Origin of the sequence: Roseivirga sp. (assembly GCF_049099775.1) — a bacterium.
In the GTDB taxonomy this organism is placed as follows: Bacteria; Bacteroidota; Bacteroidia; order Cytophagales; family Cyclobacteriaceae; genus Roseivirga.
Window position 1 is genome coordinate 1,095,756 of the sequence record NZ_JAGDZM010000004.1, and the last position, 57,671, is coordinate 1,153,426.

Below are 57,671 nucleotides of genomic sequence, written 5' to 3' on the forward strand. Positions count from 1 at the left end.
CAAGACATCATCCGTTGTTAGCTCAGGGGAATCATTACCTATAACAATTACCCGCTTATAGCCTTGTTCGGAAACTTGCTTTAAGGCATGAATTAGTCTTTCATTAAATGAATTACCTTTTTGCTGATCTGAATAGCTCTCTATAACATTTAAGCCTGTAGCATATGCCGTGCTTAATGCTTTATTCACCACGAATTTATAGAGATTGGCAAAATGCGAATCAGATAAGCCAAAGGTTTTAGCCTTATGCTCATCTTGTTGTGTTCTTGAAAAGAAAAGAATTGCTGTTTTACCAATTGCCATCTAATGGGAATTTAGAAGCTTAACCGGTCATTCTCAAAAATAATTTCCTTTATATCAGTTCAAGGACCAGAAATGTCACCTACACAACATAATTGAGCATGGAGTGGCTAAACAGCAAAAAATTGACCACTCACTTTCTTACGAAAGGCTGAAGGTGTTGTACCTGTTCTACTTGTAAAAAGTCGGGTAAAAGAGCTGACATCTCGAAACCCTACAGCTTGACATACCGACTGTACAGAGGTTTTCTGATTAATTAAGAGCCATTTAGCGTATTCGATTCTTAAATAGGTTACAAACTGTTTTGGAGTGATTTTAAAAGTCTGCTTAAAAGCCCGATGAAAATGAAAAGGCGATAGGCATGCCACTCGCGATAGTTCATTCAAGTTTATATTCTCTGTAAAGTGTGCTTGAATATAGTCTCTGGCAATTGACAGCCTTTTGTATAGTTCTACTTTAGTGGATTTCTTCACTATCTCTTGGTTGTCAAAAGACTTAAAAACATCATTAAACTGGCAAAATATCATAGACAGCACTTCATTAAAAATACTGTAGTCATCTACAATGTCACTCGAAAAATTCTGCTTAACGTTTATGATGGATTGAATTTGAGAAGACAGTTTTTCACTGACGCCTAAGGTATGTAATGGAAACTCTGGCGTATGGCCATTCAAATTATACAAGCCATTTTCGTCGAGTAACTTATCGGTTGTGTTTTGCTGAAAATTGACATAATCGGAAACAAAGTTTTCGTTAAAACAGAAGGCCAACATGGTCGTTTCTTCATTGTTCTGGGAGACGACATCATATTCAGTGCCTTCATTCATTACTAAAAACTGATTGCGATTGACGTTCAATTGAGCATCTTCAATATGATACTGCTGTGTCCCTTTTAGTCCAAAACGAAGCGATAACCTTGTTTTCTGATGCTCTCCCAACAAATTCTTAGAAGAGAATAAGGCAAAACCGTTGTTTATACCTTGCATCTCGCCATGCTCTGCACGCCAATAAATCTGTCCACCTTTAAGATGAACAGTATGCTGTCCTTGATAACCTATCATATGATTGACCTTTAAATGAAGCTAACGAGAAGAATTCAAGATCAATTTAAATTTTATGTAAGTGGTTACGCTTATTGTTATAATCGCTAAAAGAATGAACAAGAAATAAGGAAATCTTGAAGCAAGCTCTGATAGGATTGCTAAAGCCATCCTTACTTGTCTCTCCTGAAAATAAGTAAGCCCATGCTGCGCATTGTGCTTTTTTCATGCACCAAATCTTGAAGCAAGCTTCGATTTTGTGCATGAAAAAAGCCCATCGTTACACGATGGGCTTTGCTTGCTTTAAGTGACCTCGACAGGATTCAAACCTGTAACCTCTTGAGCCGTAATCAAGTGCACTATTCAGTTATGCTACGAGGCCAAAATAAACGGAAGTTAAAGTCCGTTAAAATGGTCTGCAAAGGTAATTAATTCTTTTTCTTTGCAAAAGTCGGTTCGATATACTTTTGAAAATACTATCTTTGCCACCGCTTAAATTCAGCATACATGAAGAAGTTCTTAATTGCGTTTACTGGTTTATTTTTAATGACTCTGTCTGTAAAAGCGCAAAGGCCTGATTTACCAGGTGCTTTGATCGTTGATATTGGCATTAATAACTGGGGCAATGCGCCTGATAATGTTAATCTGAATAGCATTCAATCTAAGACTGTTGGGATTACTTATTTCTACGATATCCCCCTAGGCAACAGAGGCTTTACTTTTACGCCTGGAATTGGACTAGGACTTGAAAAGTATTCATTGGAAGATAACTTCACTTTAACCTCTTCTATTAGTAACTCTGGTGTTAAATCAATCAGTACTGCTGCTATAAACAATGTGGTGGATGATGGCTTCAGTTTCGGAAAATCGAAAGTAGCCATGAATTATGTAGATGTACCTCTTGAATTGCGTTGGTATGCTAGCGGAAACCGTTACAACACAGGTTTTAGAGCAGCTATAGGTGCAAAAGTTGGTGTTCTTTACTCTTCTTTCACTAAAATTAGATTTGAAGATACGGCAGGTGATGAAAATCTTATCAAAAACAGACAAGATCTAGGCTTGAACAGATTCCGCTATGGAATCCAAGGCCGAATAGGTTTTGGTGGATTTAGTCTTTTTGGTTTCTATGAGTTATCCGATAAATGGGATACTGCGCCTGCAGGTGGGACCACCACTCAGACACTAACCTTCGGCATTTCTTTAACAGGCTTCTAAATAAAGCCTTATTTAGTTTCCTTTAAATTCTGGCAAACGCTTCTCCAAGAATGCTGTTACACCCTCTTTATGGTCGTGTGTAGCGCCAGCGATATCTTGATTATATGCTTCGTACTCGAGCATTTCATCCAGCGATGCATTTTGAGACTTGTTAAGCATTTTCTTCATTAGACCAATTGCTTTGGTTGGTGCTTTTGCATAATAATCTGTATAATGCTTAACAGCGGTATCAAGCTGATCATCCGCAACACATTTATTAATAAGCCCCATTTCTTCTGCCTGCTTCCCAGAGACTCTGGTACCCATTGTAGATAATTCAAATGCTTTAGCAGAACCAACCAAACGTGGTAGGAAATAAGATGAGCCTGAATCCAGCACCAAACCTATGTTAACGAATACCTCTATTAACTTGGCGCTTTCAGAGGCTACAACAATATCACAGGCCAAGGCGAAAGAACAACCTGCACCGGCGGCAACACCATTCAACCTACAAATCACAGGTTTTGGTAGTTTTCGAATGGCTTTGATGATCGGATTGTAACGTTTATGTATTGAATCAGAAAACGATCGATTTGGTTCTTTAGATGAAGCTTTTAAGTCTTGCCCTGAGCAAAAAGCCTTCCCCTCTCCTGTAAGTACCACAACACGAACTTCTGGATTCTTCTTTGCTTCCTTAAATGCCTTCTGAAGCTCAAATGTAATTTCATTATTGAGGGCATTATAGACCTCTGGTCTGTTTAAAGTAATTGTGGCAATGCCATCTACTAAATCATATTTAATATACTCGAACATAGGCTAAAGGAATAAAATGATAGATCCGTAACTAATAATAAAACCAAGTAAACACCCACCCACTATTTCGGCTGGTTTGTGGGCGTGAAGATAAAGTCTTGCCCAAGCAACCAAGCCAGTAAGGGCTACTGCCGCAATTAAAGGCCAAAATAAAGTGTTTGTTGCTTGAAAAGTGGATTTAAACGCAATGACAAACCCTAACCAACCTGCCACTCCTGCTGCATGAGCACTTATTTTCCACTTAAAGGTAATGCCATTGGTAATGACTACGACTGAGGTAATGGCAATAAATGCAATATTCATCGCGGGCGTCATCCATTCTTGGCCACGAATCATAAATGAAACTACAATATAGAATAATGAGATAAAGACAAACGGCAGATAACGATCTTTCCTATTTGTCATGTGTAAATCTTTAATCACTTTAGTTAAGCGAAACATGATTACAGTAAGCACTGGAACTAAACAGGTTGTAACAAAAATCAAGGATACGACTGTCCATCTACCTTTATCAGATAAGTTCGAACTATTACCCAGATGAAATAATATAGTATAGAAAACCAGCGAGGGCATTAAAAGCGGCTGGAACAAATAGGTAATGAATTTGGCTAAAAAACTCAAATCACAATTCTTTTCTCAACCTCGCCACAGGAATATTTAGTTGCTCTCGATATTTGGCAACGGTTCTTCTGGCAATATTATAGCCTCTCGCTTTGAGGGACTTTTCTAATTTATCATCAGAAAGTGGTTTCTTCTTGTCTTCCTTACTGATCATTTCAGCAAGAACATTTTTGACTTCACGGCTACTCACATCTTCACCACTTACAGTAGATATACCTTCGCTGAAAAAGTATTTTAATGGAAAAATACCGAAATCGGTTTGAATGGATTTTGAATTTGCCACCCTCGATACTGTGGAAATATCCATCTGAATCTCATTCGCAATGTCCTTCAAAATCATTGGCCGGAGCTTGGTTTCGTCTCCTTCTAAAAAGAACTCATATTGAAACTTCAAGATCGACTCCATTGTGCGGAGTAAAGTGTTTTGGCGCTGTTTAATGGCATCTATAAACCATTTTGCCGCATCCAGTTTCTGCTTTACAAATGAAACAGTCTCCTTTAGCTTTTTATCTTTCTTATCACTCTTATCGTATGCTGAGAACATTTCTGAATAGGATTGACTTACTCTCAATTCGGGAGCATTTCTACTATTCAAGGTTAAATCAAATTCCCCATCATTATTTGTCATTAAAAAGTCGGGAATCAAATATTGAGTTTTCACTAAGCCACCAGAAATAGAGCCAGGCTTAGGATTAAGTTTAGTAATCGCATTAACTGCCTCTTTTAAGAGGTCATCATTCTCAATATTGAGTTTCTTAATGATTTTATCGTAATGTTTCTTTGTAAACTCGTCGAAGCAGAATGAAAGTATTTTGATTGCCGTGGTGATGCTTGGATCATCTTCGATATCGTCAGCTTTCCTTTCCAACTGAATGAGTAGACATTCTTGTAAACTTCTAGCGGCAATACCCGGAGGATCAAACCTTTGAATCTGACTTAAGAGTTCTTCAAGCTCTTCAATATCTGACTCTATATTTTGGGCAAAGGCCAAATCATTGACAATAGAATCAAGTTCTCGCCTGATATAACCATCCGTCTCAATACTTCCTATTAACTGTTTAGCAATTGTCTCTTGGCGTTCATCAAGGCCTATAAAGCCAAGCTGTGCTTCAAGTTGATCATTTAGCGAAGCCTGCATAGCAACTGGCATTTCACGATCTTCCTCATCGCTATAATTGCCATCACCTTGCATTTTATATCCTGAGTAATCATCATCACCCAAATAATCTTCAACATTCAAATCTTCTGTTGAGCTTACTTCGGCGTCATCAAACTCTTCTTTTTCTTGAACTGGCTCTTCTTCCCTACCTTCTTCAAGTGCAGGGTTAATCTCTAACTCTTCCTCTACACGAGTATCGAGTTCAGCGGTCGGCACCTGCAACAGCTTAATAAACTGTATCTGCTGAGGTGACAGCTTTTGACTTAAAGATTGATTAAGACTGAGTTTTTGCATCTTTTAAAATGAGATACTTTGTTGCTTCTTTCTCAAATTTAAAGGAAAGAACGAAGAAGCGCTCAATTGATGACAATTTTTAACAAAAATCGTGCAAAAAAATTCAAAAGTGGTACTCAAGACAACAAAGGCATATTTACGACCCTCTTCAGCCAAACACTATATGCTGACAAAGCCTATCAAATGATTATCAATTAGTTGTGATTGAGATTAAAAAATGATTGTTTTGCGTTCCTTTAGAATCTATCAGGAATGGCATTATGAAAACGCAAAGAACAAAAATCGCTTCACTACTTAAGGCTACGGCACTTGATGTAGATATCCTTGCTAAGGGCTGGGTAAGAACTAAAAGAGGAAACAAACATGTATCCTTTATTGCTTTGAATGATGGTTCTTCAATTCATAGTATCCAAGTGGTTGCAGATCCTAGCGTTATCAGCGAAGATGTTTTAAAAGGCATCACTACTGGGGCAAGTATTTCGGTAGAAGGTAAGTTAGTTGCTTCACAAGGTGCTGGACAAAACGTTGAAATTACGGCTACAGCTATTGAAATTATTGGTAGTGCAGATCCCGAAAAATACCCACTTCAACCAAAGAAGCACTCTTTAGAGTTTTTGAGAGAAATAGCACATTTACGCCCTAGAACTAACACTTTTGGCGCCATATTTAGAATGAGACATGCTATGTCTTATGCTGTACATAAATTCTTTAACGATAAGGGATTTTATTATTGGCACACACCATTTGTAACGGGATCGGACGCAGAAGGAGCTGGAGAAATGTTTAGGGTTTCAACTTTAGATCCAATTAACCCTCCGCTAACTGAAGATGGTAAAGTTGACTATAGCCAAGACTTTTTTGGCAAAGAAACTAACCTTACGGTGTCAGGACAACTCGAAGGTGAACTTGGCGCATTAGCACTTGGTGAAATTTACACATTTGGACCAACTTTTCGTGCTGAGAATTCTAACACAACAAGGCATTTATCTGAATTTTGGATGATAGAACCAGAAATGGCATTCTATGATTTAAAGGACAATATGGACTTGGCTGAAGAGTTTCTGCAATTCTTATGTCAATATGCGCTTGACAATTGCGCTGATGATTTGGCCTTTTTAGAACAGAGATTGCTCGATGAGGAAAAGAACAAACCTCAGGTAGAACGTAGTCCAATGACGCTCACTGAAAAACTTCAGTTCATTATCGACAACCCATTTGAAAGACTCACCTACACTGAAGCGATTCAAATTTTAAAGAATTCTAAGCCTAACAAAAAAGGGAAATTTCAATTTCCAGTTGAAGGCTGGGGCACTGATTTACAATCGGAGCACGAACGTTTCTTAGTTGAAAAGCACTTTAAGAAGCCAGTGATCTTAACGGACTATCCTAAAGACATTAAGGCTTTCTACATGCGCATGAATGAAGACGGCAACACTGTTGGTGCCATGGACATTTTATTCCCTGGTATCGGAGAAATTGTTGGAGGTTCTCAGCGAGAGGAAAGGTTGGAGGTATTGACAAGCCGAATGGCCGAAATGGGTATCCCAGAAGAAGAAATGGATTGGTACCTCGATACGCGAAGGTTTGGAACAGCGCCTCATAGTGGCTTTGGTTTAGGCTTTGAACGTTTAATGATCTTTGTGACAGGGCTCTCAAACATAAGAGATGTCATACCTTTCCCAAGAACTCCGGGAAGCGCAGCATTCTAAAACAATAAAGGCCGAAAATTTCGGCCTTTTTATTTTTTACTAAATCTAACTGTTTGTTGAAACTTGGTCCGGTCATCCATGACTAGAACGAGATAGTACCCTCTTGGAAAGGACTCTACATCTATCTTGTATTTCTTGGTGCCGTTCTTTTCTAAGTTGACCTTAATTTTCTTACCAATTATACTTCTTATCTCAATCTTAGGTTTTACCAGCTCTAGATCGGACAGATCTATATTAAGAAAATCAGATGTTGGGTTAGGGAATACTTCAACCTTAACTTTTTCGTTGGTTCTATTGGATTGAGCCGAAACGCTAAACGCCATAACCATAAGAGATAGTCCAAAGACTATGCGCAACGGTGAAATATGGCGATTGAAGATTCTCATTATATAGTTAGACCCCTATTCTTGTGATAAGGTTTAGTTAAAGTTATAGTTTTTTCAAATAAAAGGCACTTATCAAACGTTAATAATTCCTTTCTCTGCAATTAGAGCAAATCTAATGCCACTAATTAGCTTGAATAATCCCTTGCATTTAAAACCTTAGGCTAAGCAAAAGGAACAGCTTCCATCATAAAATTCCCTTAAGGAAAGTTATTCTGAATATCATAAACCGTACTGCATCAGAGTGCAATTGGCTGCGATTGTGTCCGTCATTTTCTAAAATATTAGATAAGGCGCTAACTTTTTTACACCTGCAGAATCAATTAAAGTCAGTAGATATAAATCTTCGAGATTGGAAAACTTGCCTCGACTGCTTTTCATGTTAAGAATCTCCTTTGTAAGCTCATAATCAATATAAGGGTGCGCCAACAACTCTTTAAAAGTGGCAATGTTAATCTGTAATTTCTTTAAACCCGGCTGATCTTGAACCTTAAACTGACCAACAATGGATTGATATAGTTCTTCTGACATTCCATAGATTTCTTTCAATTGATCTACGGTGTGATAACCTCCTAACAAATTACGATACCCAACTATCCGCTTGGCATAGCTAGAACCAATACCTTTGATCATTTTCAATTGTGTAGTATCTGCTTCATTCAAATCAAATATTCTTAATGATCTTTTTGACACAATGCTCGGGGACGATTTCACTGGATCAGCATTTCTTGGCAAAAGAGGTTTCGAGCTGGACTTCGTAGCTTTTTCAGTTCTGTGATTTTGACTAGTAATTGGTAAATCGATATAACCTTTTAATCTATCGTATAGTGAATCTGGAAAATCATAAATCTTCAATAAATCTGATTTTACTCTGAAGCTACCTCCTTTGCTTCTAAAGTTTTCAATTCGTTTAGACAGGAAGGTTGGGACACCAATGGCTATAAGATCGGCTACGGGATAGGTATTCGGATTAAACAGTTCTAGCGGTTTCTGAACTGGCTCAACTTCTTTTTTAAACCCTGCTTGAATTTCTAACAGTAAAGAGTCAAGCAGCCTTTTGTCAGACTCACCCGTATTGTAGTCGATACCAAAAAACTGACGATAGAGTGTGGGCATTAAAACGAAAAAGGCAATGAGCGGAATTAAAATAACAATACCATTAATTTCAGCCTTTGTGAAACCAAACCATTCCTGTATCAGCTTTTTGAGTTTCATTAAAAATATATTTAAATCACAATTAATTAAATATATAATTATTTATTAAAAAGCTTCAACAATTTCCTTGCATAAAGGGTTGGGTAAAAAACGTTGAAACCCGTTTTAACTAACAAATTGAAGCATAAAGCTTTTTTAATGACGACGCAGGACTTATTTTTGCACTGCGTTATTTTAACGACTTAAGACAATGCAGAATCATTTCAAAGTAGTAGGTATCTCATTCAAAAACGCTCCTGTGGAGATACGTGAGATTATTGCTTTGGATGCTAGTCTCATCAGCAGTTTATTGATCGAATTTCGTGAAATTCTTGGCTTAGAAGAGTCCTTGATTATTTCGACGTGTAACCGCACTGAGATCTTTTATAGTGACTTGGAGGACAGGTCTAGAGAAATCATCAGTTTAATTGCTGCGAAAAAAGGACTTGAAAAAGTTGATGCTTCTTTGCCATTGTTCAAATCGATTACTGATGGGTTTGAGGCTTCTTCTTATTTATTTAGAGTAGCGCTTGGACTAGAAGCGCAAGTAATTGGTGATCTTCAGATTATTAACCAAGTAAAGCAGGCTTACCAACTTGCCGCCGATAATAATACTGCTGGTCCTTTCATGCACAGACTACTTCATACGGTTTTCTTTGCGAACAAGCGAGTTTTTCAAGAGACCGCCTTTAGAGATGGTGCTGCGAGTGTTTCTTACGCTTCGGCAACACTGATAAGAACGCTTTCAGAATCTTTTGTCAATCCAAGAGTCCTAGTGATAGGACTAGGAGAAATTGGAGAAGATTTGGCGAGACATTTATCTGATGAGACTTTCTCTGTAAATATTTGCAACCGTACGAATGAAAAAACACGCTCGCTTGGTGCTGAATTAAATCTAGAAACGATTGAGTTCAGCCAAGTCAAAGGAAGCTTGCCTGAATACGACATTATCGTATCAAGTGTTCCGGTAAAAGATTTTATTAATGCTGATGATCTTGGCAATAAAAAAATTGGCATTCAGTATTTAATTGACCTTTCAATTCCAAGATCAATTGACCCAGAAGTAGATTCACTTAAAGGAGTTTCTGTTTATAACATCGATGAAATTCAAGAAAAGGCATCGAAAGCTGTTGAAAAACGTGTCGCTGCAATTCCTGAAGTGGAAATGATCATAGCCGAAACTATGGAAGGCATTAAGGAGTGGTCGCAAGAAATGGTGGTCTCTCCTACTATTCAGAAGCTTAAGAATGCACTTGAAGATATCAGAAAAGACGAATTACAACGTCACTTGAAAAATGCTTCCCCTGAAATGGAACATTTTGCGGAGAAGTTATCCAAAAGTATTACTCAGAAAATCATGAAGCTTCCGGTTCTTGAACTCAAGGCTGCCTGTAAGCGCGGAGAAGCTGATTCGCTAGTTGAAGCTTTGACTGATATTTTCCAGTTAGATCAGGAAACCACTCGTAAATAATATCCCTCTTCTATAAATTAATAAGGAGCAAACGCTAATTTCGTTTACAAAAGCGATTTATTTCCGTATTACATTTTAATGCACTCAGTCAGACGATTATTTTTCCTTATAGCTTTAGCGTTTTACACTGTCTCTTCCATTGCCGATCAGTTCGAGTCTTTTTCGATAAATGGGAAGTATGGCATTAAAAACACTAGTTCGGGAACTGTTGTGCTCGAAGCGATCTACCAATCGGTTGGCTGGTCTAATGGAGAGTTTATTATAGTCAACAACCTAATAGGGGCTCAACAGAATGAAAAATGGGCACTTTTTAAGCTAGACGGTACCAAAATCACTGATCATCTTTTCGCAGCATTGCTTCCTTTTACAGACGACTTATTTATTTCAGGCAAAAGAGCCAAAGGCACCATACTTTTAGAATACGGCATAGTCAATAGTAGAGGAAAGACTATTCTACCATTTGATTTTTCTAACCTTGAAAACAAGGGCAATGTATTGATTGCCACTAAACGACTGGCAAGTATCTATCGCAAGGGGTTACTAAGTCAGAATGGTAAGGAACTGATTCCTATAACTTTTCGAGAGGTTAAGGAAATTGAAGGCGGACTTTTCGCTGTGCGAGATAAAAGTGGCTTGAGTGCTCTTTATAATAGTAGCGGAGATGCATTGAGCGCCTTTCTTTATGAATCTATTACGGCATTGAATAATGATGTCTTACAAGTCAAGTCGTTCAATAAGATCGGGCTTATCAGTAAAATGGGTGAAACCATTGTAGCACCTATATATAAGGTGATTGAATTCTCAGGTGATAAAACAAGGGCACTTCCTTTCAAAAAATGGGATTATTATTCATCCGGAATATTCCAAAGCAGCTTTCACTTCGACTTATTAAGGTTTTCCGGAGATAACATTTTTGCGGTGAACAATGGCAACAACACGGGCCTGATAGATGTTGATGAGAAATTCTTGTTCTTTAAAGACGGTCTAAAACTGAAATCAACGCAGCATCAATTATCCGTTGTTGAAGATTTAAATGGCCTTCAGGGTGTGATAGATAATACTGGGAAAACAATTTTACCAGTTTTCTACGACAGCTTACGGATCACGGAACACCTCTTATTTGCGCAAACCATAAATGATGAAACTCAATATTGGAATGTGTTCAATTTGAAGGGTAAAAAGCAATCTCTTTATGAGTACAACGAAATTCATGAAGCTGAATATGGCGTTTTAAAAGCGTTAAGAAACAACAAGTATGGTTTCTTGAATGAAGTGACGGGTAGAGAGGTGAGTCCTTTTCTATATGATGAGATTAGTGCAATCGAACAGGGTTTGGCAATGGTTGAGTATCAGAATAGTAGAGGTGTTATCAATACAAGCGGTAATTGGATAATAACACCTTACAGCGATAGTCTGTCAATTCAAAACAACAGAATACTTTCTCATCAAGGCTCGGAATTCAAATTATTTGACCTTAAAGGAGGATTAATAGCCTCTTCCTACAAGCGCATCAATCCCTTGCCGCAAGGCTATTCCCAAAGCCTAGAAGATGGTTTAGTACTTTACAACGACCAACAAGTGCAACTTTTGGAACCTGCCTATGAAAGCATCGAGGTTTTAAGTAATGACTTGTATTTATTAAGTCGAGATAGCTTGAGTTTTCTTTATAAACCTAGCAGTCAATCAGACTTTAAATTATCTGAAGATATTCAAGCTTTAGGGGGCTATGATTCCGGATATATTCCGGTTAAGATCGATGGACAATGGGGCTTCCTGAATGAAAGTGGTCAATTAAGAATTGCCAATCGTTATGAGGCTGCTGGCGAATTTTCTGAAGACTTATTCTCTGTTAAGGTAATTGGGAAATGGGCCTTTGTGGATATAGATGAGAACTTTGTTATTCAACCTATTTATGACGAGGTGAGTATTTTCAAGGATGGCCTTGCCGTTGTAAAAAACGAAAAGGGTTATGGTTTAATCGACAAGTCGGGCAAAGAAATCTTATCGTTTGGCTACACGAATATCATGCGACAGAAGGACTATTTACTTCTTGAGAAAAACGGCAGATATGGCATAGCCGATTTGAAAGGCACTTTAATAAAAGACCCTCAATTTGAAAAAATAACGCAGTTAGCTAAAGGATTTTTTCAGATAGAAAATTCTGGCTTAAAAGGCGTAATCAATGCTAAAGGGGAAGACATTGTTCCGGTTGTGTATGAGAAAATCATCCAACAAGGAGATAAATTTATTGCTTCCGAATCCATGAGGTGGATCGAAATAGAGATAAAATAAAAGGCCAATCAGTTATTTCTGATTGGCCTTTTATCGAGGTGTATTGATTACTTATTTGTTCCCGCCATCCAATTTTTTCTTAGGCGATGTTTTTTGTGGAGGGTTTGCTATTGACTCTCTCATACTTGTATCGGATTGAATGTTTTCCATTTTATAGTAATCCATTACACCAAGGTTTCCGGACCTAAATGCTTCTGCTAAGGCTAACGGTACTTCAGCTTCGGCTTCAATAACTTTAGCTCTTGCCTCTTGGGACTTCGCCTTCATTTCTTGCTCTTCGGCCACAGCCATTGCTCTTCTTTCTTCCGCTTTAGCTTCTGCAACTTTCAAATCTGCTTGTGCTTGATCTGTTTGTAGTGTTGCTCCAATATTTACACCTACGTCGATATCAGCTATGTCAATAGATAGAATCTCAAATGCTGTTCCAGCGTCTAAGCCTCTTTGTAATACTAGCTTTGATATTTTATCAGGATTTTCTAACACGGCTTTATGAGATTGGGCAGAACCAATTGACGTTACAATGCCTTCTCCTACTCTTGCTAAGATGGTATCTTCGCCTGCTCCACCGACTAGTTGCTGAATGTTTGCTCTAACAGTCACCCTGGCTATAGCCATTAACTGAATACCGTCTTGCGCCACAGCCGCTACTTTAGGTGTTGTGATAACTTTAGGGTTTACAGAAATCTGCACGGCTTCGAATACTTCGCGTCCAGCAAGATCTATAGCTGTGGCTTGTTTGAAGCCCAAGGTGATATTTGCTTTATCAGCAGAAATCAAGGCTTTAATTACTGATGGCACATTTCCTCCAGCTAGATAGTGCGTTTCAAGTTCATCATTAGTCAAATTCAAACCAGCTTTAGTAGCCGTAATTAACGAGTTTACAATGATTCCTGGAGGCACCTTTCTTATCCTCATCCCAATGAGCTTGCCAATACTAACACGAACGTTAGAAAATTGTGCCGTAACCCATAAACCGACAGGCACGAAATATAAAAATGTAAAGAGCACTAAAATGCCCCCAACGACTAATACAATCGGTAAGTAGTTTTCCATATTCATACTATGCTAATTTGACAATTATCTTATTTCTATTTATTCGTGTTATCCGCACTTCGCTTCCAGAATCTATTAGTCCGTCTTGAGAGGTTACTTCGTAAGCTTTTCCCTCGAATTCAACTTTACCAATCGGTTTTAAGTCAGACATGGCCAATCCAGTCATATTTTCCCTAAGAATATCTGTATATCCTTCTTTTACTTTCGAATCAATCTGCGAGGTTAATGCAAATTTCTTCCACGTTTTGGCTTTAAGCCCGTAAATCAATAAGCCCCCACCGGTCAGTGCTGACCCAATAAAGACATAGGTTCCTATGGTATTGCCATAATTCTCATAAGTGAAAAAGACTCCTACCGCTACTAAGAGAGCGCCTAATATTCCGAAAATTGTTGTACCAGGAATAAAGATTAGCTCAACAATCACCAGAATCAATCCAATGAGAATTAATAAAACGATATAGATCCAATCAGCCATAGTTGCGTTTGCGAGATGACTAAATATACAATTAAAAGCGTTCTTCTAGTATGCTTTCGCGAAAAGGGCTCTGACTTTTGAAGGCTTGCCTGTATAAATACATTTACCTTCCTCTGCCACTGCATCGATTGGAATACAACGAATAGTGGCTTTGGTCTCGTTCTTTATTTTTTCTTCGGTCTCGGCAGTTCCATCCCAGTGTGCTGAAATAAACCCTCCCTCGTTCTCTAAGACTTCCTTAAACTCATCATAAGTCTCAACAGAGCGGGTATTCTCGATTCTAAAATCTTGTGCTTTTTTGTAGATCGCGTTTTGGATTTCGTCCATGAGACCTTGAATCTTAGCGGTAAGATCTTCTTCAAGACTAAACGTTTCTTTTACACCGGTATCTCTTCGGGCAATTTCAATGGAGTTATTCTCCATATCCTTCGGGCCGATGGCAATCCTAACGGGAACGCCTTTTAATTCCCACTCTGCAAATTTATAACCGGGCTTATAAGTATCACGTCCATCAAACTTCACCGAAATACCTACAGCTCTTAGCGACTTAATGATTCCATCAGCTTTATCGATAATGGCATTTAATTGGTCTTCTCCTTTGTATATAGGTACAATCACTACTTGAATTGGCGCTAATTTAGGAGGTAACACCAGACCTTGGTCGTCTGAATGCGCCATAATTAGTGCCCCCATCAATCGTGTACTTACCCCCCAAGAGGTTCCCCATACATAATCCTGCCCACCTTCACGGTTTGCAAATTTTACATCGAAAGCTTTCGCAAAGTTTTGTCCTAAGAAATGAGAAGTTCCTGCCTGCAGTGCCTTACCATCTTGCATTAGTGCTTCAATACAATAAGTTTCAATTGCACCAGCAAAGCGTTCGCTTTCTGATTTTATACCTTTTACTACAGGTACAGCCATGAAGTCTTCAGCAAACGATGCATAAACATTCATCATTTGAATCGACTCGTCTATCGCCTCCTGCTTAGTAGCATGTGCCGTATGTCCCTCTTGCCATAGGAACTCTGTCGTTCTTAAAAAGAACCTTGTTCTCATTTCCCAACGCACTACATTAGCCCACTGGTTTACCATAATTGGCAAATCACGATAAGACTGTACCCAGTTCTTATAGGTACTCCAAATAATGGTTTCTGAAGTAGGCCGAACAATTAGTTCTTCTTCTAATTTCGCATCAGGATCTACAACTACTCCATTACCGTCTTCATCATTTTTAAGACGATAGTGTGTTACTACTGCACACTCTTTTGCAAAACCGTCTACATGATCAGCCTCCTTACTTAAGTAAGACTTTGGAATAAATAGAGGAAAATAAGCATTGGTATGACCAGTTTCTTTGAACATTCTATCAATTTCGGCCTGCATTTTCTCCCAGATAGAGTAACCGTAAGGTTTTATAACCATACATCCTCTTACTGCAGAATTTTCTGCTAAATCCGCTTTTTTCACTAATTCATTGTACCACAATGAATAATCTTCACTTCTTTTTGGCAATCCTTTGCTCATATTCTCAGATTTGGTATGATCCTTGCTGTTTTTGCGTTGATAAAATGTTCGACAAATATAGAGTTTTCGAATATTTTCTCGACCAAAAAAAGTAAATAGACGTTAAGTCTTTAAGCCACTAAAAAAGAAAGTCATGAAAAGTCGAATTCATCTCAAATTATTAATGGCACCACTCAGCATGCTTACGCTGTTTGCATGCGCTCCAAACCAATATCAACAATCTTCAGAATATGATGATGTGTACTTCACGTCATCTGACAGAAAAAAGGCACCTAAGGTCGTAACCAAACCTGTATCGGGTGTTGAGGACGTTTCTCAAATGATAACTTTGGCAAACTCTTCAAGAGCAGCAGTTGACGACGAACTTGTCAATAAATACACAAACAATACCCCTTCAGAAACAGAATATTTTGTTCAAGGTGAGGTAGGCCCTAAAGTAGAAAGAGCAAACCAATTGAACTACAGAGACTTTATTTCTGATTATGAAAATGAGTTTCTAGCCGCCTACACGCTCCCACTTGACTGGGAAACCGAGTGGGACGAAAATTATTTCAACGATCTTGTGAGTAACGATTTTGAGTTTAGACTGGCATGGTATGAACAATACTATGTAGGTGATAACGATAGAATGGATCGTTATTTAAATGCAAATGCCGGCAGAATTGGTAATGCAACCTTTTCTGACTTCAACCAATCTAGAATGTTCGTCAATGGGTATGCTCCTATTGTCGTAAGACCAAGAATTGGGTTCTCCGTAGGTATTGGGTTCGGTAGAGGTTTTTGGAACGGATTTGGGTTTGGGATTGGTAATGGTTTTTATGATCCTTTCTTTAATGATCCATTTTTCTACGACCCATTCTTCTTTAATGGTTCTTGGGGGTGGAATGGCTTCAATAGATGGAATAGATTCAACCGTTGGAATAGAGGTAATAGATGGAATGGATTCAATGATCCTTATGTTTACTGTCCTCCTATTTTCAGCAATCAGTATATATATAGAGGTAATGTAATTGTTGCACAAAACAATAGAACCTACACTAGAGGTGGTAGACTTCAGTCTTCTTCAGTATCTAGCGTAAGATCGGATGCCACAAATGGCGTGGCACCTACAAGGTCACAGCGACTATCTTCTGCTTCTGGCAACTCAAGATCAGCCGTTACAAGAAGTGCAATCGCCGCAAGGTCTGAAAGAAACAGCGGAAGAGTAAGATCTTCGTCTTCAAGCGGAGTAAGTTCTAGTCGAAGTTCAAGAAGTAGCTCTTCAAATGCAGTTGTGAGTTCACGATCTTCACGATCTAGAAGAACAAGCACTGATGCTTATCGATTTGATGAATCATCTAGAAACCGACGTTCTTCTAGCGTAAGGGCAAATGCTACAAGTGGAAGGTCAGTTGTAAGTTCTAGAACGTCTAGAAGCTCTTCATCACGTTCCTCTGTAGGCAGAAGCTCTAGTTCTAGTACTAGAAGTAGCAGTAGCCGATCAAGTAGCCCTTCTTTCAATAGAAGTAGCTCTTCAAGATCATCAGGCAGTGTTAGCCGATCTTCTAGCAGAAGTAGTTCTTCAAGAGGAGTGTCCAGCAGTTCAAGTCGTTCTTCTAGCTCGAGATCTAGCGGTGTAAGAAGTAGTTCTTCAAGAAGCAGCAGTTCAAGATCTAGCGGAGTTAGCAGAAGTAGCTCTTCTTCAAGTAGAAGCAGCGGTTCTTCAAGCAGAAGCAGTAGCTCTTCAAGCAGAAGCGGCGGTTCAAGATCATCAGGAAGAGGTAACTAGGTAGTCCAACACAAAAACTCAACAAATGAAAAATAAGATAAAGCTTATGGTGATAGGCATGGCAGCGCTTTGCCTTCACTTTAACCTAAACGCGCAAGTTCAATCCGGATCATTCGGTTATTACCAAGACGCACTAAGGTTTAGTCAATCAAATATGGTAGGTACGGCACGCATAGCCGGTATGGCTGGTGCGGGTTCAGTGCTAGGTGGTGATTTAAGTGCCACTGCATTAAACCCTGCAGGACTTGGCTTCTATAACAGGTCACAATTCGTATTCACTCCTAGTTTAAACTTCAATCAATACAATACTGCTTTTCTTGGTCAGAATAGTAATAATGAGAAGTCAAGACTAGAATTTTCAAATCTAGGTGTTGTCGTCAACTTTAATAAGAGTGATTTTATTCCCGGAGGATGGCGTGGTGGTTCTATTGCGGTAACGTATAACAGAACAAACGACTTTAGTCAAAGGCTGACTTATGGGGCTAACAACGACAATAATTCAATCATAGACGCAATGCTCGATAGAGCGGATGGTTTCTTTGACTTTGAATTAGGTGGCATTGAACAAGTAGGATTCGATCATTATTTGATTAACCCATTACCGAATGCACCAGACTTTTACGTATCTCCGGTTGAAGGCTTTCCTTTTCAAGAGGAATCAATAACAAGAAGTGGATTTACGGATAAGATAAACATTGCTGGAGGTGCCAACTATGATGACAAAATATACGTCGGTGCTGGTGTTGGCATAGTTTACAGCAGTTATAATATGAACAGAATCTATATTGAGTCTTTTGCCGGAACGGTACTGCAGTCTTTCAGTATAGATGAGTTATTCGATGCTTCAGGCACTGGTTTTAACGCGAACGTAGGTATAATCGTAAGACCAACTGATTTCTTAAGAGTTGGTGCTTCTATTACAACCCCTACTTGGTTTAACTTCAGTGAAGAAAGCGATGCGGTTTACAATTCTGAGTATAACAACTTTGATGTATCGGGTTTTGAGGATAATGGACAACGGGTAATTCTTGAAGACACTGTATTGAATAGCCTTCAAACACAAACCAACGTATTCTTTTCAGATTATGATTTGAGAACTCCTTCAAAAATAAACTTGGGTGCAGCGTTTTTCATTGGAAAAAGTGGTTTTATAACGGCTGACTTTGAAAGAATCAATTATTCTAACGCGCATGTTTCTTCTAGTGACTTTTCTGCCGACAGTGACAACAGAACTATTGCAAGTATTTATGATGCAGCAACCAATATTAGAATTGGTGGTGAATACAGATACAAGGAGTTTAGGTTTAGAGGTGGGTACGCTTCTTTAGGTGATCCTACGAATGATCTTTTAGACGATGTTGACCGATCGAGAACGGTAATTTCTGCTGGCATAGGGATGAATCTGGGAAGGTACTTCTTTGATTTCGCCTACTCTCAAACAAAATTCAATGACTCCTTTACATCATATACATTTACCGATGGTGTTGGACCAACCGCAATTACAGAGAGTAAATTGAATAATGCGAGACTAACTTTCGGATTGAATTTCTAGTCCTTTGAATCTTTAAGTTTAGAGATAATCGTATCTGCTGAGATGCGGTTATCTCTAATTTTTATTTGCGCCTGGCTATAATAGTCATCCCTGATTTCCTTCATTTCACGAATTTCCTGAATCAGATCTTGATGGTCGTAGCTACTAAACATGGGGCGCTTCTCTACACCCTCTTCTATGATTCTAAGTGCTAAATCTCCAGGGTTTACATCTAGATAAATTGTAGTGCCACTTTCATTCATTGCATCCATATTAAAGTGAAAACAAGGCGTACCTCCTCCAGTGGCAAGTACAAAAGTGTCCTCCACCGCAATTACTTCATGTAAAGCTTCTTTTTCGTATAGTCTAAATTGACCTTCGCCTTGCTTCTTGAAAATTTCAGGAATTGTTAACCCTTCTCTTTCCACGATTACATGATCTAAGTCTATGAATTTATAGCCGATTGATTTAGCCAAAGACTTACCCAAAGTCGTTTTACCTGAGCCCGCAAGCCCAATCAAAAAGATTCCCTTTTTTACACTCATTTATTTCAGGTTTGACAGCAGTTCGCCTGCTCCTGGCACGTCATTATAGTGCCATTTGTTCATGATTTCTCCGTCTTGTAGTAAGACTAATCCGGGATTGGAACGAATCATCGTCTTTAAAAGTGTTTTATCAGAATAGTAGTACGGCACCGGTAGTTGAACGCTATGTCTCAGTGCTTCGAACTGTGCTCCTGATGATGCAGTAACAGCCGAAACCTCCACTTGATTACCTAATGCACTTACAAGACTATTAATCATTGTGTAGGCATCAAGATCGGTTGATTCCGTTTCGTGTACCACTATTAAAAGCTTTTTGCCTTTCAACGACTCCATGGTGTAGTCGGACTCATCGCCCCAAATGGAATAATTCGTGATTTTCGGAACAGTACCAGGATCATCTGCCGGTGGCAACATATCCGTTGGTATATCAGTCCCAATTTTATAGGCTCTAAAGTCAATTGAGGGTAAGTGATTGATTGACCAAACTTCTATAAAGAGACAAAAGGCCAAGGCAACAGCTACGGCAATGGCTCTGAAGTTACCCGCATTCAACAGCTCGTTCTTCTTTCGGTTGATAAATAAGAAAACGATCAGAACAAGTAAAATAATATCCTTAGTGAACGACTCCCATGGTGTGAGCTTAATCGCATCTCCAAAGCAACCACAATCAGTTACTTTGTTGAAATAGGCTGAGTAAAAGGTTAGAAAAGTGAAGAAAACGATCATCACTAAAAGAGATATCGTCACCAATCGCTCTCTATATTTCAATAGAAGCGCAATTCCTAAAACCACTTCTAAAGTAGAAAGTAGCATGGAAAGAAATAACGATAAAGGTTTTAACGCTTCAAAAAATGGAGCAATATCAATAGCGAAAACAGAGAAGTACTCTTCTAATTTAATCTGTGTTCCAACAGGGTCATTTACTTTTATAAGTCCTGAGAATATGAATAATCCTCCGACCAGTATTCTCGCTATTGAATTTAATGCTTTCATCATTTACGCTCTTTCATCAAAATCATGCAAAACACCGCATAATTGATCATGTCCATATAATTCGCATCTATACCTTCAGAAATAATTGTCTTACCGGCATTGTCCTCAATTTGCTTAACGCGAAAAAGCTTCATTAAGATTATATCAGTGATTGATCCAACTCTCATATCACGCCATGCTTCGCCGTAGTCATGGTTCTTATCCATCAGCAATTGCATGGTATTATTAACGTGTTTGTCGTAGAGCGGTTCCAATGATCCTACTTCCATTTCCATAGGATCATTTTCCGTTAAATTCATTTGAATTAGGGCAATGACGCAATAGTTAATAATGCCAATAAATTCACCAGAGATATCATCGTTGACTTTTTGCGTACCTTTTTCCTGAATGGATCGGATGCGCTGAGCTTTGATGAAAATTTGATCTGTAATAGAAGGCAACCTCAAGACTCGCCAGGCAGTGCCATAATCTTGAGTTTTCTTCAGAAATATGTCTTTACAGGCCTCAATAACTTGCTTATATTCGCCTACCGTTTGTTCCTCCAAAGTGAATGCTTTTTAAATTTTCAGACAATTCTTGAAGGCGAAAGATAACTTATTTCAGGTTAAAACCACATTGAACATTAGTGGAAATCTTGTTTCTCTGGCAAGGCCGAAGCTAATGGGAATTATCAATGTGACACCAGACTCCTTCTTCGACAAAAGTAGGTTTAACTCGACTGATGAAATTCTTAGTCAGGCAGAAAAAATGCTTGAGAACGGAGCACTCTTTTTAGATATCGGGGGATATTCCACGCGTCCCAACGCTGAGGATATTTCTATTAAAGAGGAATTGAAACGAGTGATTCCAGCAATTGAAAATATTAGCACACGTTTTCCGGAAGCCATTATTTCAATTGACACATTTAGGTCTGAAGTGGCTTCTGCAGCAGTAAATGCCGGTGCCCTTATGATTAACGATGTTTCTGGTGGAAACCTCGACAATAAAATGTTCGAGACAGTTGCCAGCTTAGGTGTTCCATATGTACTCATGCACATGCGCGGTACGCCACTCACTATGAAAGGATTGGTGGATTATGACCATCTAATCAACGACATTTTATTTGAGTTAAATGAAAAATGCCAACGGTTAATGAACCTAGGCGTTTACGACATCTTGATCGATCCGGGCTTTGGCTTTGCTAAAACCATTGACCAGAACTATGAAATCCTTCGAAATTTGGGTTTATTTAAGAGATTGAAACATCCAATATTGGCTGGTTTATCAAGAAAGTCCATGATTTACAAAAAGCTCGACATAGCACCTGAAGACGCCCTCAATGGTACGGCCGCTTTAAATATGGCCGCTTTAATGAACGGCGCCTCCATTTTACGTGTGCACGACGTAAAGGCGGCTAAAGAAATAATTACACTTTACGAAGCATATAAGGGTTGATTTTCGCATTTAAAATAGGGTTTCTTGAAGTCAGATGGATCGACATCTTAGACATTCTATTGGTGAGTGTACTACTCTATCAGGTCTATAAACTCTTAAAAGGTAGTGTGGCCGTAAGGGTACTTATCGGCTTTCTGGTACTCTATTTGGTATACTTAGTGGTAAGAGCCGCTCAAATGGAATTGCTCGCCGGAATTCTCGGCCAATTCATGGGCGTTGGTGTGCTAGCGGCCATCATAATTTTCTCACAGGAAATAAGAAAGTTCTTGCTGATACTAGGAAAAACTACCTTTCGGGAGAACGGCATTCTACAATCTGTGATGATTTGGAAAAGAAGGGTTGAAAAAGAAACTTTCAATGTGACTCCAATCATTGAAGCTATCAAAGGCCTATCCACTACCAATACTGGCGCCTTGATGGTGTTTTCTAAAAGCTCAGAGCTAAAGTTCTATGTAGATTCTGGCGACTTGATTGATGCCTTTATTTCTAAAAGATTATTAATCTCGATTTTTAATAAGTACAGCCCTCTTCATGATGGAGCAGTGATTATTCATCAAGGAAAGGTAAGAGCGGCAAGGTGCATATTGCCTGTAAGTGAGAGAGATTTGCCTGCACAATTTGGCATGCGCCACAGGGCTGCACTCGGCATGTCTGAGGCCACAGATTCCCTTACCTTAATTGTTTCTGAAGAAACTGGGCAAATGTCCGTGGCGCGAAACGGGCAAATGGATAGCAACTTATCAATACCTGAAATCAGAAAACGAATTAATGCCTACCTACAGGAAGCTGAAAGAACGGAAAATGCTGAAACTACAAGTGAGCAGGAGTCTGACGAAGCAGCTTAATTCATTTTAAACTTTATTCTAATCAAGGCCGGATTCTCTGAATCCTCTATAGACTCTAACGTAGTACCCTTTCTATAACTCACTTTATCTAAACCTAGCTCTTCTACAAAACTGCTTACATCGGAAGAACTTAGGCTGAAAGTCAAGAAGTTATTGTCCCATCTTATAGGCCTCAAATCAAAGTTCTCATCTACTCCTTTTCGAAAATCGATCAAATTATTTCCAGTCCCTATTCTATCAATCAGTATATAGCGAAAGTCTTTTCGTCCTCCAGTAAACCTCATTAGTATAAATTCATCGCCAACGTAGGAATTAGTATTCCATACATAATCGTTTTTCATAGTAATACTTCTTATTGAAGCATCATTTGCTATCAAAGCAGCATTAGTCCATGCCCAATCCGCACCAAAATCATAAGTAATTAGTGGGCTGAGGGTGTTTTGATTGAGGTAAAATATAGTATCGCTCATTGTCCGATGATATATGAGCCCTTCCTTATATGGCGCTAGTGGTATGCCATATGTAAAAACCCTGCCAGATCTTACATCCTTAACAAATGGATTGAGTGCCTTAACCATATTTAGCTCATTATCGAATAGAAGCAATTGATAATTGACGCTATCTTCTATCTGTAAATTTCTATCAAGAGCATAGCCCCCATTATAATGGCAAAAGATACTCCCCTTTATAGTTCAGCCTCTTTGATGAAAGATGTTTGCCCGTTAAATCATAACGCTGTAGTCGTCCAACAGGCTGATCGAAAACATTGATAGAATTGTCTACCCAAAAGGACGCCAAAAAACTATATTCTTGGGGTCCATTGCCTTGATTGTTGATTTTATTTAGAAAATCACCATTATTATCGAAAATGAAAACATCTCCTGTTGATCCTTTAATTATGATCTGATCATTAACAAATTGAACGTCACTAACAAAGCTAAGCAGTGAACCGGGAGTTTCTTCTAATCCAATTAGCTCCACTTCTTCTATTAAATCAAAAATAGAAACCGGGTTAGTGTGTATATCTATAGTGTAGGTTCTAAATGAATCTAAATTTTTAGAAAGGAGTCCAACATCTTGATCATTAACTTTTGTAGAACACGAGCTAAGACCAATGACCAAACTTAGACTTAACCAAAACGAAGAAGTCATCCTTATTTGAAGTCGATCCATACTAAAACGGGGTTTTCTGAGGAAGAAATTTCTTCCAATGACATAGCTCCTATCACCTTAGCATTGTTATTTCCGGCGGCTGACACTAACTCTTCAATAGCATCAGACTGGACAACGGCTAGAAGTTGATGACCATAATATCGGATAGGTACTAAAGGCATAGTTTTACTTGAAGACCAGTTATGCTCATAATGATAAAACTTTCCAGATTTCTTGTCAACAAACCCTAAGCCGGGCGGTTTTTCAAAGCTGTAAGAATAATTCATCTCTATTCTATCTTCTCCATAAACCATTAAATAAGCCCAAACCTTGCCTGACTTATTCATGGCATCCATTGTTTTACCATCTAAACTTCTTGTCAAAGGAAAATCCTTCCACAACCAATCATCTCCAAAATCTAGATGAGCATATGGCTCTACCTTGCTTCCCTTTATTTGATAGATTGAATCTGTCCAAAACGGATTGAAAAGCGCATTATCTTTAAAAAGCTGAAAAGCATTATTCGGAGGAGTAACAGGAACACCCTCTGGCTTATTTAGAGGCAAGGCATATCTAGTCGGCTTTAATTGTGCATCCGTTAAAATAAGGTTGTGCTTAACGGAATCAATTCCTATTGGAAACGCCATGCCTAATAAGTAACCATCTTCAAAAAACAAAGCGTCGTTTACCACATAAGGAAGCTTAATGGCCCCAAGCAAATTACCCTGAAGATCATATTGCATCATCTTCAAACTATTGTATGAAATGGTTTCAACGATTCCGTCTCTGAAATTGCTACTGGCCATTGATGAATATTCTTCAGGCCCCAGCCCTTTTCGATTGAAATGCGAAATATATTTTCCCTGTTTATCAAATGAAGTCACGTCCCCCTCTCCCTCATTAATAACAACAACGCCATTCTCATGAGGAAAATAAAGTGCGTTGGGCTGCAAAAGAGAAGTGCCGGTTTCTTCTAAACCGAGAATTTCAATTCGCTGAACACGATCAGTAAAATCCGTTTTCTCAGCTTTCATACTAATCTTGTAGGTCTTAAAAGAATTGGTATCAGCGGTTACTTCCTCTTTCTTTTCTTGGCAAGAAACAGCTAGAATAATGATTAATGGGAGAGAAAAAATATGGCTTTTCATAATTAACTATAATTATAGTTAATTCGATTGCAAAGTCAATGATACTCGACTTATATTATCATTATCAATCAAGATTATCTTTCAGTTTCATACGAATCAAGACAGGGTTTTCTGATGATTCGATAACCTCTAAGCTAGCATCTCCAATGAACTGAAATTCACTCTCATCTAATTTACCCAACAAGGATTCGAGTTGAGTGGATTGCATTGTAAAGAGAAAATCATCTCCGTCCCAGCCAATACTTGAGATACCGTACCGCTGATCAGCATAAGATGAGTCGTCTATTTTTACTATACTTTTTGATCTCCGATCGATGAAAAATTTATGTGCAGGAGCTCCCGATACAGCCGTCAAGTAGATGTAATTTTCACCTATGCGATTATTCATAAACCAAACCTGCCCACTCTTCTCAGCCTCAACCATCATCATTGAGTTGAACTCAACGCCAGGTTGAAAATACCAATCTTCCCCAAAGTCATAATGAATGTATGGCATTAAAGAATCGGCGCCAATTCTGTATACAGAGTCTTTACCCAACTGAAGAAAAAACACATCATCGCCCACTGGAAAAACACTCTTATTACTCATAGAAATCCCAAAGTCTGGAAACTTCTCAAAAGGCAAAAAAGTGTTACTCACTTTCATTTCATTATCCAGAATAGTAACCATGTACTTCAGAGAGTCATTTGTAAAACTGTAATTCATGTCCAGTGCATACCCTCCGTTAAAGGGGTGTAAATGCGTAGCATTTTGAGGTACTCTCTCGGCACTAATAAAATTGCCTTCTACGTCGTAACGTTTAATATGCCGATCATAAGTAAAAACACAAATCTGACCATTTTGCAGCCATACGTCATTCCAACCACTATATTCTTCTGGTCCTTCTCCCTTTCTATTAATCTTTCTGATAAAATCTCCACCTTCACTGAAAATGTAAATATTACCTTCCCTTCCAGGAACAATCATCTGGTTCTGATAAAATTCAATTTGCCTCACGTACCCCAATAAAGACTCTGGGGTTTCCTCTAAACGCATGATCTCAATTGATTCGATTAGCTCGGACAGACCTATATCTTCAGCTTTTATATCTAAAGAGTAGGACTGAAAACCATCGATTAAAGGTAAACTTGATTCTTCTTGCGTGGTCTTTTCCCCACTACAACTACCGAAAAAGAAAACGACTATGACGAGTCCAAGACATCTAGTCATCAGTTTGAAATAAATTTTGTCCATATTTTTTTATTTGTGTGTTTATACCAAGAATATCCTGTTAAAAATCTTTGACTTTCATTCTTAATAGCACGGGGTTTTCAGATGATTCTATTTCCTCCAGAGATGACCCTTCGGTGAAAGAATATTGTTCTTTGTCTAGTTGATCCACAAGGTCTATAAATTGGGTTGATCGCAAAGTGAATAAAAACTCATCTCCATCCCAACCGATCCCTATTACATCCAATCGTTCATTAGTTGAAGTTCTTGATTCAATGCTTACGCTCTTCTTGTCCTCTCTATCAATAAAGAAAGAATAATCCATTCTGGGACCTAATGTTGTATACAAGTATATATAATCGGTTCCCAAATGATTCAGTACAAACCAAGCTTGCTTTTTTCTTCGCTGCTCTTCGCTAAAATCACCTTTTATTTCAACACCAGGCTTAAAATACCAATCGTCACCAAAATCATAGAGAATATATGGGGCTATTGTATCGGCAGTTACCTTGTAAACCGTATTACCCATTTCACGCAAATAGAACAGGACATCTCCTAATTCGAAAAGTGAATTGGACGGTAAGGAAAATCGAAAACCTGGATATTTATCAAACGGCAAAAAAGTCTTATCGAGTTTCATCTCTTCGTCAAGTGTAACAAGAGAGTACTTTAAGGAATCCAGAGTATAGCTGAGATTCATATCTAACAAGTACCCGCCTTCATAAGGATAGGCATGAACCGCTTGCTCTGTCATTCGATCTCGATCAATAAAATTTCCCGCTAAGTCATATCGAGTAACAGATTTACCGGTACTATGAACATTCAAAATACCGTCTTCTAACCAAACATCAGTCAACCTTGAGTATTCCTCTGGCCCCTGTCCTTTACGATTAAACTTGCTTAAAAACTCACCATTATTAGAGTAAATGTAAAAAGCACCCTGATTACCAGGGAAGACCATCTTATCCTCATGAAACATGACTCGGTCAACATAACGTAACAGCGACTCTTCCGTCTCTTCGAGTCTCGTGATTTTAAGGGACTCAATTAGATCAACAAAACGTATCTTATCTTCCTTGAGGTCTAATTTAAAGGACTGAAATCCGTCCTTTTGAGTAGGTTCATCATCGGTAATCGATGGTTTTTCACTTCCGCAGCTAAGACAGAAAATAATGGGAAATAGATATGCACAATTGAGAATTTGTGACTTAAGGGTATTCATGAGTGTTTGTTTTGACCTCTTTCAATCTACACACAATTGCGATCATGAACCAACCGTCTAACACTTAATGCCATAAAAAAGAAATGCCTCCCTAATTAAGGAGGCATTCAATAATTCTTTTGTAAGATTTGGATTAAATAACCCCCAATTCCTTACCTACCTCAGTAAAGGCTGCAATCGCTTTGTCTAGGTGATGCTTTTCATGACCCGCTGAGATCTGAACTCTAATTCTAGCTTGGTCTTTAGGCACTACCGGATAATAAAATCCAATAACATAAATTCCTTTTTCCAACATGGCACTTGCCATTTTCTGAGATAGCACAGCGTCATAAAGCATAATCGGAACAATAGCATGCTCCCCCGGCTTAATGTCAAAACCGGCAGCTGTCATTTGCTCGCGGAAATATTTTGTATTGTCTTCAAGCCTATCACGAAGCTCAGTTGTTTCAGAAAGCATATCAAATACAGCGATTGACGCCCCAACAATTGATGGTGCCAATGTATTCGAGAATAAATAAGGGCGAGAACGCTGTCTGAGCAAGTCTACAATTTCCTTTTTACCTGAAGTAAATCCACCGGAAGCACCTCCGAGCGCTTTACCCAATGTACCCGTGATTATATCAACTCTATCCATGCAGTTATGGTGCTCATGCACTCCTCTACCCGTTTTACCCATAAAGCCAGTCGAGTGACATTCATCGGTCATCACTAAAGCGCCATATTTATCTGCTAAGTCACAGATTTCGTTCATCTTAGCAATAGTACCATCCATTGAGAACACACCGTCGGTAACGATAATTTTTTGTCTTGCTCCCTTCTCGTCTGCAGCAATTAATTGAGCTTCAAGATCAGCCATATCGCTATTTTTGTACCTAAACCTCATAGCCTTACAAAGCCTTACGCCGTCAATAATGGACGCATGGTTCAAGGCATCTGAAATAATAGCATCTTCTGCCGTAAATAGTGGTTCAAATACACCGCCATTTGCATCAAAAGCAGCAGCATAGAGTATGGTATCTTCCGTACCTAGAAATTCAGAAATCTTCTCTTCTAATTCTTTATGAATGTCTTGTGTACCACAGATAAACCTTACCGATGACATTCCAAAACCATGGGTATCAATGGCGGCCTTGGCGGCCTCCACTACCTTAGGGTGCGACGATAAACCCAAGTAGTTATTCGCGCAAAAGTTGATAACTTCTTTACCATCATCAGTTTTAATATCTGCTGACTGCGGCGTAGTTATTACACGCTCTTGCTTATAAAGTCCTGCATCTTTTATCGATTGTATTTCTGCAGCTAACTGTGGCTTTAATTTATCGTACATCTCAATTGGTTTTGGGTTTGGCAATTTTGGGTCTCATCATGGGCTTTTTCGCAACTTTCGTTTCCTCCTCTTCTTTTAGCGGAAAAGTCCTTCTCACTTTATTAATCAGGAATAATTTCTGAGCGGTAAAACTATCAGGATGAACTTGATCGAATAGTTGCTTGAACGATTGAAACTGCTCTGGATCACCTTTTGCAAATTCTTTCGAATCTATCTTCTTTTTTAACAGGTAACTATCGAAGCTCATTTCGTCCATGACGGGACAAATATATGTGATTTTACGGCTTCGGAAACGTATTTAGAATCGAGTTTTTAGGAATTTATTAAGGCTAGTGCCGCTACCATAACCGCTTTTCTCCATTTAACCTGCAAACGTTTTACTTATTAAGCTGTTTAGTTAATATTGCAGAAAAGTATAGAATTCGATGGATAGAATATTAGTTATTGGTGCTTGCGGACAGTTGGGCTCAGAATTGACCAATGAATTGGGTAAAATTTTCGGTAACGACCATATTATTGCTTCCGATATTTCCAAGCCTAATTCGGCGATTCAAGGATTTAAATTCGAGCAGTTAGACGTTATGAATGCTGATCGCTTGGCTGAAATCGTTGACCAACATCAGATTACTCAAATCTATCATTTGGCGGCTATACTTTCTGCCAAAGGAGAAGAAAACCCACAGTGGGCTTGGAACTTGAACATGACCGGCTTACTCAATGTACTTGAGCTAGCGAAAGAAAAAAACCTAGACAAAATCTATTGGCCAAGTTCTATTGCAGTTTTTGGCCCGTCAACCCCCATCGACAATACGCCACAACATACGGTAATGGATCCAAATACGGTGTATGGAATTAGTAAACTAGCAGGAGAAAGATGGTGCGAGTATTACTTCGAAAAATATGGTGTAGATGTTAGAAGTATTCGCTACCCAGGCCTGATTGGCTACAAATCATTGCCAGGAGGTGGTACAACTGATTACGCCGTAGACATATACCATAAAGCCTTATCAGAAGAGCCATTTGAGTGTTTCTTGTCTGAAGAAACTTATTTGCCAATGATGTATATGCAGGATGCCATCAAAGCGACTATCGATTTAATGCAAGCCCCTGCCAAAAAAGTAAAAATTCGATCTAGCTACAACGTTTCTGCCATAAGCTTTTCCCCTCGAGAAATTGTAGCGTCAATACAAGGACACATCCCAAGTTTTACGGCGACATACAAGCCAGATTTCAGACAAGCCATAGCGGATTCTTGGCCAAATAGCATTGACGATAGCGAAGCAAAATCGGATTGGGACTGGAACCCTGCTTTCGATTTAGATAAAATGACAAATGATATCTTAACGCACCTACCGGAAATACTGGGAGATTTTCAAAAGGCTTAAATGCAACATTTCTAACTTACCCAAGGTCTTACCTTTCAAGATGGCGAATAAGAAGACGAGTATATTGAAATTCATAGCGGAGTTACTCATCGTATTTGTTGGGGTTTATGGTGCTTTTGAACTTAATCGTTTTCAACAAACAGAAAGAGAGAAAACAATCAGAGAAAGCTACTTCAATAGCTTTATGTCTGAGTTGGTAAAGCTGTCATCAGATATTAAAGGTGTTCAAAGGGAGATTGACCGTGCCATAACCAAATTTGATACCGCTATGGCCAAGGGTGAAACACCAATGCTTAAACCACTGAATATCTATTTCAAATCACCAATGCTTATAACAAGAGCAGGTTTCAATGAAGATGTTTTCACCCAATTAGATCCAGGTCTTGCCGCAAGTTTGAGTGGTGGATACGACAACGTGCAGGTAGTCAGTCAAAACATTGCTGACTTCAATGATATTTGCAATCGACAATTGATTTCAAATACACCAATCACATTCTATGATAAAAATGGAATACTAAAGCCTGAATTTGATTGGTACATCGCTGGCTTAAAGCGGCTTCAGCGGTATATGATCAACCTTTCTGAAATGATTAATAACGGGGCCATTCCGGCAACTAAAAACTTGATTGAAGGGAAAAGCTAGATTGATTTTAAACTCTTTCGATGTCCCCATCTTACAACCTATTTCCAAACATGCTTGTCTAGGTAGGAAAGAGACTAAAAAAATGAAAAAAATCTATCTATTACTGGCCGCTATACTCACTTTATCTGCCTGTAACAATAAAAACGAATCCAGAATTGAAAGAAGATACTTTGAAAATGTAGATGTTTCCTTGCCTGAAGACAATAAAGGAGCTTTTGTTGAGTGGGAACAAGGAGAAAAAACGGTCATTGTATTTTCATATCAGCATGAAGACGATGAAAACATATCGGATGACGAGCTGACTGAATTCCTCTATATTGAAATTCCATCGGACATTACAGAATTTGATATTGATTTAACCAACAATCAAAGCGAATCAGAAATTGAAGTATACTTTGTTCAATCTTGTTTCTGTTATTTCGAAGAGCCATTTACTTTCAAAAAGAGAAACATCACAGGTCAAAAAATAGCTCAGAATCAATGGAGAGTATCCTTCGATATCATTGGTGAATTCGATGATCGTGAATACCCTTTAAAAGACACCGGAACATACGTACTTACAACTTTTGAGAACTAAAAAAGGGGCTTAAGCCCCTTTTATTTTTATCTATAGTTTTTGTCTCTGCTATTTATTCTCCTTGACTTAAGGAGTATCCTCTTTCACCATCAAAGTGATATAAGTGTTCTGTCTTAATAAAGTCAAATCCAGCATCTTGAACACTTTGCAGTAACTCAATTACATCTGAGTTATTCAAAATTTTACCCTCAGGATTTGTAAATCTACATCTCCAGTGGTCTGTCTTGAAAGTCTCTTCCATACCATTCGGGTATACTAAAACACCTCTGTTTGAAATGAGCTTTAACTTCAAGTTCTGCGTAGAAGCCACATTTAAAAGCTTGTTGCCAATAGTATCAGGGTTACGACCATCTTCTCTCCAATCGATAAATACATCTACGCCAACAAGTTCCTTTTTCTTAGCTGGCTTCTCTTCAATAGAAACCTTAATCGCTACATCCTCATTATATTTAACGGGCGTCAATTTAGAAGGCTTTTGCCCTAATCTTTCGATCACGGCATCGGCAAACTCTCTAGTCCCAACTTTCTTCACGCTTTGGCCTTCTCTATAGATATCCCCTGTATGGATTCCATCTTCGAGTGTTTTTAACCAAGCATTTTGAATTAACTCAGCCTTATCAGCTTTACCTAGCTGAACCAGCATCATGGTAGCACCATTCAATAGTCCAGATGGGTTGGCAATGTTTTGACCAGCAATATCTGGAGCAGAACCGTGAATGGCTTCGAACATACCATGAGACATGCCTACGTTTGAAGAACCTGACATCCCGACCGAACCCGCAACTTCAGCCGCAATATCAGAGATAACATCTCCATAAAGATTCAGTGTAACAACAACATCTAGAGTTTCAGGTCTCGCCGCTACTACTGCAGATCCAATGTCAATAATCCAATGGTCTGCTTCAATTTCAGGGTATTCTAATTTTATTTTATTGAAAATATCGTGGAACATTCCATCAGAATGCTTCATAATATTATCTTTTGTCATACAAGTAACCTTCTTACGGCCATAAGCTTTGGCGTATTCAAAAGCATAACGAATAATTTTTTCGCTTCCCGGATCAGAAATTAACTTCAGCGTTTGAACCACCTCAGAAGTCTGCTGATGCTCAATACCCGCGTATAAGTCTTCTTCATTCTCACGAACAATAACTAGATCCATTTTTGGAAAATGCGAAGGAACGTAAGGCACATAAGCCCTAAACGGGCGAACGTTTGAATAAAGGCCGAGGGACTTCCTAATCGTAACATTTAAACTTTTATAACCACCTCCTTGTGGGGTAGTGATAGGAGCTTTCAAGAATATTTTATTATCTCTTAACGTTTGCCAAGCTTCTGGGCTGATACCAGATTTATGTCCAGCTTTGTAGACTTTCTCACCAATTTCTATGGTATCGTAAGCCAGATCAACTTCGGCAGCATCCATTATCCGCAAAGTAGCATCCATTATTTCTGGCCCAATACCATCTCCATGGGCTACTGTAATTCTTGATTGTTCACTCATAATTAAAACGTAGTTACCTCCAAAATTTCACGGCAAATGTAATCACCATCTAGTCATTACCGAAATTGTAAACCTTCATTTTGAAACATTGTTTATGAAAGGAAAAAAATCGATGTCAATAGTATACTTTTGCATCAGCTTACTGACAAGTATCTTTGAATTTTAGCTCAACTAAGAATCATGACCAATTATAAAAACGTACTTTTTGAAAATAACGGGGAAATCGTTCACCTAACGATTAACCGACCTGACAAGCTGAACGCTCTGAATATTGATACGATTGCCGAAATAAAAACGGCCTTTGAAGAAATATATGACGACTCTACCATCAAAGGCGTAATTGTAAAAGGTGCAGGTGAAAAAGCTTTTGTAGCAGGAGCCGACATTTCAGAAATCGCTGAATTAACAGAGGTTAATGCCCGGAAATTTGCTGAAGCAGGCCAAGAAGTATTCGCTTCTATAGAAAATTGTCATAAACCCGTCATTGCATTAGTAAACGGTTTTGCACTTGGCGGCGGATGTGAACTCGCCATGGCATGTCACATGCGCGTAGCTACAGCTACTGCACGATTTGGTCAGCCTGAAGTAAACTTAGGTGTTATTCCTGGTTATGGAGGCACTCAGCGCCTTACGCAGTTAGTAGGAAAAGCTAAATCATTTGAACTTTGCATGACTGGAGACATGATCAAGGCGGATGAAGCACTACAATTAGGTCTGGTTAACCATGTAATGGAATCAATTGAAGCTGCTCAGGCTAAATCTGAAGAAATTTTAGGTAAAATTATGGCCAAAGCCCCTGTAGCCATTGGTTTAGTCATAGACTGCATCAATGCCGTAAATAATGAACAAGAAAACGGCTATCAGACAGAAGCAAATGGATTCGCTGCCTGTACAAAAACATCAGATTTCGAAGAAGGCACTACTGCGTTTTTAGAAAGAAGAAAAGCCGCATTTAAAGGCGAATAAAATAGCTATCTGTTCGTTTGAGTGAAAGACCGTTAAAATAAGGCCTCAGCATAAATTCTGAGCGCATTGTTTGATGCTACACCTATCGAAAATTGTACATTGCATTATTAAGCCACTCCTAAACCCATTTATGACTCAATGAGTCAGATTAAAAAACTTGCGGGACAAACAGCTTACTACGGCATAAGTAGTATTCTCGGTAGAGTATTAAACTTTCTACTATTACCTATCTGGACAGCTAGGCTCGAAACTGCTGAATACGGAGCGGTAACAAGTTCATATGCCTATGTAGCCCTTTGCCTAATTGTGTTCACCTTCGGAATGGAAACGGCTTTTTTCAGGTTTTCGAAGAAGGAAAACAACCTTAAAGTTTACAACAGTAGTGCTACAGCAGTGCTCATAGTATCGGGAGTTCTATCAGCTTTAATTTTCCTTTTTGCTACCCCAATAGCCTCATTATTGGGTAATGGTGTAAAAGAAACTTACATACAGTTTTTAGGCATAATTCTGTTTATTGACGGTGTTGTGGCCTTACCTTTTGCCAAGCTCAGGCTAGAGCAAAAGGCATTGAAATTTGCTGTAATCAAGATCGTTGTTATCTCTTTTACCATCACTCTTAACCTATTATTTATAGTTGTACTTCCTGATATCTTAAGTGGTGAGTATCTACAAGGGCTTCAATCGACAGTAGAAAAATTCTACAATCCCAACTATGGAATAGGCTATATATTCTTAGCCAACTTAATTGCCAATGCTATCTATCTGCCACTGCTTTGGAAACAATTTGCGCAAATTAGATTAAGAATTGATTGGGAAGTATTTAAACCTATGCTTGCTTATGCATGGCCAATATTCTTAATGGGACTTGGTGGTATGTTCAATGAGCAAGGTTATGCCATTATTTTAGAAAGAGTTGCACCAACCGATCTTGCCTCAACGCCAAAGGCGGCACTCGGCATCTTTAGTAGCGCTTTTAAGCTCAGCGTAATTATGATGCTAGGCATTCAAGCATTTCGCTATGCAGCTGAGCCATTCTTCTTTAGCCATGCAGACAACAAACAAGCACCGGCCCTTTTTGGGAGAATAATGCACTATTTCGTTTCATTTAATATTGTCGTCTTAGTGGCCGTTGCACTGAATATAGAATTGATAAGTGATGTCTTTTTAAGAGATGAAGATTATAAACAGGCCTTATTCGTTCTTCCAATATTACTAGTTGCCAAATTGTTTTATGGTATCTATGTAAACCTAAGTGTCTGGTTTAAATTAACGGATAAAACAATCTATGGCACCTACTATGCCTTAGCTGGCGCCCTTATTACACTCGTGGGAAACGTGCTTTTAATAAAAGAGATTGGTTATTATGGGAGTGCTGTTACGGCATTAGCCTGTTATGGCACAATGAGCCTGATGTGTTATTTAAAAGGAAGGAAGGAGTTCCCGATACCTTATAACTTCAAACCACTTTTTGCCTACTTGGCTGTTGCTTTGGTTGTTATTTATTCTGCGGATTTCATTGAAGTAAGTAATGTTTGGTTAGGCTATGGAATTGATATTGCCATTACATTAGCTTTTACCCTTGCTATGTATTGGCTTGAAGGAAGAAACATTCAATATAAACCAGTCAAATCAAACAATAGCCAAGCACATTGATTTGTATAAACTTAAGTGAGTATTAATGCGTTTCTTGTACTAGTTCTGTGAAGCTACTTACCAACATATCACTTACCCTTATTTTACTGATTGCCCTCGGCTTTCAAGGAAATGCACAGCGGAAGAAAAAAGGAGCAGAAGAAAACCTGAAAGAAGAGACAACGCCTTACGAAATGGCGAATGCAGAATACTTACTTATCGAAGCGCAAAAGTTCTTTCTACTTGAAGATTACAAACGCGCGTTGGCATTCTTAGATCAGTCAATAGAAGTCGATCCTGACAACCATGCGGCGCATTTCAAAGCAGCCGAAATACACCTTATTCTACAACAAAACACTGATGGTTTAATAGCAATTGATAAAGCGATAGAAATTCAGCAAGACAATAAGTATTACTATGTGCTTGCGGCTCAGTTACAAAAAGCCAGTAACGATTTTAAAGGGGCAGCCGTCTATTACGAACTAATGATGGCCAATACCACAGGTTACAGTTCTTATTTAATTGAAATCACAAGAGTATATGAAGAAATTGGAGACTTCAAAAAAGGCATCGATATTCTAGACAAAGCAGAGCAGCAGTCTGAAGGTTTAAGTTTTGATCAAAAATTCCGTAAAGTCGATTTGCTGATAAAAGCTAATGAAGCCAACAAAGCATTGAAATATTTGGGTGAACTCAATGATCAAAATCCAAACAATTCGAACATCCTATTTCGCTACGCATCGGCACTTTCAAATAGTGACAAGATAGAAAAAGCCATATCCGCATTAGAAGCGAGCAACCTAAATACCAATGATTTAAAGCTCTTGCTTGCTGAAAATTACCTGAAAGCTGGCATGTTAGACAAGCAAAAAGACATGCTCCTAGCCGTTTATAATGACGATGAAGCCAACTTGAGTATTAAAACGCTTCTGCTCGGACAATGGGCCTTTTCTAGTAACCTATTAGACAATGTCGCTCTTATAGATAGCCTGCAAATACAACTTGAAATAGACTACCCAAACGAAGCTATTGCTTTGGAAAACGGAGGACTTATTTACTCAAAAGTTGCTCAAGTAACCTCAGGAACTGAACGCGCTAAATTCGAGTTGAAGGCTATTAAACGGTACAAAAACCTAACTGAGATCAGTCCAGGGAATTTTGAAGTATGGCAAAAAGTACTCGCCTTTGAATACAACAATAATAAATGGCAAGATTTAGCCAATGACGCGGAAGAAGCGCTTGATTTATTCCCAAATCAGGTAGTATTCTATGTTTATTTAGCTAAAGCAAATCAAGGATTAGAAGAATTTAGCGAAGCACAAAGCCTGTTAAGACAAGCACTCCGAATGACAGGTAGTAATCAAATTCTAAAAAGCCAAGTAATCGGAAAACAGGCCGAGTTAGCCTTAGCCCAGGGAAATACAGAACAAGCCATCACCCTATTCGATCAGTCAATTTCGACAGATCCGCCGCATCCAGAAAGTTTAGCGTCATATGCCAACTATTTATCGAAGAATGATCCACAAAAAGCCATTCAGTTAATTGACCCTTTATTAATCTCTTCCTTTAAAAACTTGAGTTTCATTAGGATTAAGGCTAGTGCACTCTTTAATTTAGCAGATTATACTGGGGCATATGAAGTTCTTAACCAAGGGCTAGCAGAATACGCCAATGAAAAAAGTGGATTAGTTCTTGAGCTTTTGGGAGACACCCAATTCAAGCTCAATAGAATAGAAGAAGCATTAATCAATTGGAAAGAAGCTAAACGACTAGGTGGAACTTCAGAAAAAATAGATCAGAAAATTGAGAATAAACAGTACAACTAAGTCCATCCTACTACTACTCGTTTTAGGAGCTACACTCACCATTCAAAGTTGTAGTAAGAAGTTTTTAGGTTTTCGATACGACCCAAAAGCCGAACTATCTTTAGAGGAAATCGATTTTGAATACTTCTCTTCCCGAACAAAATTCAAATACAAAGACGGTAACAAAAAAAACAAGGCAACTGCCAATATTAGAATCAAAAAGGACAGCCTTATTTGGTTTACTTTGACCAATGGGGTAATTGAAGGCGTTAGAGGACAAATTTCGCAAGACTCGCTCGTTCTGATCGACCGGCTCAACAAACAAGTCATACGCTATAGCTTTGCTGACCTCACACAGGAGTTCAATTTTGAGTTTAACTTCGAACTATTTCAAGCTGTATTAATAGGTGATATGCCCTATGAAGTAACACAAGATGATGTGCTTGAAAAGCAGAATAACAACTACATAGTAGCCCAAACAAACGGAGATTTATCAGTCAGAAATAAAATCAGTTCGAAGACAAGACGACTTGAAAATCTGAAAGCAAGTACTTCTAAGAACAAAAACACGTTGGAATTAAAGTATGCTGATTTCAAACTTTTAGACGATAAGCCTTTCGCCTTTAAAGCATTGATGACACTTACATATTTTCCTGATGGCAAAAAAGAAGAAGCCACCATTGATATAGAACATAACAGAGCAAGGATTGAGACTAAGCCACTACGGTTTCCTTTTAATATACCCGCACGCTATGAGCGTAAATAGACTTCTATTTATTTTCACCCTTTTCTTATTGGCATTTGGGCCTGTAAAAGCTCAAACAGAACGTCAGCGACTCGAAAATCAAAAGAAGGCGTTGCAAAATAAAATTGAGCAAACACAAAAAATACTCTCCCAAACCACTAAAGAAAAAAGCAACTCATTAGGTCAGCTGAGAGCCCTTAACAGTCAAATCCGATCTAGAAGTTCTTTAGTGAATGCTATTCAGAACGAAGTAAATTTTCTTGACACAGAAATATCAGAAGACCAAAGCATTATAAATGCGATGGAAAATGATTTAACTGCACTTAAAGAAGAATATGCGGAGATGATCTACACCAGTCAAAAAACAAGCGCTGGCTTTAACCGACTCACGTTCATTTTCGCATCTGGAACTTTCAACCAGCTCTTTATGCGATTAAAATATATTCAACAATATTCTGAGGCTAGAAAGAAACAAGGAGAGCAAATAAAACTCGTACAATCAAGCTTGAGTGAACAAATAAGAGAAATCGAAAACCAAAAATCTGATAAGCAGAACCTCTTGAATGAAGAATTAACAGAAAACCGAAAGCTTGCAGGTTTACAATCCCAACAAAGAGAACTAATCTCCAAGCTTGAAAACCAGGAGAGTAAAATCCAAAGAGATCTCGCAAAACAAAGAGCCTCGGAAAAAGAATTAAACGATCGAATCGATACAATTATAGAAGAAGAGCGTTTAGCCGCACTAGCCGCGTCTGTCGACATGACCGATATTAACAAAGCTTTTGAGGGTCAAAAAGGAAAGCTACCGTGGCCGGTGTCAGAAGGGTTTATCTCTTCTAAATATGGTAAATCTCAACACCCAACGCTAAAACGAGTGACACTCACAAACAGGGGTATCGACATTCAGACCACTCAAAACGCAAAGGTAAAATCAGTTTTCCCCGGTAAAGTCAGTGCCATTATGTCTATTCCAGGACAAGGCAATACAGTGCTCATTCAGCATGGTGAATACTTTACAGCCTATTCAAAACTTAAAGCTGTGGTCGTGAAAAAAGGCCAAGAAGTATCGGCAAATGAAACCATTGGGCAAGTGCTAACTGATAGCAACGATATCTCAGAAGTAAAATTCAAAGTATTCGATCAGAAAGCCAATGTGAACCCTGAAAGCTGGCTCCAAAGAAAAAACTGAGACAACTTTAGCCAATAGAGCGCGTTAAAACTGTCCAAACAAAACAGTTTACCACTACTGAAGTAAGACTTTTTGTCTATCTTTGTTTACTCAGTACAAGACATAAAATATCATGGAAACGATTTTAGCCATAGGAATGCCCGGAGGACCAGAAATGATCTTCATTATTGTAGCGTTGCTTCTTTTATTTGGTGCCAAAAGAATTCCTGATCTAGCCAGAGGCTTCGGCAAAGGCATCAGAGAATTTAAAGATGCTACCAAAGAAATCAAGAAAGAGGTAGATGATGCAGGCAAAGAAATTGAAAAGTAGAACCTAAGAAAAGTGAAGAATTATCATCTCTTAGATGAAATTCAAACCGATCTTAAGCTACATAAAGTCTCTTGTCTCGAACTTGTAGATCATCATCTTCAAGTCATAAAGGACAATGCTCAACTCAATGCATTTGTTGAGGTTTTCGAGGAAGAAGCAAGAGCACAAGCCAAAGTAATTGACAATAAGTTAAAGCTTAATAAAGCCGGCAAGTTAGCCGGCTTAATTTTTGGCATAAAAGATCTAATCTGTTACCAAAACCATCGCGTAACAGGCAGTAGCAAAATTCTAGAAGGTTTTGAATCTCAAATAACAGCCACTGCGGTTCAGCGAATGCTCGACCAAGATGCCATTGTTATTGGTAGGCAAAATTGCGATGAATTCGGTATGGGTTCCGCCAACGAGAACTCAGCACACGGACTCGTTAGAAATGCTGCTAATAACAATCACGTTTCAGGAGGATCCTCTGGCGGTTCTGCCGTTGCAGTACAAGCCAATATGTGTCAAGTTTCATTAGGCACAGATACGGGCGGATCGGTTAGACAACCGGCTGCTTTTACAGGAACAATTGGTTTAAAACCTACCTATTCAAGAATTTCAAGGTGGGGCCTACTCTCCTATGCCTCCTCATTCGACACCATTGGGATTTTCTCAAAGTCAATTGAAGACAACGCTAGAGTGCTTGAAGTAATTGCCGGCAAAGACGAAAAAGATGGCACCTCCTCTACGGAGCTTGTAGCAAGTTATGAGGCAGATTTAGAGCCTTCGAAAAAGTATAAAATTGCCTACTTCAAAGAAGCACTACAAAGTAATGGTGTGGAAAAAGACATTAAAGAAAGTCTCAAATCGAACATAATTAAACTCGAAAAAGAAGGGCATAATGTAAATGAGGTTAGTTTCGATCTATTAGAATACGTACTTCCTACCTATTATATACTTACAACTGCAGAAGCCAGCACCAACCTTTCGCGCTACGATGGCGTTCATTTTGGACATAGAAGTGAACATACCGATAACCTCGAGTCACTCTACAAAAATTCAAGATCTGAAGGATTTGGAAAAGAGGTGCAACGGAGGATTTTGCTGGGCACCTTTGTATTGAGTGCCGATTACTACGATGCCTATTTCACAAAAGCACAGAAGGCCAGAAAACTAATTAAAGAAGCAACGGAAAAAATACTTGAAGAATACGACTTCATAATTATACCAACTACACCTACCACAGCGTTTAAGATTGGTCAAGAACACACCAATCCGGTCGAAACATACATGGCCGATCTCTTTACAGTTCAAGCATCAGTTGCGGGTATTCCTGCCATTTCAATACCAGTTGGAGTAGACGAAAATAATTTACCAATCGGTCTGCAAATTATGTCAAGGGCTTTTGATGAAAAAAAACTTTTTGCAATTTCGAAGTGTCTATTAAAAGATTATAAACAGTAACAATTTCATGAGGCGTACCCTCAACATTCTCTTAATCTCATTCCTCTCATTTCAGTGTTTCGCACAAGAAGAGAAAGCCCTTTATGAAATCTATGATTACACGCCTGACATTTCTTACCAGGAAATAGAAAAGCGGTATAATGACCTTGAGCTTACAATAGATATTGCCTTTAATGATCGCGTTAAAGCATTTGTTAATTATTTCACCGTAAGAGATCGTGATTATACACGTGAAATGTTGCGAAGAAAAGAAGTCTATTTTTCGATTTTCGAAAAGTACTTAAAAGAATATAACCTGCCCCAAGAATTAAAATACCTCCCAATTATTGAAGCAGGATTAAACCCAAAAGCCGTTTCAGGCCCCAGGGCAGTCGGTTTATGGCAGTTTATGGCCGCTACAGGGAAAGAACGAGGCCTTAAGATTGACTGGTATATAGATGAACGGATGGATCCCGAAAAATCAACAGAAGCAGCTTGTAAATATATTGAGTGGCTTTATGGAATCTTTAAAGATTGGAAACTCACATTAGCAGCTTACAATAGTGGAATTGGCAATGTAAAAAGAGCGATCCGTAGAGCAGGGTATAAAAACGATTTTTGGAGTATATATCGCTACTTACCAAGAGAAACCCGATCATATGTTCCACAGTTTGCAGCCATCGTATATGCTATGGAATATGCCGATGTTCACAACATTTATACCGAAGAAGAATTATATCCTGTTGATTTTGAAACTGTAAAAACGACCAATTTTGTATATCTAAAAGCGTTTGCCCAAGAGAGTGGCATCCCTCTAAAAACTTTAGAAGAGCTGAACCCAGAAATAAAGAAGGGAGCAATACCCGAAAGGAAACAAGGCTTTGATTTAAAAATTCCCAAGTCGGCGAAAGACGACTTTTTAAAGAACGAAGTAAATATTTTAGCCAAGGCAGAAGAAGGCAAAAAGGAATTTGAAAAAATGGCCAGAAACATGCCGGGTAGCACATTTGGAAAGGAAAAAGTTGTTTACCGTGTCAGAAGTGGCGACGTTTTAGGGACAATAGCCAGAAAACATAGGGTAAGACTACAAGACTTAAAAGCTTGGAATAAGATAAGAGGGTCATTAATCCGAGTTGGACAGAAACTTAACATCTATACCGGACCAGATTTCTACGACGGCGCATCTGCCAAATTGATCAATCAGCCCCTTCCGGACTCTAAAATTCATGTGGTACAGCCTGGCGACACTTTATGGGACATCTCTCGTATGTATAAAGGCCTGAGCATTGGGAAAATCAAAGAATTGAACAAGATTCGAGGCAGTTCTATAAAGCCTGGCATGAAGCTCAGAATTGGTTAGAAAAATCTATCAACTAAACATTTAGTAGATTTTTCTTGTTATTATAATCTATTATCATTTGTTTGAATTCGATTAAACTAAATACGACTATGAAGAAGTTCTTAGCCCTAATTACGCTCAGTATCTTAGTCTCTTGCGGAGGAGAAAAGTCAAAAACAGAACTCGGTGCCGACGGAGAAGCTAAAGCTGAAAAAGCGAAAAGCACCTCATTCCTTCCAGACGCTGCTGGCGAACCTGGCGAGATCGTTGTTATCATGAATAAGAAGAAATATGATGACAAACTCGGTAATGCCATTAAAGAGGTATTTAGAGAAACCGTTCCAGGGCTTACCCGACCTGAACCTATGTTCACCATTAGAGTGATAGAACCTTCTGAGATGAATAGAATCTTTAAAGTGGCTAGAAACTTAGTTTATGTTATTTCTTATGAAGGTCGTTCCGCAGCTGATCAATGGCTTCAAAACACCTTCAGTGAAGTATCTAAGGAAAGAATCTTTTCGAACCCAGACCTCTTCATGCAAACTTCTGAAAACAAATATGCGAAGGGGCAAAAAATCCTTCAATTATTCGGTACTGACGATGATTCATTAATCAAGAACATGAAGGAAAACAGTAAAATCGTACAAAACTTCTTCAACATCGCCGAAAAAGAGCGACTAGCTAAAAGTCTTAGGATGTCTTCCGAATCAAGAACTGTTTTAAGAAAAGTTAACGACAAACTCGGTATAAACATTAAAATCCCTTCTGGTTATGAACTTGCGGTTTTAGAAGATGATTTTGCATGGGTAAGAGCCTTGCCGGCAGTTGGGCCAAGTAAAAATCTAGTTATCTACAGTAAAAAATATACTTCAGAATCTGAATTTGATGAAGAGAACATCATTAAGCTAAGAAACGAAGTAGGTAAAACATACATTTTTGGTGACCCTGAAAACAAGGAGTCATATATGACAACAGAGACCAAGTACATGCAACCGGTTTTCAGAAATATAAACTTCAACAATCAGTATACAGTAGAAATGAAAGGTGCCTGGAAAACAAATAACTTTTCTGTAGGAGGCACTTTTGTAAGTTATACGTTCGTAGATGAATCGACAGAAAAGTTATACTATATCGAAGGATTTGTGATTCACCCAAGCGAAGATCATAGAGAACTTATTAGAGAAATGGAATCATTACTGACAACGTTCAGAGTAAGCCTATGAAATTCTGATACAATTAGCTTAGATTAAGGTATTCTTATTAATTTTAAAGATTATGGCAAGTTGAACTTGCCATTCTTTTTTTTAAGTACCTAATCAGTTCTATGTACGCTTATCTCAAGGGAAAACTTGCCCATAAAGACCCTACTTATGTTATCATTGATGTAGGTGGGGTTGGATACGAAGTAAAGATTTCTCTACACACTTTTTCTAGAATAAAAGATCAAGAAAATGTTCAATTATTCACTCATTTCCATGTAAAGGAAGACATACAAGCGCTTTTTGGTTTTGCCGACCCAAGAGAAAAAGAAGTCTTCTTACACCTAGTCTCTATATCTGGAGTAGGCCCTTCTACTGGTCTTATGGTGCTTTCATCTCTAAACCCACAAGAGGTAGAACAAGCTATTCTTAGTGAAGATGTTCGTACCATTCAAAGTGTAAAAGGAATAGGTGCCAAAACAGCGCAAAGAATAATTCTAGAGCTAAAAGATAAAATTGGTAAAGACGCTGAAAGTGGAGACCTAATAAATATTCCAGCTTCGGGTCAAAATACCATAAGAAAAGAGGCACTTGCAGCGTTAGTAACTCTAGGCATCAACAAAGCAGCTGCTCAGAAGGGCATAGATAAGATTTTAAAAGATAGTGCAGCAGATATAAGCCTCGAAGAATTGATAAAATTAGCACTCAAAGCAGCCTAGGGTATTTTCTTGAGATTTGTTTAGCGCATTTAAGAAAATATTAATCCTGACATTTTTTGGAATGATGTTACTCAGCATTTCTATGCCGAGCTATGCTTACTATTTCCAAAGTCAAGATACCACGCAAGCTAAAGCCGATACGAGTAAATATGTTAGGTCCGCCTTCCCAATTTATAAGCCCATTTATCCGTTGGGCGACCCACTTTTTAGAAAAAGACTAAGCTCACCGCTTTACTTTAACAACCTTAGTTTTCTTAAGAGCACAATCAGCCTAGACACGGCAAAAAACTACACGTTCAGTGAAAAAATTGGCAGCTCGTTTTACCGACCGCCAACCTTTGTCCCTTTTTCCGAAGCCATTTCCAAAAGAATTCAGTTAGGTAATCGCGACTTTTTCAGGGAAAAGGCAAAAGCACTTGACGGAGAAAGTGCAGTAAGTAACAGAAGACAACTCATCCCTCCCATTGCCTTAAACCCTTTCTTTGATCGGTTGTTCGGAGGTGATCAAATTCTTATTACTACCAATGGCTCCGTTCAGTTAGACTTTGGCGGAAGAATTCAGCGCGTAGACAACCCTGCTATTCCCATAAGACAGCAACGCAACGGCACTTTTGAATTCGATCAAAACATTCAAATGAGTTTACAAGGAACCATCGGTTCAAAACTTAGAATGAATGCCACTTTTGACAATAACAATTCCTTCGATTTCGAAAATGAGCTAAAAGTTGAATTCAGTGGCTTGGAATCTGACATTATTAAGTCATTGGAAGTAGGTAATGTAAGCATGCCGATAGCCAATAGCCTTATCGCTGGAGGTCAAAATTTATTTGGATTCAAGACACAATTACAGTTTGGAAGATTATTCGTGACTGCTTTAGCGGCCTCTCAAAGAGGAACTTCAGAATCGGTAGAAGTAGAAGGTGGTGTTCAACGGAATGAATTTCAAATTAGAGGTTCGGACTATGATGAAAATCGGCACTTCTTCTTGAGTCAATTTTTCCGCGACAATTACGAAAACTGGAACCGAAGTATTCCAGCAATAATTTCAGGGCTTCAAATCAGTAGATTAGAGGTATATGTATTGAACAGAACCAATAATACTCAAACACTTAGAAACTTTGTGGGCTTCATGGACCTTGGAGAGGGTAATACCTTTCAGAACGGGAATGCTTTTATTGGTAACGGGCAGGCCAATGCCCCTACGAGTAATGGCGCCAACAGCTTATTTTCAAACTTACAGGCCAACGCAGACCTAAGACAGGCAGATCAGGTCAGTAGCATTCTAGAAAATCAGCACGCATTAGAAAAGGGTCTCGATTTTGAAAGAGTAACTGGTGCAAGAAAACTTGATCCATCTGAATATTCCTTCAACAAAGAGTTAGGGTTCGTTTCTTTAAACAGACAATTACTCAATGACGAAGTTTTAGCAGTTTCTTTTGAGTATAACTTAAACGGGCAAAACTTTAAAGTTGGGGAGCTTTCGGAAGATTATCAGAGTGTATCAGAAGACGAAGTAATTTTCTTAAAACTCTTAAGGCCAAGCAAAATCAATACGCAAGTGCCTACCTGGGATTTGATGATGAAAAATATTTATAACCTCAACGCTGCCGGTATCGACAAACAGTCTTTTCAATTAAGGGTAATCTATAGAGATGATGATACAGGGATAGATAACCCAAGTTTGCACGAAGGTGAGAACACAAAGGACATTCCTTTGATCGAAATTATGGGCCTAGACAGGCTCAATCAAAATGGAGATCCTCAAAAGGATGGGAATTTTGATTATGTGGAAGGTATTACCATTAACCCGGACCGAGGCTATATGATTTTTCCATTTTTAGAGCCATTTGGAAGTCGCTTGGAAGATCAATTTCTACCTACCGAACAGTTCTTAAAAGAAAAATACGTTTTCGATACCCTTTATGGCACAACAAAAGCAGATGCCCAGCTAGTTTCAAGGCTCGATAAGTTCTTTATTCAAGGAAGTCTGCAATCAGGATCATCCAGTGAAATTACATTGAATGCATTCCAAGTATCCGAAGGCAGTGTAGTAGTAACGGCAGGTGGAACACCTCTAGCCGAGGGCACAGATTACAACGTAAATTATTCAACTGGTACGGTCACTATTCTAAACCCTTCTATACTCAATTCAGGCAAAAAGATTAGAGTTACTTACGAAAAAGCCGACCTCTTTAATTTTCAAGCGAGAAACTTATTGGGCACTAGACTTGATTATGTTTATGACGATAAAACCAACTTTGGCTTAACGTTTATGCACCTAAATGAGCGACCTCAACTAACCCGAGTCGCTATAGGCAACGAACCGGTAAGTAATACAATGTGGGGCTTAGATGCCAACTACAGCAATGATTCTCGTTTGCTTACAAAAATGGTAGACGCACTACCTTTTATAGATACAAAAGCGCCCTCGAATGTCTCTTTTAGTGCCGAATTCGCCCAACTCATACCAGGAACTTCCAACAAAGTAAATGGCGAAAGCACCTCTTATATCGATGATTTTGAAGGAACTGTAACACCTTTCAGTTTAAGTAGCTTTCAGAGCTGGCGACTAGGGGCTACACCAAGAACTGATGATAATAGATTCGATTTATCTAATCAAACAATCGATAGACTTGGAGCCAATTTTAGAAGAGCAAAAATTGCTTGGTACACCATTGACAATGTCTTTTACCGATCGACAGGCCGAAGTAGACCAGAGAATATTTTACCACAAGACTTAGAAAACCATTACGTAAGATCCATCGGTCAGCAAGAAGTAATTCGAAGAGACAACCAGCAGATTATCGTTAATGAACCTTCACTAGACATTGCGTACTTCCCAAGCGAACCGGGTATGTACAACTATAACCCTGGATTGACTACGGAAGGTTTTCTGCCCGAACCAGAGAAGAATTACGGCGCGATTACAAGGGCCATAACAAACGAAGTTGACTTTGATAAAACCAATATTGAGTACTTGGAATTCTGGGTAATGGACCCATTTATAAACACAACCAACGGTACGCCAAACAATCCTCGAGGATTTATCGATGATGGAATAAATCCGCCGAAAGCCAATACTACCGGAGGTAAAATGCTCCTAAACTTAGGAAGCATTTCTGAAGACGTAATGCGCGATGAAAGACATGCATTTGAGCAAGGCCTGCCTGCGGATGGTTCTACCAATAGCGATGCGGTAATTGCCAATGAATGGGGACGTGTAACCAGACAACCTTATTTAAACCCAGCATTCGATAACTCCGAAGCTGCGCGTGCTAATCAAGATATTGGACTAGACGGAATTAGTTCTATTGATGAACAAACGTTCTTTGCTGACTATTTAAACGCTTTGAACTTAAGCCCAGCAGCACGACAAAGCTTAACCGAAGACCCTTCGAAAGATAACTTCCAATATTATTTAGGCGCTGAATTTGATGCAGCAGATGCGAAAATTTTAGAGCGGTACAAACGCTTTAATGGTATGGAAGGTAATAGCCCAGTTTCGACTGGAAACGCACTATTCACCCCTGCAAACTCCAACTTACCAGATAACGAAGATTTAAATAGAGATAATACACTCGCCGATTTAGAAGAGTATTATGAATATGAGATTGACGTAAGGCCTAGTGCTTTTCAGGTAGGAAGAAATAATATAGTCGACAAAGTATCCAATAATGTAAATGGCGACAATGTCGATTGGTACCTATTCAGAATTCCTATTAGAAAGCCAGATCGAGTTCAAGGAAACATTAACGGGTTTAAGTCTATTCGCTACCTGAGAACATATCTCACAGAATTTAGCGAACCTATTGTACTGAGAATGGTGAACTTTAGACTCGTGGGAAGTCAATGGCGTACTTTCCAAGAAAGCCTATTTGAAAAGGGATTGAACGAAATTCCGGAACCTTCCGATCCAAACTTCACGGTTTCAGTAGTAGGAATTGAAGAAAATAGTCAAGGTGGCGATGGCAGACCACCTTATACCCTCCCTCCTGGTATTGTAAGAGATAGAGACAATACTTCTGCCGTGGAAAGAAGAAGAAACGAACAATCCCTTCAACTGAGTGTAGAAGGACTTCGTGATAAAGACGCTCGGGCAGTTTTTAAGAATGTAAGCCAGGACATGGTCAATTATGGCAGAATAAAAATGTTCCTACATGCCGACAGTCCAGATGAAAATGCTCCTGGAGAAGTCTCTGCATTCCTGAGACTTGGAACTGATTTCACAGAGAACTACTACGAAATTGAAGTGCCATTGACAATGACATTAGATGGACAGATTTCTGCACGTGAAATATGGCCTGAAGAAAATGAAATTGACGTTGCCTTTAATAGCCTTTATCAAGTGAAAGCCAATAGGAACAGATCAAATTCCAATCTTAGTCTCCCGTATACTGAGCAAGTGGGACGATATAACATTACCGTAGTGGGTAGACCTGAATTGAGCACCGTTCAAACGCTGATGATCGGTATGCGAAACCCAGGATCGCCCGATAGGGAATCAAAAACCTTTTTCCTCTGGGCCAATGAATTGAGGGTAACCGATTTCGATAGTAAATCTGGGTTTGCGGCCAATGCCCGTTTAGATGCCCAACTTGCTGACTTAGGAAATATTTCCGCATCCTTAAGACACTCTTCCATCGGCTTTGGTACTATCTCAGATAAGATTTCTGATAGAAGTCGTGAACGCGCCACACAATATGATATTTCTACGAGGCTGAATCTTCAAAAATTCTTCCCTGAAGACTGGGGCTTAGAACTTCCTGCATTTTTCAGTTTTGAGCATTCGCGTGCCGTTCCACAATTCGATCCACTCGATCCTGATTTACCATTAGAAGATGTGCTCGAATCTTTTGAGACTGAGGAAGAACGAGATAGCTACTTTGATAAGGTAGTTGATGTTTCGAACAGAAGAAGCATGAACTTCTCTAATATTCGAAAACGGAAAACGAACCCCGATAGGCCAACGCTACCATGGTCGATAGAAAATTTCAGTTTTACATATGCCTTCAATGAAATAACGAGAAGTAACATTAATACAGCTGAGTACGATTTCAGGAATTATCGCAGTGCCGTTACCTATGCTTATCAGCCAAAATCGATGAATATTCAACCCTTTAAGAACGTGAAATTCTTAGACTCAAAATGGTTAAAAATCATCAAAGACATCAACTTCAACCCGGTTCCAACGAGTATATCAGTAAGCGCCAACTTGAATAGGAGTTTCCTAAAAACTCAGCTCAGGAATTCTGATCTAGGCATAGAAGGAATTGATCCTTATTTTGAGAAATCCTATACAATGGATCGTTCATATGCCTTGAATTGGGACTTAACTGAACGCTTAAGCCTAGACTACCGAGCGGATGCCAATGCAATTATCGATGAGCCTGAAGGCGCCATAGACACAGAAGCCAAAAGAGACTCTATTAGAACCAACCTGAGGAATTTCGGTAGAATTAAGAACTACACACATACGATTGGAACAAGTTTTCAGCTGCCGTTCGATAAAATACCGATCACGGAATGGATAAGCTCCGACATTACCTATACAACCACTTTTAATTGGCAAGCTGGGGCTATTGGTCAAAGAGATACGCTCGGTAACTATGCAGATAATAACCGTTCCATTGCGCTTTCAGGTAAATTAGATCTCGTAAAAGTTTATGATAATATCGGTTTACTTAAACGCATAAACTCACCACAGAGAAGTAGGTCTAGGTCGCGATCGCAAAACAATTCCGCTGCGAATGACACAGTGCCCAAGAAGAAAACGCTAGATCAAATACCGTTCACTAAAGGCCTCTTAAGGGCTTTGATGTCCGTTCGAAATATCACTTTTAATTATGACCGCACGGAGGGTACCGTTTTACCTGGTTTTATGCCAGATGTTTTTCTTTTTGGTCTGGATAGAAATTTCTCTAACCCAGGACTTGGCTTTATCCTTGGTGCTCAGGATGCGGGTATTAGAAACAGGTTAGCTGGAAGTGGAAATTATGCACCAAGTCAATTTTTGACCAACCCATTCCGTCAAAACCAAACGACAACCTTCTCTTATACTGCACTTATTGAACCATTTGATGATTTCAGAGTGAACTTAACGGGTAGAAAAGCTTTTACCCAGAATTACCAAGAGATCTTTAGAAACGATCCTGACAGCGATACTTTTATAAGCATCAACCCTAACCGTTCGGGTACTTATGACATATCCTTTAATATGATCAAAACGGCCTTCAAAAATGATGATTCAAATAATGTATCACCTCTTTTCCAAAACTTCGAGGCTTTTAGGTCTCAGGTTAAAACAAGACTAGACGGGCTAAATGAAGCAGGTACTTATGAAGAAAATTCCCAAGAAGTGGTTATTCCAGCGTTTATAGCCGCTTATAGCGGACAAAGTCCCGAAGATGTTAATACAAATCCGTTTCCTAAATTCCCGATTCCAAGTTGGAGTTTACGGTATGGTGGCCTTTCGAAAATAGATGCCTTAAGTGAAGTTTTTACAACCATAAACATCAGCCATGCCTATAGTAGTTCTTACAATGTAAGCAACTTCGTAAACTCACCGCTCTATACCCTTGGACTTACTTTCGACAATAGCCTAACAGATGTAGGGCTGGCTAACCAGTTTAACGAAAACGGAAGTCTTGTCCCAGTTTACCTAGCACAGCAAGTCGTTTTAAGTGAAACTATGGCCCCTTTTATTGGTGTACAGGTTAGAACAAAGAGCAATTGGGACATCGGGTTTGATTACAATAGAAGGCGAGATATCGGGTTAAATCTTTCCAACATTCAAGTAACAGAATCCAGTGCGAACGAAATATCACTTAATATAGGCTTCGCCAAGACTGGAGTTAAAATTCCTTTTAGAATTAAGGGTAGAAAGGAAAGCCTGCCAAACGAACTCAGATTTAACATGGTACTGACCATCGACGATCGTAAAACAGTTCAGCGTCGGATAGGTGAAGCCCCTATCGTTACCGACGGTTTGAAAATATTCCGACTAAGTCCAACCCTTGATTATAATATCAGTGAGGCACTTCAATTAACACTATATTTTGACCGCAATGTAAACGAACCACGTGTATCTACTAGCTTCTTAAATGCTCGTACATCTTTTGGTGGTAGAATTCGATTCAATTTGTCTCAATAATCTCTGCAATTCTCCGGAAAGCATGTATTTTTGAGGCGCTAGAAAATCCAGATTATGAACATACCTGAAGAATTAAAATACACAGAAGATCACGAATGGGTAAAAGTAGAAGGTGACGTTGCAACGGTAGGCGTAACTGACTTTGCTCAAGGTGAATTAGGAGACATTGTATATGTCGAAATCGAAACAGAGGGCGAAACACTTGACGCTAACGAAGTTTTTGGAACAGTAGAAGCTGTTAAAACTGTATCTGATTTATTTATGCCACTTTCAGGCGAAATAATTGAAGTGAATGCAGAATTAGAAGATGCTCCTGAAGGCGTTAATGAAAATCCATATGAAGGTGGATGGATGATTAAAATTAAGATGAGCGATACTTCTGAATTAGAAGGTCTACTCGACGCAGCTGCCTATAGAGGCCACATTGGACAATAATTCAGTAAGTTGAAAAGAAAAGAATGGCTACGTTTTACGCCCTCAATTCTCTGGGGCATGACTGTAGCCATTTTAATGCTTTTGCCTCAAGATTCTTTCTCTGAATCTAAATTCCTTTCATATGATAAATTAGCTCATATTGGTGTCTTTGGCCTATTGAGTTTTTTATTCCTGATAGGTACCCAAAAGAACAAGTACTTTTTAGGTAGTAAAATGCGTAAATGGGTGAAACCGCTGATTATATGCATTTTATATAGTACAATCCTTGAATTATTACAGAATTTTTCACCAGGTAGAGCTGTCGACTTTTACGATTTTATTGCAAATGTCGTCGGAGCTATTTCTGGTGTAATACTTTTTTATATCTTTAAGAAAAATAACCTTGTGATTTCAAAACTAATTTTATAGTTTTAAAGTCTAACCCTAGAATTATGGAAGCCAAGAAGACTCCCAAAGCGGATGTAAACAAAAGATCAACTATGTTCATCATGGTTGGCCTGATCGTCAGTCTAGGAATCACTTTAATGGCCTTTGAGTACAAAAAGTACGATGAAGGTGAATTAATGGATTTAGGCATGGCGGATGACGATTTTGAAGAATTAACAGAGATTCCACCTACGGAACAACCACCTCCACCCCCTCCTCCAGTGAAACAACCTCAAATTATTGAGATTCCTGATGAAGAGGAAATTGAGGAGGAAATTGAGATTGACCTTGACGTTGAAATCACTGAAGAGACGGAAGTTGAGGAAATCGTTTTTGAAGAAGAGCCTGAAGAAGAAGAAGCAGATAAAGTATTCCTTATTGTTGAGGAAGATGCTGAATTCCCAGGTGGTATGGGCGAATGGAACAAATTCCTTCGTAAGAACCTAAAGTACCCAAGACAAGCAAAAAGAATGGGTATTGAAGGAAACGTATACCTTTCTTTTATTGTAGGAAAAGACGGAGGTATCTACGACATATCTGTATCAAGAAGTATTGGTGGTGGATGTGATGAAGAGGCCGTAAGAGTACTGAAAGCTTCTCCAAAGTGGAAGCCAGGAAAACAAAGAGGTAAAGCAGTTATTCAACGAATGAACCTTAGGGTTGTTTTCAGATTGAAATAACATCAAAAAAATTGGAGCCCTTAATGGGCTCTTATTTTGTTCTTAATAACTAAAATATTAGTTATTTAACTAAATTTATAATAACATGGAAGTAAAAAAACAACCCGAATTAGATGTTACAAAAAAGTCTGCCATGTTCCTCATGGTTGGCTTAATATTGAGCTTATTAATTACGCTAGCTGCCTTCGAATCGAAGCAATATAACTTAGGAGATTTAATGGAACTAGGTGTTTTAAATGATGATTTTGAAGCAATTATGGAAATACCACCTACGGAACAGCCACCACCTGTTAAGCCTCCTATTCAACAACCACAGGTGATAGCAGTACCTGATGACGAAGAAATAGACGAACAAATTGAAATTGATCTAGATGTTGACCTTACAGAAGAAACTATTATTGACGAACAAGTTTTTGATGATGAGCCAGAAGAAGAACAAGCTGACAAAGTATTTCTTATTGTGGAAGAAGACGCCACATTCCCTGGTGGTCCAACTGAATGGAATAAATTTCTACGGAAGAACTTAAAATACCCTAGACAAGCAAAACGTATGGGCATAGAGGGCAATGTCTATCTATCTTTCATTGTTGGTAAAGATGGTGGAATATACGACATCAGCGTTACAAGAAGCATTGGTGGTGGCTGCGATGAAGAGGCCTTGAGAGTACTAAAGGCATCGCCAAAATGGAAACCTGGGAGACAGAGGGGCCAACCTGTAATCCAAAGAATGAATTTACGGGTAGTCTTTAAATTAAGGTAGTTAATAGAGCCCAGTCAAATGGGCTCTTATTTTCTTATTTATAACTAAATAATTAGTTTAATATGGAGCTAAAAAAATATAAATCATCCGATCACTCTAAATTTAGAACTTTGTTTCTATGCATAGGCCTCTGTGTAAGCTTGCTTATCATATTCTTAGCATTCGAAACTAAAGCTCAATATGCACCAGGCGATATCCCTCGTCCATATGAGGTCCATACAGAATGGATACCCGTAATTCCTAGAACCGAGTTTCCTAAAAAGAAAATTCCAAAGAAGATAAAACCTCTTTCGAAACCGAAATCTTTCACTATTTCAACTGAACCCATACAGGAAATATTAAGTAAAGAGGTAAAAGCGATGCTCGTAGATCAGGTTTTAGAAGAACCCGTTTTTGAGATTGAAGAGTTTATAGAGACATACGAAGGTCCTGGTATAGAATTCGAAGATATTCAAAAACAGGCCTCTTTTCCAGGGGGAAATACAGAATGGTCAAAGTTTTTGAGGAACAATATCAAGTATCCTAAGTTGGCCCAACGTAGCGGAATTGAGGGAAAGGTATTTCTAAGTTTCTATATCAATGCAGAGGGCATGATTTCCGATATTAAAGTAGAAAGAGGTATTGGTGGTGGCTGTGATGAAGAAGCCATAAGGGTATTAAAAAAATCTCCGCGCTGGAACCCTGGTCTTCAGCGTGGAATTGCTGTCAAATCTCCAATGTCTTTGTATATAAGCTTCGTTCTTAAATAAAAAAGGAGCCTTATGGCTCCTTTTTTATTTAAATGATATTCAGTAGCTGTTCTTTAATTTTTTCCAAATCGTCTTTCATACAAACGACTAATTTTTGTACCGGAGCATAGTTGGCTTTTGAACCAATGGTGTTTATCTCCCTACCAATCTCTTGAGAAACAAATCCAAGCTTTTTTCCTTGGGAATTCTTCTCTGCCATTACCTCATTGAAATAAGATAAATGATTGGTCAGTCGAACAATCTCTTCACTTATATCGAATTTCTCGATATAATAAATCATTTCCTGCTCAAATCGGTTTTCGTCAAATTCATCTGAAGCGGATAACTCTTGTTGATGCTTTTCGATTCTATCTTTAACCACTTTAACTCTTTCAGGATCATGAGTTTCTACTTCCTTCAAGTAGTTAGCGATGTTCTCAATATAACCCTTCAATTCATGCTCTAAAGAGGCGCCCTCTTGTGCTCTAAACTCTCCTAAGGCATCAATTGCCTTTGCTAAATGGCTTTTGATAAATTCCCACTGCTCATTTAAGGCTTCCTCGTCTGTAGACTGTGCTGAAATTACATCAGGACTGTGTAGCGCTAATCGGAAAAGGTCATCTTTACTAGATCCTACCTCGTTCGCAAGGTTTTCAAACTCGCTGTAATATGCCTTAAACAATTCCTTATTGACATCCTGCGCTTCTACAGCAACAGCATCGGTAGCAAGCTCTATCATAAGGCTAACTTTACCCCTGTTTAACCCTTTGGTAAGCAGGCCTCTTATTTCGAGTTCTTTGTCTAAAAAGTTCTTCGGAATTCTAATTTGAGCATCTAAGAATTTCGAATTCAAAGACTTTACTTCTACGGTTACACTATATCCATTTTGTTGTCCTTTGGATAAACCAAAACCGGTCATTGATTTGAGCATATTGAAATTGTCTAGCGACAAAAATAGCCCAATTAGGTTGTTATTAAAACAGAATCAAAAATCATAACCCAACGATACTTGAAAGCGTGGGTTTTGGATACTGAAATTCCTGATAGGAAACGACATATCTACTTTTCCGAAGTAACCAAAGAGCATTGTTCGAATGCCAACCCCTGTAGACTGAAGCCATGGATTACTAAAATTGTTGATAACCGCTGAAAACGGTGATCCATCTGTTGCGATTTCTTCTATATTCTGATCATTTCTATCTTCAAACGGAGAAAGATCGTCCCAAGCAGAACCGATATCGTAGAAACCGACTAATTGTAAGTTTCTTAAAAAATTCGATTTAACATCACTATTGATAAGTAATTGATTTACTGGGAATCGTACTTCAGCTGTAAAAGTCATTACGTTACGTCCTTGGAAAGTATTGTAATTATAGCCTCTTAGATTTGTAAATCGGCTGAAAAGAATATCACTTTTATTCGGATTCACTCCAGTATTATTGATCACTGTATTAAACAATGGTTGGAAAGAAAGGTCGTCTGTCAAAGGATCACCCACATCAGTTCTATTGAATACCCAATTATCAGTACCTCCTAAGAAAAAGCTTTTAGGGGCGTCTCCGAAAAATGAACCGAAATAGAATTTACCAGCAAGATAGATGGCCTTATTTATCTTTTCATAATGCCTAATGTCTAATTCAACGCTGTTAAAGCTCCGAGCATTCGCATTCAATTTCCCATATAAATCGAGAGACAACCTTGCGCGGGTTCCTTCATGTAGATTTGTTCCTACCACCACACTATTATCGAAAACAACGGCTGTAGAAAGGCCTAAGTAAGATGCCGATTGATTGGCGTCTTCATTAAATCGTTGAGGGTTTACAGCAGTAATAGGAATGAGTAACCTAAAATCTCGATCAATAAATTGCGTTTGAGTGTAGAATGGATTGGCTGAAACCCTCACTTTTTGAGACAATGGATAACTAAATCCTAATTCGAGTCTATCGAGATTATAGCGCTGATCTAAGAAAGCTTGCCTATCTATGGCAACTATGGAACTTCTAAAATATTTAGCCTTGAGATCGATTCTTTCTTTCAGATATTCATACTCGGCAAAAACGTCATAGCCTCGGTTGAAACTAGTAGGGACAACAGCGCCTGCAGAAAAACGATGATTTTCAAGGAAATCATTCATTTCAATTTCAACTTGGAGCGAAAGTCCACGAATTTCATCATTCACTAAACCGGTTACTACATTGTTGGTTTGAATTCTATTCTCATAGATAAAAGGTCCTTGGATACCTTTCTCTGAATCATTGTTTTGATAAACACTCAAAAAACTTCGCCCGGCCACTGTTGGATCGTCTTGTGGCTTTTCAAATTGATAATCGCTGCTATTTACTTTGGACTCAGAGGTGAACTCATAGTTTTCTGTATTAATAGCCCCTTCTTTTAACGAATCTAATTTTTGTTCAGGAGGTTTCACTTCAGAAGTAATAAGCCTCGTTGTAAGGGAATCTAACAATTCAGGATTGGAAACAATTTTGTCGTTCCTTCTTTCAGCAAGAATTTTTGATACTTCTAGGGCTCTTCTCGGGGAAACTGGGCTAAACCTTGAGCCTATTCCTTCAAAAGATTGATAGAATATTGATTCTTTACCATCCGAAACAGATACAAACGCTAACCTTTGGTTCTTAGCATCGAAAGAAAAATCCTTTATCCCGAAAGCAAAATTACTAAGTTGAATGTTCAGGGTATCATTGATATTATACCTGTAAAGATTATTGACCCCTTGCTGATCGCTCAGGTAGTATATATCAATATTATTTGGTGCATGCGCCTCAATATTAGTCGCTAGCGCATTCGTCAGCTTATCAAAAGTGCTATCTGGAAAATCTAGGTCGTAGGCGAATAAATTGAATTGATTGCTTTCTACATCTGCAAGTTTTTCGGGGCCTGAAACAAAGACGCTATCAGAGCTTCTATTAGAACTAAATACAATTTGGTTGGTTCCTTTTATATAGGTTGCATCTCTATCATCAAACCTATCGTCAGTTACTCTTCTAATCTGACCTCTAACTAGGTTATAAATAAAAACATCACTTATTCCATTAACATCACCAGTCATAAGGGCAACTCTCCCGCCCTCTTTAAATTCAAAACTCTGAATATTAGATAGCAAAGGAATAACTACGCGTTGCTCTCCTTTTTCATTAATTCGTTTAGCCAATAAAATATTAGCTCCCTCTTCAGCATAAATCATCCCGAGGGTATTTGCATCAACCCAACTGAGTAAAGGCATTTCAGAATCAATCTCTTGATTAATTAGTTTCAGCCCGGCCTTGTATAAGGTGGTAATTCGTTGCGTATTAGTATCTACCACTTTAACTTCAAAACGCCCATTGTCTAATTCGGCATAAG

General features: G+C 38.7%; 50 protein-coding genes and 1 tRNA gene (2 of these 51 cut by a window edge). 27 read left to right on the top strand and 24 right to left on the bottom strand.

What is annotated here, in order from left to right:
• From JXQ92_RS09450 to JXQ92_RS09460, 3 genes are all read right to left on the bottom strand, one after another.
• Nucleotides 1-303, bottom strand: partial view of a DUF2064 domain-containing protein gene (locus tag JXQ92_RS09450; RefSeq protein WP_421986356.1) — the start only. Its footprint begins 378 nt before the window's first position; the window shows 303 of its 681 coding nt (coding positions 1-303); its start codon is at nucleotides 301-303; its stop codon lies beyond the left edge, outside the window.
• Between the two features lie 107 nt (nucleotides 304-410).
• Nucleotides 411-1,361 carry a helix-turn-helix domain-containing protein gene (locus tag JXQ92_RS09455; RefSeq protein WP_421986357.1) on the bottom strand — a complete coding sequence of 317 codons (951 nt, stop codon included), beginning with the start codon at nucleotides 1,359-1,361 and terminating at the stop codon, nucleotides 411-413.
• A gap of 287 nt (nucleotides 1,362-1,648) precedes the next feature.
• A tRNA-Arg gene (locus JXQ92_RS09460) sits at nucleotides 1,649-1,722 on the bottom strand.
• 125 nt (nucleotides 1,723-1,847) lie between these two features.
• On the opposite strand from JXQ92_RS09460, the gene JXQ92_RS09465 reads away from it, so the two are divergent.
• Nucleotides 1,848-2,555 (top strand): outer membrane beta-barrel protein, encoded by a 708-nt coding sequence (locus JXQ92_RS09465; protein WP_421986358.1) that lies wholly within the window; start codon nucleotides 1,848-1,850, stop codon nucleotides 2,553-2,555.
• Between the two features lie 12 nt (nucleotides 2,556-2,567).
• On the opposite strand, the gene JXQ92_RS09470 is transcribed toward JXQ92_RS09465, so the two are convergent.
• From JXQ92_RS09470 to rpoN, 3 genes are all read right to left on the bottom strand, one after another.
• Complete coding sequence (locus JXQ92_RS09470; RefSeq protein ID WP_421986359.1) at nucleotides 2,568-3,347, bottom strand: enoyl-CoA hydratase-related protein; 780 nt, start codon at nucleotides 3,345-3,347, stop codon at nucleotides 2,568-2,570.
• A 3-nt stretch (nucleotides 3,348-3,350) separates the two neighbouring features.
• Nucleotides 3,351-3,752, bottom strand: a complete 402-nt coding sequence (locus JXQ92_RS09475) for a phosphatase PAP2 family protein (RefSeq protein WP_421986360.1) — start codon at nucleotides 3,750-3,752, stop codon at nucleotides 3,351-3,353.
• Between the two features lie 217 nt (nucleotides 3,753-3,969).
• Nucleotides 3,970-5,421, bottom strand: a complete 1,452-nt coding sequence (rpoN, locus tag JXQ92_RS09480) for an RNA polymerase factor sigma-54 (RefSeq protein ID WP_421986361.1) — start codon at nucleotides 5,419-5,421, stop codon at nucleotides 3,970-3,972.
• Between the two features lie 260 nt (nucleotides 5,422-5,681).
• Here rpoN and asnS point away from each other — a divergent pair, with 260 nt between their 5' ends.
• Nucleotides 5,682-7,130 carry an asparagine--tRNA ligase gene (gene asnS, locus JXQ92_RS09485; RefSeq protein WP_421986362.1) on the top strand — a complete coding sequence of 483 codons (1,449 nt, stop codon included), beginning with the start codon at nucleotides 5,682-5,684 and terminating at the stop codon, nucleotides 7,128-7,130.
• 29 nt (nucleotides 7,131-7,159) lie between these two features.
• On the opposite strand, the gene JXQ92_RS09490 is transcribed toward asnS, so the two are convergent.
• Complete coding sequence (locus JXQ92_RS09490; RefSeq protein ID WP_421986363.1) at nucleotides 7,160-7,516, bottom strand: T9SS type A sorting domain-containing protein; 357 nt, start codon at nucleotides 7,514-7,516, stop codon at nucleotides 7,160-7,162.
• A 273-nt stretch (nucleotides 7,517-7,789) separates the two neighbouring features.
• Complete coding sequence (locus JXQ92_RS09495; protein WP_421986364.1) at nucleotides 7,790-8,728, bottom strand: helix-hairpin-helix domain-containing protein; 939 nt, start codon at nucleotides 8,726-8,728, stop codon at nucleotides 7,790-7,792.
• 190 nt (nucleotides 8,729-8,918) lie between these two features.
• Here JXQ92_RS09495 and hemA point away from each other — a divergent pair, with 190 nt between their 5' ends.
• Nucleotides 8,919-10,178 carry a glutamyl-tRNA reductase gene (gene hemA, locus JXQ92_RS09500; RefSeq protein WP_421986365.1) on the top strand — a complete coding sequence of 420 codons (1,260 nt, stop codon included), beginning with the start codon at nucleotides 8,919-8,921 and terminating at the stop codon, nucleotides 10,176-10,178.
• A gap of 78 nt (nucleotides 10,179-10,256) precedes the next feature.
• Entirely contained in the window at nucleotides 10,257-12,470 is a 2,214-nt protein-coding gene (locus tag JXQ92_RS09505) for a WG repeat-containing protein (RefSeq protein WP_421986366.1), read from the top strand.
• Nucleotides 12,471-12,521: 51 nt separating this feature from the next.
• On the opposite strand, the gene floA is transcribed toward JXQ92_RS09505, so the two are convergent.
• From floA to proS, 3 genes are read right to left on the bottom strand one after another with little or no spacing between them, the layout of a single operon-like run.
• Complete coding sequence (floA, locus tag JXQ92_RS09510; protein WP_421986367.1) at nucleotides 12,522-13,529, bottom strand: flotillin-like protein FloA; 1,008 nt, start codon at nucleotides 13,527-13,529, stop codon at nucleotides 12,522-12,524.
• 1 nt (nucleotide 13,530) lies between these two features.
• A complete protein-coding gene (locus JXQ92_RS09515) occupies nucleotides 13,531-13,998 on the bottom strand; it encodes an NfeD family protein (RefSeq protein WP_421986368.1) in 468 nt (155 codons plus the stop codon).
• A gap of 45 nt (nucleotides 13,999-14,043) precedes the next feature.
• Nucleotides 14,044-15,522, bottom strand: coding sequence for a proline--tRNA ligase (gene proS / locus JXQ92_RS09520; RefSeq protein ID WP_421986369.1), 1,479 nt, complete (start codon nucleotides 15,520-15,522; stop codon nucleotides 14,044-14,046).
• Nucleotides 15,523-15,655: 133 nt separating this feature from the next.
• Here proS and JXQ92_RS09525 point away from each other — a divergent pair, with 133 nt between their 5' ends.
• Entirely contained in the window at nucleotides 15,656-17,290 is a 1,635-nt protein-coding gene (locus JXQ92_RS09525; protein ID WP_421986370.1) for a hypothetical protein, read from the top strand.
• Nucleotides 17,291-17,315: 25 nt separating this feature from the next.
• Nucleotides 17,316-18,842 (top strand): OmpP1/FadL family transporter, encoded by a 1,527-nt coding sequence (locus tag JXQ92_RS09530; protein ID WP_421986371.1) that lies wholly within the window; start codon nucleotides 17,316-17,318, stop codon nucleotides 18,840-18,842.
• Here the strand turns inward: JXQ92_RS09530 and JXQ92_RS09535 are convergent.
• The 3 genes from JXQ92_RS09535 to JXQ92_RS09545 are packed head-to-tail and all read right to left on the bottom strand — an operon-like array spanning nucleotide 18,839 to nucleotide 20,904.
• A complete protein-coding gene (locus tag JXQ92_RS09535; RefSeq protein ID WP_421986372.1) occupies nucleotides 18,839-19,366 on the bottom strand; it encodes a shikimate kinase in 528 nt (175 codons plus the stop codon). The genes JXQ92_RS09530 and JXQ92_RS09535 overlap by 4 nt on opposite strands.
• Nucleotides 19,367-20,362 carry a DoxX family protein gene (locus tag JXQ92_RS09540; RefSeq protein ID WP_421986373.1) on the bottom strand — a complete coding sequence of 332 codons (996 nt, stop codon included), beginning with the start codon at nucleotides 20,360-20,362 and terminating at the stop codon, nucleotides 19,367-19,369.
• A complete protein-coding gene (locus tag JXQ92_RS09545; RefSeq protein ID WP_421986374.1) occupies nucleotides 20,359-20,904 on the bottom strand; it encodes a DUF1599 domain-containing protein in 546 nt (181 codons plus the stop codon). The genes JXQ92_RS09540 and JXQ92_RS09545 overlap by 4 nt, the downstream gene beginning before the upstream one ends.
• A gap of 31 nt (nucleotides 20,905-20,935) precedes the next feature.
• Here JXQ92_RS09545 and folP point away from each other — a divergent pair, with 31 nt between their 5' ends.
• Nucleotides 20,936-21,793: a dihydropteroate synthase gene (gene folP / locus JXQ92_RS09550; RefSeq protein WP_421986375.1), complete on the top strand. Its 858-nt coding sequence runs from the start codon at nucleotides 20,936-20,938 to the stop codon at nucleotides 21,791-21,793.
• Nucleotides 21,790-22,638, top strand: coding sequence for a diadenylate cyclase CdaA (cdaA, locus tag JXQ92_RS09555; RefSeq protein ID WP_421986376.1), 849 nt, complete (start codon nucleotides 21,790-21,792; stop codon nucleotides 22,636-22,638). The genes folP and cdaA overlap by 4 nt, the downstream gene beginning before the upstream one ends.
• On the opposite strand, the gene JXQ92_RS09560 is transcribed toward cdaA, so the two are convergent.
• From JXQ92_RS09560 to JXQ92_RS09590, 7 genes are all read right to left on the bottom strand, one after another.
• Nucleotides 22,635-23,216, bottom strand: a complete 582-nt coding sequence (locus JXQ92_RS09560) for a hypothetical protein (RefSeq protein ID WP_421986377.1) — start codon at nucleotides 23,214-23,216, stop codon at nucleotides 22,635-22,637. The two genes, cdaA and JXQ92_RS09560, sit on opposite strands and share 4 nt — an antisense overlap.
• An 82-nt stretch (nucleotides 23,217-23,298) precedes the next feature.
• Entirely contained in the window at nucleotides 23,299-23,811 is a 513-nt protein-coding gene (locus tag JXQ92_RS09565) for a 6-bladed beta-propeller (protein ID WP_421986378.1), read from the bottom strand.
• Nucleotides 23,793-24,938, bottom strand: coding sequence for a 6-bladed beta-propeller (locus JXQ92_RS09570; RefSeq protein WP_421986379.1), 1,146 nt, complete (start codon nucleotides 24,936-24,938; stop codon nucleotides 23,793-23,795). The genes JXQ92_RS09565 and JXQ92_RS09570 overlap by 19 nt, the downstream gene beginning before the upstream one ends.
• Nucleotides 24,939-25,002: 64 nt before the next feature.
• The gene (locus JXQ92_RS09575) at nucleotides 25,003-26,172 is read right to left on the bottom strand and encodes a 6-bladed beta-propeller (protein WP_421986380.1); all 1,170 of its coding nucleotides are present in this window, start codon (nucleotides 26,170-26,172) and stop codon (nucleotides 25,003-25,005) included.
• 37 nt (nucleotides 26,173-26,209) lie between these two features.
• Complete coding sequence (locus JXQ92_RS09580; protein WP_421986381.1) at nucleotides 26,210-27,370, bottom strand: 6-bladed beta-propeller; 1,161 nt, start codon at nucleotides 27,368-27,370, stop codon at nucleotides 26,210-26,212.
• Nucleotides 27,371-27,503: 133 nt separating this feature from the next.
• Nucleotides 27,504-28,697 (bottom strand): glycine C-acetyltransferase, encoded by a 1,194-nt coding sequence (gene kbl, locus JXQ92_RS09585; RefSeq protein WP_421986382.1) that lies wholly within the window; start codon nucleotides 28,695-28,697, stop codon nucleotides 27,504-27,506.
• Between the two features lies 1 nt (nucleotide 28,698).
• Nucleotides 28,699-28,953: a hypothetical protein gene (locus JXQ92_RS09590; RefSeq protein ID WP_421986383.1), complete on the bottom strand. Its 255-nt coding sequence runs from the start codon at nucleotides 28,951-28,953 to the stop codon at nucleotides 28,699-28,701.
• Between the two features lie 169 nt (nucleotides 28,954-29,122).
• On the opposite strand from JXQ92_RS09590, the gene JXQ92_RS09595 reads away from it, so the two are divergent.
• From JXQ92_RS09595 to JXQ92_RS09605, 3 genes are all read left to right on the top strand, one after another.
• Nucleotides 29,123-30,082, top strand: coding sequence for an NAD-dependent epimerase/dehydratase family protein (locus tag JXQ92_RS09595; protein ID WP_421986384.1), 960 nt, complete (start codon nucleotides 29,123-29,125; stop codon nucleotides 30,080-30,082).
• A 40-nt stretch (nucleotides 30,083-30,122) separates the two neighbouring features.
• Nucleotides 30,123-30,725 carry a hypothetical protein gene (locus JXQ92_RS09600; protein ID WP_421986385.1) on the top strand — a complete coding sequence of 201 codons (603 nt, stop codon included), beginning with the start codon at nucleotides 30,123-30,125 and terminating at the stop codon, nucleotides 30,723-30,725.
• An 82-nt stretch (nucleotides 30,726-30,807) separates the two neighbouring features.
• Nucleotides 30,808-31,302 carry a hypothetical protein gene (locus tag JXQ92_RS09605; protein WP_421986386.1) on the top strand — a complete coding sequence of 165 codons (495 nt, stop codon included), beginning with the start codon at nucleotides 30,808-30,810 and terminating at the stop codon, nucleotides 31,300-31,302.
• 52 nt (nucleotides 31,303-31,354) lie between these two features.
• On the opposite strand, the gene JXQ92_RS09610 is transcribed toward JXQ92_RS09605, so the two are convergent.
• On the bottom strand, nucleotides 31,355-32,806 hold the full coding sequence (locus JXQ92_RS09610; protein WP_421986387.1) for an NADP-dependent isocitrate dehydrogenase: 1,452 nt from the start codon (nucleotides 32,804-32,806) through the stop codon (nucleotides 31,355-31,357).
• A gap of 180 nt (nucleotides 32,807-32,986) precedes the next feature.
• On the opposite strand from JXQ92_RS09610, the gene JXQ92_RS09615 reads away from it, so the two are divergent.
• From JXQ92_RS09615 to JXQ92_RS09690, 16 genes are all read left to right on the top strand, one after another.
• On the top strand, nucleotides 32,987-33,772 hold the full coding sequence (locus JXQ92_RS09615) for an enoyl-CoA hydratase-related protein (protein ID WP_421986388.1): 786 nt from the start codon (nucleotides 32,987-32,989) through the stop codon (nucleotides 33,770-33,772).
• A 138-nt stretch (nucleotides 33,773-33,910) separates the two neighbouring features.
• Nucleotides 33,911-35,425 carry a lipopolysaccharide biosynthesis protein gene (locus JXQ92_RS09620; RefSeq protein WP_421986389.1) on the top strand — a complete coding sequence of 505 codons (1,515 nt, stop codon included), beginning with the start codon at nucleotides 33,911-33,913 and terminating at the stop codon, nucleotides 35,423-35,425.
• A 47-nt stretch (nucleotides 35,426-35,472) separates the two neighbouring features.
• Nucleotides 35,473-37,230: a tetratricopeptide repeat protein gene (locus tag JXQ92_RS09625; protein WP_421986390.1), complete on the top strand. Its 1,758-nt coding sequence runs from the start codon at nucleotides 35,473-35,475 to the stop codon at nucleotides 37,228-37,230.
• Nucleotides 37,208-37,975, top strand: coding sequence for a DUF4292 domain-containing protein (locus JXQ92_RS09630; RefSeq protein WP_421986391.1), 768 nt, complete (start codon nucleotides 37,208-37,210; stop codon nucleotides 37,973-37,975). The genes JXQ92_RS09625 and JXQ92_RS09630 overlap by 23 nt, the downstream gene beginning before the upstream one ends.
• A complete protein-coding gene (locus JXQ92_RS09635) occupies nucleotides 37,962-39,143 on the top strand; it encodes a murein hydrolase activator EnvC family protein (protein ID WP_421986392.1) in 1,182 nt (393 codons plus the stop codon). The genes JXQ92_RS09630 and JXQ92_RS09635 overlap by 14 nt, the downstream gene beginning before the upstream one ends.
• A gap of 112 nt (nucleotides 39,144-39,255) precedes the next feature.
• Nucleotides 39,256-39,453, top strand: coding sequence for a Sec-independent protein translocase subunit TatA/TatB (locus JXQ92_RS09640; protein WP_421986393.1), 198 nt, complete (start codon nucleotides 39,256-39,258; stop codon nucleotides 39,451-39,453).
• A 12-nt stretch (nucleotides 39,454-39,465) separates the two neighbouring features.
• Nucleotides 39,466-40,896 carry an Asp-tRNA(Asn)/Glu-tRNA(Gln) amidotransferase subunit GatA gene (gene gatA, locus JXQ92_RS09645; RefSeq protein ID WP_421986394.1) on the top strand — a complete coding sequence of 477 codons (1,431 nt, stop codon included), beginning with the start codon at nucleotides 39,466-39,468 and terminating at the stop codon, nucleotides 40,894-40,896.
• A 7-nt stretch (nucleotides 40,897-40,903) separates the two neighbouring features.
• The gene (locus tag JXQ92_RS09650; protein WP_421986395.1) at nucleotides 40,904-42,235 is read left to right on the top strand and encodes a LysM peptidoglycan-binding domain-containing protein; all 1,332 of its coding nucleotides are present in this window, start codon (nucleotides 40,904-40,906) and stop codon (nucleotides 42,233-42,235) included.
• Between the two features lie 89 nt (nucleotides 42,236-42,324).
• On the top strand, nucleotides 42,325-43,437 hold the full coding sequence (locus tag JXQ92_RS09655) for a DUF4837 family protein (RefSeq protein WP_421986396.1): 1,113 nt from the start codon (nucleotides 42,325-42,327) through the stop codon (nucleotides 43,435-43,437).
• A gap of 101 nt (nucleotides 43,438-43,538) precedes the next feature.
• A complete protein-coding gene (gene ruvA, locus JXQ92_RS09660) occupies nucleotides 43,539-44,132 on the top strand; it encodes a Holliday junction branch migration protein RuvA (RefSeq protein ID WP_421986397.1) in 594 nt (197 codons plus the stop codon).
• Nucleotides 44,133-44,193: 61 nt separating this feature from the next.
• Nucleotides 44,194-51,282, top strand: coding sequence for a cell surface protein SprA (sprA, locus tag JXQ92_RS09665; RefSeq protein WP_421986398.1), 7,089 nt, complete (start codon nucleotides 44,194-44,196; stop codon nucleotides 51,280-51,282).
• A gap of 54 nt (nucleotides 51,283-51,336) precedes the next feature.
• Nucleotides 51,337-51,717: a glycine cleavage system protein GcvH gene (gene gcvH, locus JXQ92_RS09670; RefSeq protein ID WP_421986399.1), complete on the top strand. Its 381-nt coding sequence runs from the start codon at nucleotides 51,337-51,339 to the stop codon at nucleotides 51,715-51,717.
• Between the two features lie 9 nt (nucleotides 51,718-51,726).
• Nucleotides 51,727-52,125, top strand: coding sequence for a VanZ family protein (locus JXQ92_RS09675; RefSeq protein WP_421986400.1), 399 nt, complete (start codon nucleotides 51,727-51,729; stop codon nucleotides 52,123-52,125).
• A 23-nt stretch (nucleotides 52,126-52,148) separates the two neighbouring features.
• Nucleotides 52,149-52,823 (top strand): energy transducer TonB, encoded by a 675-nt coding sequence (locus JXQ92_RS09680; RefSeq protein ID WP_069836982.1) that lies wholly within the window; start codon nucleotides 52,149-52,151, stop codon nucleotides 52,821-52,823.
• Between the two features lie 85 nt (nucleotides 52,824-52,908).
• A complete protein-coding gene (locus tag JXQ92_RS09685; RefSeq protein ID WP_421986401.1) occupies nucleotides 52,909-53,583 on the top strand; it encodes an energy transducer TonB in 675 nt (224 codons plus the stop codon).
• Nucleotides 53,584-53,645: 62 nt separating this feature from the next.
• Nucleotides 53,646-54,332 carry an energy transducer TonB gene (locus JXQ92_RS09690; RefSeq protein WP_421986402.1) on the top strand — a complete coding sequence of 229 codons (687 nt, stop codon included), beginning with the start codon at nucleotides 53,646-53,648 and terminating at the stop codon, nucleotides 54,330-54,332.
• Between the two features lie 28 nt (nucleotides 54,333-54,360).
• Here JXQ92_RS09690 and JXQ92_RS09695 read toward each other — a convergent pair whose 3' ends face one another.
• A complete protein-coding gene (locus JXQ92_RS09695) occupies nucleotides 54,361-55,242 on the bottom strand; it encodes a YicC/YloC family endoribonuclease (protein WP_421986403.1) in 882 nt (293 codons plus the stop codon).
• A gap of 54 nt (nucleotides 55,243-55,296) precedes the next feature.
• Nucleotides 55,297-57,671, bottom strand: the 3' portion of a protein-coding gene (locus JXQ92_RS09700; protein ID WP_421986404.1) for a hypothetical protein. The gene runs 943 nt beyond the window's last position; only the last 2,375 of its 3,318 coding nucleotides appear in the window; its start codon lies beyond the right edge, outside the window; its stop codon occupies nucleotides 55,297-55,299.

Excerpts from the sequence above, each read along its gene's own strand:
- JXQ92_RS09475 (WP_421986360.1), bottom strand. The coding sequence starts at position 3,752 with ATGACAAATAGGAAAGATCGTTATCTGCCGTTTGTCTTTATCTCATTA.
- JXQ92_RS09515 (WP_421986368.1), bottom strand. The coding sequence starts at position 13,998 with ATGGCTGATTGGATCTATATCGTTTTATTAATTCTCATTGGATTGATT.
- JXQ92_RS09525 (WP_421986370.1), top strand. The coding sequence starts at position 15,656 with ATGAAAAGTCGAATTCATCTCAAATTATTAATGGCACCACTCAGCATG.
- JXQ92_RS09470 (WP_421986359.1), bottom strand. The coding sequence starts at position 3,347 with ATGTTCGAGTATATTAAATATGATTTAGTAGATGGCATTGCCACAATT.
- JXQ92_RS09455 (WP_421986357.1), bottom strand. The coding sequence starts at position 1,361 with ATGATAGGTTATCAAGGACAGCATACTGTTCATCTTAAAGGTGGACAG.
- JXQ92_RS09540 (WP_421986373.1), bottom strand. The coding sequence starts at position 20,362 with ATGATGAAAGCATTAAATTCAATAGCGAGAATACTGGTCGGAGGATTA.
- JXQ92_RS09635 (WP_421986392.1), top strand. The coding sequence starts at position 37,962 with ATGAGCGTAAATAGACTTCTATTTATTTTCACCCTTTTCTTATTGGCA.
- JXQ92_RS09490 (WP_421986363.1), bottom strand. The coding sequence starts at position 7,516 with ATGAGAATCTTCAATCGCCATATTTCACCGTTGCGCATAGTCTTTGGA.
- JXQ92_RS09495 (WP_421986364.1), bottom strand. The coding sequence starts at position 8,728 with ATGAAACTCAAAAAGCTGATACAGGAATGGTTTGGTTTCACAAAGGCT.
- asnS (WP_421986362.1), top strand. The coding sequence starts at position 5,682 with ATGAAAACGCAAAGAACAAAAATCGCTTCACTACTTAAGGCTACGGCA.
- JXQ92_RS09535 (WP_421986372.1), bottom strand. The coding sequence starts at position 19,366 with ATGAGTGTAAAAAAGGGAATCTTTTTGATTGGGCTTGCGGGCTCAGGT.
- JXQ92_RS09580 (WP_421986381.1), bottom strand. The coding sequence starts at position 27,370 with ATGAATACCCTTAAGTCACAAATTCTCAATTGTGCATATCTATTTCCC.
- JXQ92_RS09615 (WP_421986388.1), top strand. The coding sequence starts at position 32,987 with ATGACCAATTATAAAAACGTACTTTTTGAAAATAACGGGGAAATCGTT.
- sprA (WP_421986398.1), top strand. The coding sequence starts at position 44,194 with ATGATGTTACTCAGCATTTCTATGCCGAGCTATGCTTACTATTTCCAA.
- JXQ92_RS09590 (WP_421986383.1), bottom strand. The coding sequence starts at position 28,953 with ATGGACGAAATGAGCTTCGATAGTTACCTGTTAAAAAAGAAGATAGAT.
- floA (WP_421986367.1), bottom strand. The coding sequence starts at position 13,529 with ATGAATATGGAAAACTACTTACCGATTGTATTAGTCGTTGGGGGCATT.
- hemA (WP_421986365.1), top strand. The coding sequence starts at position 8,919 with ATGCAGAATCATTTCAAAGTAGTAGGTATCTCATTCAAAAACGCTCCT.
- JXQ92_RS09680 (WP_069836982.1), top strand. The coding sequence starts at position 52,149 with ATGGAAGCCAAGAAGACTCCCAAAGCGGATGTAAACAAAAGATCAACT.
- kbl (WP_421986382.1), bottom strand. The coding sequence starts at position 28,697 with ATGTACGATAAATTAAAGCCACAGTTAGCTGCAGAAATACAATCGATA.
- JXQ92_RS09465 (WP_421986358.1), top strand. The coding sequence starts at position 1,848 with ATGAAGAAGTTCTTAATTGCGTTTACTGGTTTATTTTTAATGACTCTG.
- gcvH (WP_421986399.1), top strand. The coding sequence starts at position 51,337 with ATGAACATACCTGAAGAATTAAAATACACAGAAGATCACGAATGGGTA.
- JXQ92_RS09650 (WP_421986395.1), top strand. The coding sequence starts at position 40,904 with ATGAGGCGTACCCTCAACATTCTCTTAATCTCATTCCTCTCATTTCAG.
- JXQ92_RS09570 (WP_421986379.1), bottom strand. The coding sequence starts at position 24,938 with ATGAAAAGCCATATTTTTTCTCTCCCATTAATCATTATTCTAGCTGTT.
- JXQ92_RS09695 (WP_421986403.1), bottom strand. The coding sequence starts at position 55,242 with ATGCTCAAATCAATGACCGGTTTTGGTTTATCCAAAGGACAACAAAAT.
- JXQ92_RS09575 (WP_421986380.1), bottom strand. The coding sequence starts at position 26,172 with ATGGACAAAATTTATTTCAAACTGATGACTAGATGTCTTGGACTCGTC.
- JXQ92_RS09560 (WP_421986377.1), bottom strand. The coding sequence starts at position 23,216 with ATGGTTAAGGCACTCAATCCATTTGTTAAGGATGTAAGATCTGGCAGG.
- JXQ92_RS09610 (WP_421986387.1), bottom strand. The coding sequence starts at position 32,806 with ATGAGTGAACAATCAAGAATTACAGTAGCCCATGGAGATGGTATTGGG.
- JXQ92_RS09595 (WP_421986384.1), top strand. The coding sequence starts at position 29,123 with ATGGATAGAATATTAGTTATTGGTGCTTGCGGACAGTTGGGCTCAGAA.
- ruvA (WP_421986397.1), top strand. The coding sequence starts at position 43,539 with ATGTACGCTTATCTCAAGGGAAAACTTGCCCATAAAGACCCTACTTAT.
- rpoN (WP_421986361.1), bottom strand. The coding sequence starts at position 5,421 with ATGCAAAAACTCAGTCTTAATCAATCTTTAAGTCAAAAGCTGTCACCT.
- JXQ92_RS09565 (WP_421986378.1), bottom strand. The coding sequence starts at position 23,811 with ATGGATCGACTTCAAATAAGGATGACTTCTTCGTTTTGGTTAAGTCTA.
- proS (WP_421986369.1), bottom strand. The coding sequence starts at position 15,522 with ATGAGCAAAGGATTGCCAAAAAGAAGTGAAGATTATTCATTGTGGTAC.
- JXQ92_RS09505 (WP_421986366.1), top strand. The coding sequence starts at position 10,257 with ATGCACTCAGTCAGACGATTATTTTTCCTTATAGCTTTAGCGTTTTAC.
- JXQ92_RS09530 (WP_421986371.1), top strand. The coding sequence starts at position 17,316 with ATGAAAAATAAGATAAAGCTTATGGTGATAGGCATGGCAGCGCTTTGC.
- JXQ92_RS09640 (WP_421986393.1), top strand. The coding sequence starts at position 39,256 with ATGGAAACGATTTTAGCCATAGGAATGCCCGGAGGACCAGAAATGATC.
- JXQ92_RS09685 (WP_421986401.1), top strand. The coding sequence starts at position 52,909 with ATGGAAGTAAAAAAACAACCCGAATTAGATGTTACAAAAAAGTCTGCC.
- JXQ92_RS09605 (WP_421986386.1), top strand. The coding sequence starts at position 30,808 with ATGAAAAAAATCTATCTATTACTGGCCGCTATACTCACTTTATCTGCC.
- JXQ92_RS09655 (WP_421986396.1), top strand. The coding sequence starts at position 42,325 with ATGAAGAAGTTCTTAGCCCTAATTACGCTCAGTATCTTAGTCTCTTGC.
- JXQ92_RS09690 (WP_421986402.1), top strand. The coding sequence starts at position 53,646 with ATGGAGCTAAAAAAATATAAATCATCCGATCACTCTAAATTTAGAACT.
- JXQ92_RS09620 (WP_421986389.1), top strand. The coding sequence starts at position 33,911 with ATGAGTCAGATTAAAAAACTTGCGGGACAAACAGCTTACTACGGCATA.
- JXQ92_RS09600 (WP_421986385.1), top strand. The coding sequence starts at position 30,123 with ATGGCGAATAAGAAGACGAGTATATTGAAATTCATAGCGGAGTTACTC.